Source organism: Kushneria indalinina DSM 14324, assembly GCF_003385845.1.
Classification (GTDB): domain Bacteria; phylum Pseudomonadota; class Gammaproteobacteria; order Pseudomonadales; family Halomonadaceae; genus Kushneria; species Kushneria indalinina.
This window is the reverse complement of record NZ_QRDJ01000007.1, coordinates 439,311-494,948: the sequence shown is the minus strand read 5'-3', so window position 1 is coordinate 494,948 and position 55,638 is coordinate 439,311. Positions and strand designations below refer to the sequence as shown.

At 56.6% G+C, this 55,638-nt stretch carries 54 protein-coding genes, 1 tRNA gene and 1 pseudogene (2 of these 56 running past the window's edge); 28 read left to right on the top strand and 28 right to left on the bottom strand.

Annotation, left to right across the window (positions count from 1 at the left end; translation table 11 throughout):
* Together C8D72_RS08980 and C8D72_RS08975 are read right to left on the bottom strand one after the other, a co-directional pair.
* Nucleotides 1-634, bottom strand: partial view of a CPBP family intramembrane glutamic endopeptidase gene (locus C8D72_RS08980; protein WP_170140554.1) — the 5' portion only. Its footprint begins 74 nt before the window's first position; 634 of the gene's 708 nt are visible here — the first part of the coding sequence; it begins with the start codon at nt 632-634; the stop codon falls past the left edge of the window.
* A 17-nt stretch (nt 635-651) separates the two neighbouring features.
* Entirely contained in the window at nt 652-1,545 is an 894-nt protein-coding gene (locus tag C8D72_RS08975) for a LysR substrate-binding domain-containing protein (RefSeq protein ID WP_115854069.1), read from the bottom strand.
* Nucleotides 1,546-1,649: 104 nt separating this feature from the next.
* Here C8D72_RS08975 and C8D72_RS17365 point away from each other — a divergent pair, with 104 nt between their 5' ends.
* The 4 genes from C8D72_RS17365 (at nt 1,650) to C8D72_RS08950 (ending at nt 5,797) form a co-directional block, all read left to right on the top strand.
* The gene (locus C8D72_RS17365) at nt 1,650-2,021 is read left to right on the top strand and encodes a hypothetical protein (protein ID WP_147301522.1); all 372 of its coding nucleotides are present in this window, start codon (nt 1,650-1,652) and stop codon (nt 2,019-2,021) included.
* Nucleotides 2,022-2,105: 84 nt separating this feature from the next.
* Nucleotides 2,106-3,263, top strand: a complete 1,158-nt coding sequence (locus C8D72_RS08965; protein ID WP_115854067.1) for an MFS transporter — start codon at nt 2,106-2,108, stop codon at nt 3,261-3,263.
* A gap of 105 nt (nt 3,264-3,368) precedes the next feature.
* Entirely contained in the window at nt 3,369-4,283 is a 915-nt protein-coding gene (locus C8D72_RS08960) for an MBL fold metallo-hydrolase (protein ID WP_115854066.1), read from the top strand.
* Nucleotides 4,284-4,882: 599 nt separating this feature from the next.
* Nucleotides 4,883-5,797 carry a hypothetical protein gene (locus C8D72_RS08950; RefSeq protein ID WP_115854064.1) on the top strand — a complete coding sequence of 305 codons (915 nt, stop codon included), beginning with the start codon at nt 4,883-4,885 and terminating at the stop codon, nt 5,795-5,797.
* Between the two features lie 580 nt (nt 5,798-6,377).
* Here the strand turns inward: C8D72_RS08950 and C8D72_RS17530 are convergent.
* Nucleotides 6,378-6,605, bottom strand: a complete 228-nt coding sequence (locus C8D72_RS17530) for a hypothetical protein (protein ID WP_170140553.1) — start codon at nt 6,603-6,605, stop codon at nt 6,378-6,380.
* Nucleotides 6,606-6,759: 154 nt separating this feature from the next.
* Between C8D72_RS17530 and C8D72_RS17855 the strand changes: the two genes are divergently transcribed.
* From C8D72_RS17855 to C8D72_RS08905, 7 genes and pseudogenes are all read left to right on the top strand, one after another.
* The gene (locus C8D72_RS17855) at nt 6,760-7,122 is read left to right on the top strand and encodes a transposase (protein ID WP_115854061.1); all 363 of its coding nucleotides are present in this window, start codon (nt 6,760-6,762) and stop codon (nt 7,120-7,122) included.
* Between the two features lie 170 nt (nt 7,123-7,292).
* Nucleotides 7,293-10,097 (top strand): type I restriction endonuclease subunit R, encoded by a 2,805-nt coding sequence (locus tag C8D72_RS08930; RefSeq protein WP_211308821.1) that lies wholly within the window; start codon nt 7,293-7,295, stop codon nt 10,095-10,097.
* Nucleotides 10,097-11,569, top strand: coding sequence for a restriction endonuclease subunit S (locus tag C8D72_RS08925; RefSeq protein ID WP_115854059.1), 1,473 nt, complete (start codon nt 10,097-10,099; stop codon nt 11,567-11,569). Before C8D72_RS08930 ends, C8D72_RS08925 begins: the two co-directional genes overlap by 1 nt.
* Before the next feature lie 28 nt (nt 11,570-11,597).
* Nucleotides 11,598-12,560 (top strand): toll/interleukin-1 receptor domain-containing protein, encoded by a 963-nt coding sequence (locus C8D72_RS08920; protein ID WP_115854058.1) that lies wholly within the window; start codon nt 11,598-11,600, stop codon nt 12,558-12,560.
* A gap of 3 nt (nt 12,561-12,563) precedes the next feature.
* Nucleotides 12,564-14,006 (top strand): type I restriction-modification system subunit M, encoded by a 1,443-nt coding sequence (locus tag C8D72_RS08915; protein ID WP_115854057.1) that lies wholly within the window; start codon nt 12,564-12,566, stop codon nt 14,004-14,006.
* A gap of 72 nt (nt 14,007-14,078) precedes the next feature.
* A complete protein-coding gene (locus C8D72_RS08910) occupies nt 14,079-15,236 on the top strand; it encodes a restriction endonuclease (protein WP_211308820.1) in 1,158 nt (385 codons plus the stop codon).
* 123 nt (nt 15,237-15,359) lie between these two features.
* Nucleotides 15,360-16,175 (top strand): annotated as a pseudogene (locus C8D72_RS08905) (IS5 family transposase).
* On the opposite strand, the gene C8D72_RS08900 reads toward C8D72_RS08905, so the two are convergent.
* The 3 genes from C8D72_RS08900 to C8D72_RS08890 all read right to left on the bottom strand — a co-directional run bounded on the left by C8D72_RS08900 (nt 16,172) and on the right by C8D72_RS08890 (nt 20,641).
* On the bottom strand, nt 16,172-18,691 hold the full coding sequence (locus tag C8D72_RS08900) for a S8 family peptidase (protein ID WP_115854055.1): 2,520 nt from the start codon (nt 18,689-18,691) through the stop codon (nt 16,172-16,174). The pseudogene C8D72_RS08905 and the gene C8D72_RS08900 sit on opposite strands and share 4 nt — an antisense overlap.
* A gap of 9 nt (nt 18,692-18,700) precedes the next feature.
* Nucleotides 18,701-19,687 carry an AAA family ATPase gene (locus tag C8D72_RS08895; protein WP_115854054.1) on the bottom strand — a complete coding sequence of 329 codons (987 nt, stop codon included), beginning with the start codon at nt 19,685-19,687 and terminating at the stop codon, nt 18,701-18,703.
* A gap of 261 nt (nt 19,688-19,948) precedes the next feature.
* Nucleotides 19,949-20,641, bottom strand: a complete 693-nt coding sequence (locus C8D72_RS08890; RefSeq protein WP_115854053.1) for a YagK/YfjJ domain-containing protein — start codon at nt 20,639-20,641, stop codon at nt 19,949-19,951.
* A 658-nt stretch (nt 20,642-21,299) separates the two neighbouring features.
* On the opposite strand from C8D72_RS08890, the gene C8D72_RS08885 reads away from it, so the two are divergent.
* From C8D72_RS08885 to C8D72_RS08865, 5 genes are all read left to right on the top strand, one after another.
* Nucleotides 21,300-21,632 carry a hypothetical protein gene (locus C8D72_RS08885; protein WP_115854052.1) on the top strand — a complete coding sequence of 111 codons (333 nt, stop codon included), beginning with the start codon at nt 21,300-21,302 and terminating at the stop codon, nt 21,630-21,632.
* 116 nt (nt 21,633-21,748) lie between these two features.
* Nucleotides 21,749-22,714, top strand: coding sequence for a DUF932 domain-containing protein (locus C8D72_RS08880; protein ID WP_115854051.1), 966 nt, complete (start codon nt 21,749-21,751; stop codon nt 22,712-22,714).
* A gap of 86 nt (nt 22,715-22,800) precedes the next feature.
* A complete protein-coding gene (locus C8D72_RS08875; protein WP_115854050.1) occupies nt 22,801-23,001 on the top strand; it encodes a hypothetical protein in 201 nt (66 codons plus the stop codon).
* Nucleotides 22,998-23,753: an ERF family protein gene (locus C8D72_RS08870; RefSeq protein ID WP_115854049.1), complete on the top strand. Its 756-nt coding sequence runs from the start codon at nt 22,998-23,000 to the stop codon at nt 23,751-23,753. Before C8D72_RS08875 ends, C8D72_RS08870 begins: the two co-directional genes overlap by 4 nt.
* 41 nt (nt 23,754-23,794) lie before the next feature.
* Complete coding sequence (locus C8D72_RS08865; RefSeq protein WP_115854048.1) at nt 23,795-24,406, top strand: lambda exonuclease family protein; 612 nt, start codon at nt 23,795-23,797, stop codon at nt 24,404-24,406.
* On the opposite strand, the gene C8D72_RS17360 is transcribed toward C8D72_RS08865, so the two are convergent.
* Both C8D72_RS17360 and C8D72_RS08860 read right to left on the bottom strand, forming a co-directional pair.
* Nucleotides 24,407-24,634 (bottom strand): hypothetical protein, encoded by a 228-nt coding sequence (locus tag C8D72_RS17360; RefSeq protein WP_147301521.1) that lies wholly within the window; start codon nt 24,632-24,634, stop codon nt 24,407-24,409. It lies immediately after the preceding gene.
* A gap of 184 nt (nt 24,635-24,818) precedes the next feature.
* A complete protein-coding gene (locus tag C8D72_RS08860; protein ID WP_115854047.1) occupies nt 24,819-25,016 on the bottom strand; it encodes a helix-turn-helix transcriptional regulator in 198 nt (65 codons plus the stop codon).
* A 448-nt stretch (nt 25,017-25,464) separates the two neighbouring features.
* Between C8D72_RS08860 and C8D72_RS08855 the strand changes: the two genes are divergently transcribed.
* Nucleotides 25,465-26,355 carry a hypothetical protein gene (locus tag C8D72_RS08855; protein ID WP_115854046.1) on the top strand — a complete coding sequence of 297 codons (891 nt, stop codon included), beginning with the start codon at nt 25,465-25,467 and terminating at the stop codon, nt 26,353-26,355.
* A gap of 96 nt (nt 26,356-26,451) precedes the next feature.
* Here the strand turns inward: C8D72_RS08855 and C8D72_RS08850 are convergent, their stop codons facing one another.
* Together C8D72_RS08850 and C8D72_RS08845 are read right to left on the bottom strand one after the other, a co-directional pair.
* Nucleotides 26,452-27,666, bottom strand: a complete 1,215-nt coding sequence (locus C8D72_RS08850) for a tyrosine-type recombinase/integrase (protein WP_115854045.1) — start codon at nt 27,664-27,666, stop codon at nt 26,452-26,454.
* 332 nt (nt 27,667-27,998) lie between these two features.
* Entirely contained in the window at nt 27,999-28,865 is an 867-nt protein-coding gene (locus C8D72_RS08845; RefSeq protein WP_115854044.1) for a YicC/YloC family endoribonuclease, read from the bottom strand.
* Nucleotides 28,866-28,992: 127 nt separating this feature from the next.
* Between C8D72_RS08845 and rph the strand changes: the two genes are divergently transcribed.
* Nucleotides 28,993-29,715: a ribonuclease PH gene (gene rph / locus C8D72_RS08840; RefSeq protein WP_115854043.1), complete on the top strand. Its 723-nt coding sequence runs from the start codon at nt 28,993-28,995 to the stop codon at nt 29,713-29,715.
* A 144-nt stretch (nt 29,716-29,859) separates the two neighbouring features.
* On the opposite strand, the gene C8D72_RS08835 is transcribed toward rph, so the two are convergent.
* Entirely contained in the window at nt 29,860-30,621 is a 762-nt protein-coding gene (locus C8D72_RS08835; protein WP_115854042.1) for an exodeoxyribonuclease III, read from the bottom strand.
* Between the two features lie 86 nt (nt 30,622-30,707).
* Here C8D72_RS08835 and pyrE point away from each other — a divergent pair, with 86 nt between their 5' ends.
* The 3 genes from pyrE to trmL all read left to right on the top strand — a co-directional run bounded on the left by pyrE (nt 30,708) and on the right by trmL (nt 32,700).
* Complete coding sequence (pyrE, locus tag C8D72_RS08830) at nt 30,708-31,355, top strand: orotate phosphoribosyltransferase (protein ID WP_115854041.1); 648 nt, start codon at nt 30,708-30,710, stop codon at nt 31,353-31,355.
* Between the two features lie 178 nt (nt 31,356-31,533).
* The gene (locus C8D72_RS08825; protein WP_115854040.1) at nt 31,534-32,085 is read left to right on the top strand and encodes a YfaZ family outer membrane protein; all 552 of its coding nucleotides are present in this window, start codon (nt 31,534-31,536) and stop codon (nt 32,083-32,085) included.
* A 150-nt stretch (nt 32,086-32,235) separates the two neighbouring features.
* On the top strand, nt 32,236-32,700 hold the full coding sequence (gene trmL, locus C8D72_RS08820) for a tRNA (uridine(34)/cytosine(34)/5-carboxymethylaminomethyluridine(34)-2'-O)-methyltransferase TrmL (protein WP_115854039.1): 465 nt from the start codon (nt 32,236-32,238) through the stop codon (nt 32,698-32,700).
* Here the strand turns inward: trmL and C8D72_RS08815 are convergent.
* Together C8D72_RS08815 and C8D72_RS08810 are read right to left on the bottom strand one after the other, a co-directional pair.
* Nucleotides 32,658-33,167, bottom strand: coding sequence for a GNAT family N-acetyltransferase (locus C8D72_RS08815; RefSeq protein WP_115854038.1), 510 nt, complete (start codon nt 33,165-33,167; stop codon nt 32,658-32,660). The genes trmL and C8D72_RS08815 overlap by 43 nt on opposite strands.
* Nucleotides 33,168-33,225: 58 nt before the next feature.
* A complete protein-coding gene (locus C8D72_RS08810; RefSeq protein ID WP_115854037.1) occupies nt 33,226-33,804 on the bottom strand; it encodes an STN domain-containing protein in 579 nt (192 codons plus the stop codon).
* A gap of 120 nt (nt 33,805-33,924) precedes the next feature.
* Here C8D72_RS08810 and rep point away from each other — a divergent pair, with 120 nt between their 5' ends.
* The gene (rep, locus tag C8D72_RS08805; protein WP_115854474.1) at nt 33,925-35,976 is read left to right on the top strand and encodes a DNA helicase Rep; all 2,052 of its coding nucleotides are present in this window, start codon (nt 33,925-33,927) and stop codon (nt 35,974-35,976) included.
* On the opposite strand, the gene C8D72_RS08800 is transcribed toward rep, so the two are convergent.
* Nucleotides 35,973-37,019, bottom strand: coding sequence for an Ldh family oxidoreductase (locus tag C8D72_RS08800; RefSeq protein ID WP_115854036.1), 1,047 nt, complete (start codon nt 37,017-37,019; stop codon nt 35,973-35,975). The genes rep and C8D72_RS08800 overlap by 4 nt on opposite strands.
* Nucleotides 37,020-37,287: 268 nt before the next feature.
* Here C8D72_RS08800 and C8D72_RS08795 point away from each other — a divergent pair, with 268 nt between their 5' ends.
* Nucleotides 37,288-38,376, top strand: coding sequence for an acyltransferase family protein (locus tag C8D72_RS08795; RefSeq protein ID WP_115854035.1), 1,089 nt, complete (start codon nt 37,288-37,290; stop codon nt 38,374-38,376).
* A gap of 56 nt (nt 38,377-38,432) precedes the next feature.
* Here C8D72_RS08795 and C8D72_RS08790 read toward each other — a convergent pair whose 3' ends face one another.
* From C8D72_RS08790 to C8D72_RS08775, 4 genes are read right to left on the bottom strand one after another with little or no spacing between them, the layout of a single operon-like run.
* Nucleotides 38,433-39,221: an HpcH/HpaI aldolase family protein gene (locus C8D72_RS08790; RefSeq protein ID WP_115854034.1), complete on the bottom strand. Its 789-nt coding sequence runs from the start codon at nt 39,219-39,221 to the stop codon at nt 38,433-38,435.
* The gene (locus C8D72_RS08785; RefSeq protein WP_115854033.1) at nt 39,221-40,744 is read right to left on the bottom strand and encodes a tripartite tricarboxylate transporter permease; all 1,524 of its coding nucleotides are present in this window, start codon (nt 40,742-40,744) and stop codon (nt 39,221-39,223) included. Before C8D72_RS08785 ends, C8D72_RS08790 begins: the two co-directional genes overlap by 1 nt.
* A gap of 6 nt (nt 40,745-40,750) precedes the next feature.
* Nucleotides 40,751-41,254, bottom strand: a complete 504-nt coding sequence (locus C8D72_RS08780) for a tripartite tricarboxylate transporter TctB family protein (protein WP_115854032.1) — start codon at nt 41,252-41,254, stop codon at nt 40,751-40,753.
* 50 nt (nt 41,255-41,304) lie between these two features.
* Complete coding sequence (locus C8D72_RS08775; protein WP_245955205.1) at nt 41,305-42,300, bottom strand: tripartite tricarboxylate transporter substrate binding protein; 996 nt, start codon at nt 42,298-42,300, stop codon at nt 41,305-41,307.
* A gap of 212 nt (nt 42,301-42,512) precedes the next feature.
* Here C8D72_RS08775 and C8D72_RS08770 point away from each other — a divergent pair, with 212 nt between their 5' ends.
* Nucleotides 42,513-43,550 carry a LacI family DNA-binding transcriptional regulator gene (locus C8D72_RS08770; RefSeq protein WP_115854030.1) on the top strand — a complete coding sequence of 346 codons (1,038 nt, stop codon included), beginning with the start codon at nt 42,513-42,515 and terminating at the stop codon, nt 43,548-43,550.
* Between the two features lie 8 nt (nt 43,551-43,558).
* On the opposite strand, the gene C8D72_RS08765 is transcribed toward C8D72_RS08770, so the two are convergent.
* The 5 genes from C8D72_RS08765 to C8D72_RS08745 form a co-directional block, all read right to left on the bottom strand.
* The gene (locus tag C8D72_RS08765; protein ID WP_170140552.1) at nt 43,559-44,224 is read right to left on the bottom strand and encodes a carotenoid biosynthesis protein; all 666 of its coding nucleotides are present in this window, start codon (nt 44,222-44,224) and stop codon (nt 43,559-43,561) included.
* Nucleotides 44,224-45,810, bottom strand: a complete 1,587-nt coding sequence (crtD, locus tag C8D72_RS08760) for a 1-hydroxycarotenoid 3,4-desaturase CrtD (RefSeq protein ID WP_170140551.1) — start codon at nt 45,808-45,810, stop codon at nt 44,224-44,226. Before crtD ends, C8D72_RS08765 begins: the two co-directional genes overlap by 1 nt.
* Before the next feature lie 203 nt (nt 45,811-46,013).
* The gene (locus C8D72_RS08755) at nt 46,014-47,393 is read right to left on the bottom strand and encodes a sugar porter family MFS transporter (protein WP_115854029.1); all 1,380 of its coding nucleotides are present in this window, start codon (nt 47,391-47,393) and stop codon (nt 46,014-46,016) included.
* Entirely contained in the window at nt 47,390-48,748 is a 1,359-nt protein-coding gene (locus C8D72_RS08750) for a sulfatase family protein (RefSeq protein WP_115854028.1), read from the bottom strand. Before C8D72_RS08750 ends, C8D72_RS08755 begins: the two co-directional genes overlap by 4 nt.
* Nucleotides 48,749-48,812: 64 nt before the next feature.
* Nucleotides 48,813-49,838, bottom strand: a complete 1,026-nt coding sequence (locus C8D72_RS08745) for a LacI family DNA-binding transcriptional regulator (RefSeq protein WP_115854027.1) — start codon at nt 49,836-49,838, stop codon at nt 48,813-48,815.
* Nucleotides 49,839-49,981: 143 nt separating this feature from the next.
* Here C8D72_RS08745 and C8D72_RS08740 point away from each other — a divergent pair, with 143 nt between their 5' ends.
* Entirely contained in the window at nt 49,982-50,935 is a 954-nt protein-coding gene (locus tag C8D72_RS08740; RefSeq protein ID WP_115854026.1) for a formylglycine-generating enzyme family protein, read from the top strand.
* Nucleotides 50,936-50,949: 14 nt separating this feature from the next.
* On the opposite strand, the gene thiM is transcribed toward C8D72_RS08740, so the two are convergent.
* Both thiM and C8D72_RS08730 read right to left on the bottom strand, forming a co-directional pair.
* Nucleotides 50,950-51,804, bottom strand: a complete 855-nt coding sequence (gene thiM / locus C8D72_RS08735) for a hydroxyethylthiazole kinase (protein ID WP_245955204.1) — start codon at nt 51,802-51,804, stop codon at nt 50,950-50,952.
* Between the two features lie 64 nt (nt 51,805-51,868).
* Nucleotides 51,869-52,192: a c-type cytochrome gene (locus C8D72_RS08730; RefSeq protein WP_211308818.1), complete on the bottom strand. Its 324-nt coding sequence runs from the start codon at nt 52,190-52,192 to the stop codon at nt 51,869-51,871.
* Between the two features lie 179 nt (nt 52,193-52,371).
* Here C8D72_RS08730 and C8D72_RS08725 point away from each other — a divergent pair.
* Nucleotides 52,372-52,448, top strand: a tRNA-Arg gene (locus C8D72_RS08725).
* A 121-nt stretch (nt 52,449-52,569) separates the two neighbouring features.
* On the opposite strand, the gene C8D72_RS08720 is transcribed toward C8D72_RS08725, so the two are convergent.
* The 3 genes from C8D72_RS08720 to C8D72_RS08710 form a co-directional block, all read right to left on the bottom strand.
* Nucleotides 52,570-52,974, bottom strand: coding sequence for a helix-turn-helix domain-containing protein (locus C8D72_RS08720; protein WP_115854024.1), 405 nt, complete (start codon nt 52,972-52,974; stop codon nt 52,570-52,572).
* 38 nt (nt 52,975-53,012) lie between these two features.
* The gene (gene fos, locus C8D72_RS08715) at nt 53,013-53,444 is read right to left on the bottom strand and encodes a fosfomycin resistance glutathione transferase (protein ID WP_115854023.1); all 432 of its coding nucleotides are present in this window, start codon (nt 53,442-53,444) and stop codon (nt 53,013-53,015) included.
* 121 nt (nt 53,445-53,565) lie between these two features.
* The gene (locus C8D72_RS08710) at nt 53,566-53,931 is read right to left on the bottom strand and encodes an avidin-fold protein (RefSeq protein WP_115854022.1); all 366 of its coding nucleotides are present in this window, start codon (nt 53,929-53,931) and stop codon (nt 53,566-53,568) included.
* 250 nt (nt 53,932-54,181) lie between these two features.
* Between C8D72_RS08710 and C8D72_RS08705 the strand changes: the two genes are divergently transcribed.
* Entirely contained in the window at nt 54,182-55,465 is a 1,284-nt protein-coding gene (locus C8D72_RS08705; protein WP_115854021.1) for a coiled-coil domain-containing protein, read from the top strand.
* 130 nt (nt 55,466-55,595) lie between these two features.
* Nucleotides 55,596-55,638, top strand: partial view of a GNAT family N-acetyltransferase gene (locus C8D72_RS08700; RefSeq protein ID WP_115854020.1) — the start only. 476 nt of this gene lie beyond the right edge of the window; the window shows 43 of its 519 coding nt (coding positions 1-43); the start codon lies at nt 55,596-55,598; its stop codon lies beyond the right edge, outside the window.

Sequence of the window (55,638 nt, the reverse complement as noted above, 5' to 3'; positions counted from 1 at the left end):
CGCGGGTGTGCCAGCGGTAGTAGCCCAGCACCAGCCCCCAGCCAAACAGCGCCACAAACGTGAGCAGATGGTGATACTGGATCATGTGCAGGCCGGCAAAGCACAGCGCGCTGAACATGACCAGAAACGCCGCGCACCAGCCCCGCGGCTGGTCATCGATACGCGGGATTAAAAAGTGGCGAAACGCCAGCTCCTCGATGATCGGCGCCCAGACCAGCACGCAGACCACCATGATGGCGATCTGCAGCGTGTTCTTGCCGTCATAGAGCGATGTCATGAACGCCTCGGGCGCCATGTCCAGCCAGACGCTGACGGCAGCGGCCAGCCCCTGGATCAGCAGTACTAGGCCGATGCCCCGGGCCAGATCGCCCCATGTGAAGTGTCCGACAAGCGTGGGCCGCGCCGAAAACCAGCGTCGCCACGCCCAAAAGCCCGCGAGCATCAGCACCAGTGACGGCGCCAGAATGACCGCGAAGCCGTAGCCCTGAATGAGTGCTGCAAAGGCGGCATCGCTCAGGACATGTTGCAGCACCTGCACGCTCAGAAACTGACTGGCGAGATAGGCGGCAAACATCAAAAGGCCAAAGAGAATCTGCCATGGGGGGCGATGGCAGAAAGATGCGGCTGAGGTCATGTTGGGGGGCCTCGACACTAGCCCGCCCATTTTACTTGCTGGATCAAGCCGGAGGACTGCAACCGGTTTTTGACAAGGTCCACAGCTGCCCTGTTCTGCGTGGCGACGTCCGGTGATTCAATCAGGCAGGCGAGACATTCCGGCAGCGGTGGAAAGCCTTCTCTGGCGCCCAGTACCTGCATATCTCCCGTCAGGCGCGACCGGTTGAGAACACTGACTGCCAGACCGTTGGCCACGGCCGATTCGATCGCGGCAACGCTGGTACTGGCAAATACCGTTTCCCAGCTTCGACCGTTGTCGTTCAGTGCTGCCAGGGCGATGGCCCGATACGTGCAGTCACAGGGGTGCAGCGCCAGCGGCAGTGGATCACGCCTGTGTAGTCCGCCATGGATCGAGCCTGCCCATACGGGCCGGGTGCGCCAAAGAGGGGGTCCGGGGGCCTGATCTTCCCTGTCGGAATACAGCGCAATCGCCATATCAAGCTCGCCCTGGGTCACTGACCGCCGCAGTTCAAGGCTGTTGGCCGTTGTGACCTGCAGGCGCACCTGGGGAACCGTCTGTCGAAGGGCCGGCAACAGGTTATCGAGCATCCGGGGCACATATTCGTTCGGCATGCCGATTCGAACCACGCCCTGTGCCGAGCGATGTGACAGCCGTTCAACAAGCGCATCGTGCTCGGCAAGCAGGGTGAGTGACTGCGCGATCAACTGCTCGCCTTCCGCCGTGAGCTGTACGCCCGTCTTGAAACGCACCAGCAATTGGCAATCCAGCTGCTGCTCCAGCCGCTTGATCTGCTGGCTGACCGCACCGAGCGTGCAATGCCGACGCGCGGCCGTTGCACGCAGCGTGCCCAGTGACCCGGCCATGTGCAATGTGCGTAATAACGCGATATCAAGCGTTCGATCAGACATGTTTAAATTTTCTATACACAGGGTGTTTTAAATATAGATTTAATGATCACACGGTGGCGCGTACCCTGGCAATGTATCCATCACCGTTTGATGAGGTCCGTACCATGACAAAAACAAGGGACGAGCTGTCACCGCTCAAATATCGTTCGGGGGACAATACGCCTGAAATGACCAGGGCGGCGCTGGACCGGTTATACCCGGATGTGCTTCGTCAACCGACCCGGCCCGAGCTCACTATGCCGGCCATGCCACCGATCGGTTTGATGTCGTCACTGAAAAGACGCTTTCTGACCTGGCACGAACGGCGCTGGATGCGACAGTTGCTGACCCATGATGACCAGACGCTGGCCGACCTGGGCTTTCGACGTGCCGAGCTACTGCGGGCCGTGCAGTCACCCCTGACCATGGATGCGACGGAAGTTCTGTGTCAGCTACATCTGAATGAGTCCGGCTTCAAGAGACGCCCGCTGGAATGAGGCGGTCCTTCAAGAACAGCCGGTAACGCCACGTGTTGACAAGTGAGTTGCCCGAGAGTGAAACAACATACCAATCGAGCCGAAATGAAAAGAACCGCCGCCATTGCCGTTGGGGGAGCCCTGTGCACGGCCATTGCCTTTGGGCCGGCCCGCATGGGGTACGGGCTTTTTCTTCCAAAATTTCGCGATGTGTTTTCGTTGAGCACCTCACATGCCGGCTTGATCGCAAGCAGTGCCTTCGCGGCCTTTTTCATTGCTCTGCTGGTGTCTGCCCATCTCGTCGTGCGCCATGGCTCGCGTGTGCCGGTGGTGGTCGGCTCGCTGGCCGCCGCGATCGGTATGGCACTCGTGGCAGGCACACAGGACAGTCTGATATTTGCCATTGGCATTGTATTGGCGTCCACCAGCGCCGGCCTGTGCTGGTCTCCCTTCAATGACGCCGTGGGACGCGCGGTGGTTGAGACGTGGCATGGACGCGTGTTGTCCATTGTCAGTACAGGAACCACGTTCGGTATTGCAGGGGCAGGTGTGCTGGGGCTGGCGGTCGCCATACTTGACTGGGACTGGCGTGCCATCTGGTTCGGATTTTCCGGTCTGGCGCTGTTGTGCGCCCTGTATAACCTGATGGTGTTGCGTCAGCTGCCAAAAGCGACGGCGTCATCTTTTGATCTGGAAAAACTCAAAAGACTGGTAAATAAAGCGATTCGACCTGTGTATTGGATTGCCGTGTCGTTTGGCATTACCAATGGCCTCTATCTGTCGTTCGCCGCCGATCAAATCGATTCAGCTGGCGGCCTGGCCGGCCTGCAGGCTGACGGCGCTGGTGCGATACTGTTCATTGCCTTTGGTGTCGGCGGGATCGTCGGCCTGTGGACGGCTGATGTTGAGCGGCGTGTCGGTCTGCGCCGTCTGGTGCAGGGGGTCTTTCTCTGCTCTGCTGTCTCTCTGTTGTTGATCGCATTCGGGGCGAATTTCTGGGCGGGGGTTATTGTTTCTGCTGCCCTGCAGGGCCTTTGTCTCATGAGTCTGAGTGCCATTTTTTCGTTTGTCAGTCAGCGGCTGTATCCCGACATCTCGAGCATCAGTTTTACAGCCGTTCTGACTGTCTATGCCCTGGGCAACGTTGCAGGGCCCGCACTGGCAGGCTATCTGGCAAGTGCTTCGAGTCTGATGATGGTGTTTACCGGGGCAGCCGTTTTGTCGCTGGTCACCGGTGTGCTGTTTCGGGCGCGGCACACCTGAACGCAGGTGACGTGAGTATTGATCACCACTTTCGATAGTTCGGATCCACCTGATCATGAACCGTTTTGCCGTTATCCTTGAGACCTGCCTTTTCAAGGAGCCGTCATGAAGACCCTTGCCCTCTCCCCGGGAGATGCGGAGCGTGCCCGACCCGACGTCGCCGGCTTTTTCGATCCGCGCACCTTCAGCATTCAGTATGTGGTGTCAGACCCTGCCACGCGGCGCTGCGCGATCATCGATCCGGTGCTCGATTTCGATGAGAAGGCCGGCGCCACCGCCACGCTGCAGGCCGACCGGCTTCTGGCCTATATCGAGCAGGAAGGTCTTGAGGTCGAGTGGATTCTGGACACCCACCCGCACGCCGATCACTTCTCCGCCGCGCGCTATCTCCATGACAACACCGGTGCACCGACGGCCATCGGCCGGCCGGTCACCAGAGTGCAGGCGCTGTGGAAGGAGATTTACCACTGGCCGGATCTCAGGGATGACGGCAGTCAGTGGGACCGTCTGTTCGATGATGGCGACACCTTCCGGGTGGGCGAGCTCGAAGTCCGCGTGATGCACTCCCCGGGCCATACCCCGGCCTCGGTCACCTACGTGATCGGTGACGCCGCCTTCGTACACGACACGCTCTTTCAGCCCGACTTTGGCACCGCACGCGCCGATTTTCCCGGTGGCTGCGCGCATCAGCTGTGGCACTCGATCCAGAGAATTCTGGCGCTGGCGGACGACACGCGGCTGTTCACCGGCCACGACTACATGCCGGGGGATCGCGAGCCACAGTGGGAAAGCACGGTGCGCGAGCAGCGCGACACCAACAAGCACGGTCTGAAAGACAGCAGTGAGGCGGAATATGTCGAACTGCGCCAGAGGCGCGACAGTGAACTGCCGATGCCGAAGCTGATCCTGCACGCGCTGCAGGTCAACATCCTCGGTGGGCGCCTGCCCGAGCCCGAAAGCAACGGCCGGCGCTATCTGAAGATGCCGCTGGATGCGCTGGACGGGGCGTCGTGGGAGTAGTGGCAGGCTGGCGTCGTGAATCGGGAAAAGAACATCCGACGACGCCATGGAAGTGATGAATGGTTACTCGAGGTTTTGAATCTGAATGCCGTGTAATTGTTTAAAACCCAATAAAAACAATTATTTGCTTAGTTTTTTTCAGGTATTTTTTACAAATACTCCCCGTTTTACTACCCACTTGTCTTTGCTTGGTGTTATTTGATCTTGGCTCTGTCTGAGGGACAGCTGGCACACAGAGCTGGACGTACTTCAGCGTCGCTATGGCTCTGAGACTGTTGATCTACTTCCATTATGACTGTTCGATCGTTCAGCCAGCCAGCCAGCCAGCCAGCCAGCCAGCCAGCCAGCCAGCCAGCCAGCCAGCCAGCCAGCCGCTTCAATACGTTACATTTTCGATACTTCGGTCGGTTAAAACATCTCTAGGCGTTGGTCAGCAAGCTCGTAACGGCCTGCTCTGATGTGATGAACATAGGCACCACAGTAACCATGTTTTTCAAACAGAGCCTAAAGAAGGACGTTCTGCTGCCGTTTTAATATCCGATAAATAAGTTATTGAATTTTAGTGCTTAGTAAGAAAGTTTATAACAGGAACAATTTAGATGGAAAAAAAAGATCTATACAAATTGGGGTTTTCGGACAATAAAAAATTTAATTTCATTATGAACGGGCTCGAATATTGGACGGAGAGTGGCTTGCTAAAAAGTAAAGTTGGAGGGGCGGCAAAAATTTTTGAAGATCATTATGCCAATTTTTTGTGGGAAACAAGTAATGGTGATTTTAACAAGTTAAAAAAGTTGATAAGTTTTTCAGGCACAAAAAATACCTTGTTTATAAGTTATTTATCTACATTTTTATATGTTAAATTAAAAACGAACAGCGCAGAAGAATTGGTTTGTAAGGGGCATAAGTCAAAAAAGAGCTTAATTGATCTTACTGATAATTATTTGATTTCTTTCGAGTGCTACAAGCTTCTTTGTGAGAAGAAAATACCTGACATACAAGATATCAAAAAGATTAAAGAGGATTTGATGTCTTTCCGCTCTCAACGCAACGATTTTGTATTGAAAGAGGAAATCCAGAGATTTTTAAAATGGCCAACAAGCGAAGCCCCTAAATCGTTACAGGAATTGCGAGAAATAACTTGGATTTCCAACGGGGTTCTTGATTCATTCGGATATCATGTAGGGGAAAAAGGGGTTGAATTGCTTAAAAGGAGATTAATATTAGACAAGCTTGTAAATGCGGATCTAGAAAGTAGAGGAGTGCAAAAAAAATATGTAGAACAGTGGGGTAAGCCCGGAACAATGGGCAGGTTGATGAAGATGGGTAACACTATATCATCGCTTTGCCGTAATATTAAAAGAAGAGATGGCGATTTTGCGAAAGCTATTGCTGATTGGGAATCAGATATGGAATATTTAAAAATTGAATATTTTGACTACACAGATAAAAGAATTAATGATAGGTGGCGTGAGAGAAAAATAGTCTTTGTTAAGGAGTTGTATGGTGCGTAAAAAGTTAGGTAGTGGCTATTACATGTTTGCTGGTGTTCGTTGATGCCGACGTAGTCGACGAACTTGGTCGTCTCGGCCTTGATTCTGGCTTCCTCGGCAACATTTCTTTCAGCGCCTAATTTTCAACCAAGAAGCCTTAACAGGATATAGAAAAAAATATCCTTGTATCATTCTAGTGAAAAATTTCTTCTCTTGCGCCAATCTAGGGAGCGGCGACTCTTGGCTTTACTGGGCCAAGCTCTTCTAGTAGTAGCTTTGCAAACCCTTTTTTCTTTACGGTTTAACGAATGTTTGCCTCGATCATCTCGGCAATGCGTGGCGTCACCCCTTCCTTGCAAGCTTTCCTAAGAGTTTTCAAGTCAGGCTTATTAAGCCCTAGATCCTGATGCAGCCCCGTGGGCCCACCAAGCCAATCCAAGAGTTCCGCTATAGGCGGCATAAAAGGAAACGGACTATCAGGGACGTCAAATTTGATCTTTTCCTGCGCCATATTTCCTCACAGGTTGCTCAGGACGATGTTTTCTTGCTTGAAACTCTCTTCTTGTGGGCTGTCTGAAAAGTCATGGTTTTTATGCTGTTCCTATTCGTTGAACAGGAGACCATCGGGGCAGGCGGTTACGAGCTTTCCGACCAGCGCTGGCAGGTGATCGAGGATACTGTTTCTCCACAGCAGACCATGGAATGCTTTTGCCGAAATGATCGCCAAATGCTCAATGGCATTTTCTGGACTCTCTGCTCCGCTGCATAGCGGCGTGATCTGCCGGAGCGTTATTGTCCCTGAATCAACCAAATACTGACGCGCCTGCATCTTCGTATGCGTGAGGACGGCACCATAAATCTTGATAACCTGTCTGGATGGTGGATTCAACGTCCATCAGAGCAACTCGGTCGGCCAGCGGTGCCGGTAAAAAGGGGAATCTATAGAACCGCCGGAATAAGTCCTCGGCCGTAGCCGTGGTGGGCTGACCACGAAAATACACCTGCTATGCGATAGCCAGGGCTTTCCTCTTACCTTCTCCCTTTCCGCGGGCCAGCGCGCCGACTTGCTTCACTTGGCTGGGCTGCTGGAGAAGGTACGATTGCCGAGTCGTTCGGGGCGGCCTCACAAACGCAGCCGTTATGTCGTGGCAGACAAGGGCTACGACAGCGATGTGCTGCGACGGTACTGCACGCGTCTGATTATTCCTCGACGCCGCATGCGTCGACGTTCACGTCTGGGCCTACCGTATCAACTTGACCGACCGAAATATCGTCAGAGCAATGTGGTGGAACGTCTGTTTGACTGGTTGAAGGAAAAGCGCCGGTTGAATACCTGTTCTCAATAAATAGGGAAATCAAGCCGATAAAAATGCTTTGAGTCCAGCAAGAAATCGTTGGCTTGAGCCGGTATTATTGCGTAAATCATTTTTTAGCATTGTATTAACAATTGTGAAGTATTGAACACAAGTTGCCGTCTGATCAAGGCTCCCCAGGGATGGGGCTGCAAAGGGCAGCCATGGCTCGTGCCCATACGGTATCTAGGATTGAGGGGGAGAATGTGCAACAGCCTGAACAAAAAGCAAGAATCAAGATCGACCAGCTTTTAATTGATGCCGGCTGGGTCATCCAAAATAGGGACCAATTCGATCGCAAGGCAGCGATAGGCGTGGCGGTACGCGAGTTCCCCCTACCAGCCGGCTACTGCGACTACCTGCTGTTCATTGACGGCAAAGCAGCCGGGGTGATCGAGGCCAAAAAGGCTGGGGTAACCCTCAGTGGCGTAGCAGAGCAGTCAGCCAAGTATGTAGCTGCCCTGCCCGAACACTTGGCCCGCTGGGATGATCAGCTCATCTACCATTACGAAAGCACTGGTGAAGAAACCTTTTTTTGCAACCTGCGTGACCCCAAGCCTCGCTCACGTCGCTTGTTTGCCTTTCACCGCCCCGAAACACTGCAGGAGTGGCTACGCCAGCCAGAAACTTTGCGCGCCCGGCTGTGCACGATGCCACCACTGGAAACCAAGGGACTACGGGATTGCCAGGTTGAGGCCATCCTGGGACTGGAGCATTCCCTCGCTGAGGATCGCCCGCGAGCACTGATTCAACTGGCTACCGGCGCGGGCAAGACCTTTACGGCTTGCTCCTTTTCCTATCGATTGATAAAGCATGCCGGGGCCAAGCGCGTCCTGTTTTTGGTTGATCGTAACAACCTCGGTGATCAGACCCTCAAGGAGTTCCAGAACTTCCAGCCTACGGGAGCGGCTAACCGCTTCACCGACACCTACATCGTTCAGCATCTGCATGGTCATCGCATTGATACGGACGCCAAGGTGGTGATCACCACAATTCAACGCCTCTACTCTATGTTGTGCGGAAAAGAGCTGGATGTGGAAGAGGAAGAGGCTTCCACCTTTGAGCAATCGGGAATAGAAAAGGGTGAGCCGCTGCCGCTGGCCTATAATCCGGAGATACCCGTTGAGACTTTCGATTTTATCGTCACCGACGAGTGTCATCGATCCATCTATGGTTTGTGGCGTCAGGTGCTGGAGTATTTTGATGCTTCGCTTATCGGTCTGACCGCTACTCCTTCCAAGCACACTTTGGGCTTTTTCAATCAGAACCTGGTAGCGGAGTACCCTTACGAGCGTTCGGTAGCCGATGGTGTCAATGTCGGATATGAGATCTACCGCATTCGCACTCGGGTCACCGAAGAGGGCGGCAAGGTGGAGCCCGGCGACGTGGGCTACCAGGTACCGGTGCGCGACAGGCGCACTCGGCGTCTGCGCTACGAGACGCTGGACGAGGAACTGGCGTACAGCGGCAAGGAGCTCGATCGCTCGGTGGTGAACCCTAACCAGATCCGCACCGTGCTGCAGACCTACCGTGACCGGGTGTTTACCGAGCTCTTTCCGGAGCGCACGAGGAAGTGGCTGCCCAAGACGCTGATCTTCGCCAAAGACGACAACCACGCCGAGGAGATCGTCCACGCTGTGCGCGAGGTGTTCGGCGAGGGTAACGACTTCGCCAAGAAAATCACTTACCGCAATAGTGGTGAGGACCCCAAGGCACTGATCAAGGCGTTCCGGGTCGATCCCATGCCCCGCGTCGCCGTCACCGTAGATATGATCGCCACCGGTACCGACATCAAGCCGGTGGAAGTGCTGATATTCATGCGCGACGTGAAATCCGAGGGCTACTACGAGCAGATGAAGGGACGAGGCGTGCGCACCATTCCCGATGCTGATCTCAAGGCCGTAACTCCCGATGCCAAGACCAAGACCCGCTTCATCCTGATCGACGCCGTTGGCGTGACGGAATCGAAGAAGAACGCTAGCCAGCCCCTGGAGCGCAAGCCGTCGCTCAGTTTCGATGCCCTGCTCGAGCAGATCGCCATGGGCCGGCGTGATGAGGACGCCGTCTCCTCTCTAGCGGCTCGTTTGGCATCCTTGGATCGCAAGCTGACCGATGAGGACCGCGCTCGCCTAGCCGAGAGCAGCGGCGGCCAGACACCTCGCCAGCTGGCCAACCGGCTGCTTGGTGCCATCGACCCGGATACCCAGCAGGCCGCTATCACCGAGCGACATGGGTATTCCCCCACGCCGGAGCAGGAACAGGCTGTAGTGGAGGAGCTGCTGGACGAGGCCTGCCGGCCCTTCGACAAGCCGACTTTTCGCACCCTGCTAAAGGAGATCAAGCAGAAGCGCGACATCGTCATCGATGAGGTGACCACGGATGCGCTGGTTCATGCCGACTTCGACCATCAGCGGGCCGAGCAGACCATCACCAGCTTCAAGGCCTTTATTGAGGAGCACCGTGACGAGCTGACCGCCCTGCAGATCCTCTACAATCAGCCGCTGGGCCAGCAGCGGCTGACTTATGCTGCCATTCGCGAGCTGGCCCATACCATGGTGGAAAAGCCCCCTCACTTGGCGGTAGCCAATGTCTGGCAAGCTTATAAGCGCCTGGAGGCCTCCCGAGTACGTGGTGCTCCGGTGGACGATCAGCTCACCGAGATGGTCAGTCTGGTTCGCTACGCCCTGGGCCAAGTTGATGCTCTGGAGCCCATCGATGCCGTGGTAGAGCGCCGCTTCAATCTCTGGCTCGGGCGCGAGAAGAAAGCCGGGCGTGAATACAACGCCGAGCAGGAATCATGGCTGCGAGCCATCACCGCCTATCTCGCTGCCAATGCCGAGATCGCTCCGAAAGATTTCATGGAGGTCCCCAGCCTTGCCGATCGGGGTGGTATCCTGCGCGCCAGACAGGTACTGGGTAACGGACTGAATGAAATGCTGAATGATCTGCAAGAGGTACTGGTGGCTTGATGAAGACGGCGAACTTGCCAAAAAATTGGATTCTCGTTCAGCTTGGTGATCTCGGGAAATGGGGTAGTGGCGGAACGCCCTCTAAAACGAACCCAAATTTCTACGGTGGCGACATTCCATGGCTGAAAATTGGCGATCTGACAGACGGCCTAATTTGGTCTTCGGAAACAAAAATTACTCAAGCCGGTCTTGAAGCTTCATCGGCTAAGTTGATTCCGGGCGGAGCGCTTCTGGTGGCGATGTATGGATCAATCGGAAAGCTCGGTTTAACAAAAATCTCCTGTTCCACGAATCAAGCGATTGCCTTTTGCCAACCTATTTCTGATTTGATTGAAGCAGACTTTCTTTTTTTCGGCCTTATGCGTCTCAAGCCAAATCTAATAGCTCTCGGTCAAGGCGGCACCCAGCAAAATATCAGTCAGACTCTCCTGAAAAATGTATTGTTTCCTCTTCCTCCTCTGAGCGAGCAACGTCGCATCGTTGAGAAGATCGAGTCCCTTTTTGCCCAGCTCGACCATGGCGAGGCCAGCCTTCGCGATGTGCAGAAGCTACTGGTTCGCTATCGACAGTCCGTCCTTAAGTCCGCTGTCACCGGCCAGCTAACCGCCGACTGGCGGGCCGAGAATGCCGACCGCTTTGAGTCTGGCGGTGACCTGCTGAAGCGCATCCTCCAGACCCGGCGCGAGAATTGGCAGGGGCGGGGTAAGTACAAGGAGCCTGCTGTGCCTGACACCAGGGATCTGCCGAGGCTTCCCAAGGGGTGGGTATGGGCATCGGTTGAGCAACTAGCTGAAGTGATCGGGGGATTGACAAAAAATAGCAAGCGTGAGGGCCTGCCGATACAGAAGCCTATGCTGCGTGTCGCAAATGTCTACCAGAACAGGCTTGACCTAGAAGACATGCACGAGACGGGAGTTTCTGAAAAAGAGCTTTCCCGTGTCGCCTTGGAAGACCGTGATCTCCTCGTGGTGGAAGGCAATGGAAGCAAGGGGCAAATTGGTCGAATGGCTGTTTGGCGATGCGAAATCCCTGAAGCTGTGCACCAAAACCACTTGATCAAAATCAGGATGATCGATAAGCAACTGGTCGAGCTTGCACTGTGGTGGTTCCAATCATTCTATGGGCGTCAAAACATAGAGAAGGTGGCGTCCTCTACGTCAGGGCTATACACGCTGAGTATTAGCAAGATTGAATCACTGGTTGTTCCTGTGCCAAGCCTATCGGAGGCTTTTCAGATTACTGAGGCAATTTCCGAAGCCTTTTCCAAGATTGAGCATTTGGAAGACTGGTGCCGAACCGAGCTCGCGCGCTCCGTTGCCCTGCGCCAGTCCATCCTCAAGGATGCCTTTGCTGGCAAACTAGTGCCCCAGGACCCTGAAGATGAGCCCGCCACCGAGTTGCTGGCCCGCATCCACGCCGAGCGTGATGCCAAGCCGAAGCAGAGAGGCTGTAAGAAAGCCAATGCCTCATGAACAACCACGTATATCGGAGAGGTTTGTAATGGCAGCCCGTGTCTTCATGTCCTATTCCCATATAGATGAGGAGCTACGCGATCAACTCGAAGTTCAGCTCGCCATGCTCAAAAGGCAGGGCTTAGTGGATGTCTGGCACGACCGACGTCTCTTGCCCGGCGATCACCTCGACTGGACCATCAATAAAGAGTTGAATCAAGCCGATATAATTTTGCTTTTGGTGAGCCCGAATTTTCTGGCCTCCGACTACTGCTATAAGATCGAGAAAGCGCGGGCTTTGGAGCGTCACCGTGAAGGTAGCGCACGCCTGATCTCTGTCATTCTCAGGCCTTGTGATTGGCCACATACTGAGCTTCAAGAATTTCTTGTTACGCCGAAAGACGGTAAGCCTGTCACCCAGTGGGCTGATCGGGACGAAGCTTTTCTCAATGTTGCACAAGCCATTCGCCGTGCAATCGAAGAACTTGGACAAGCAAAAACGCCTAGACAGAATCATGCTTTCATAGACAGGCCAGCAAATGGAGAAGTGAACGAGTCGCTTCCTCGGTCTTCCAATCTGCGCTTGAAGAAAGAATTCACCAAAGCGGAGGAAGATCAATTTCTATTGGATTCCTTCGAGTACCTGGGCCGTTTTTTCCATGGATCACTTGCAGAATTACAAGAGCGGAATGCTGGTATCGAAACTCGCTATCGCCGTATAGATGGAAACTGCTTTACGGCTGTGGTCTACCAAAATGGCCAAAAAAAAGCGTCATGTACAATACGTTTAGGCGGAATGTTCGGTAATGGAATTTCCTACTCTCAAGGCGATGATGCAGCTGCCAATACCTACAATGAAAGCCTGTCCGTGAGCAAGGATAGTCAAAAGCTTTTTTTACAAGCAATGGGCATGCCGCTTTTGAACATGGCTGATAGTGACACAAACCTGAGTCAAGAGGGGGCAGCGGAATATTACTGGTCTCTGCTAATCCAGCCGCTGCAAGGGGAATAACGAATGAGCAACGAACAACTCGTTTCTAAAGTCTGGAACTATGCTCATGTCCTGCGGGATCAAGGCGTCTCCTATGGCGACTATCTCGAACAAATTACTTATCTATTGTTCCTCAAGATGGATGAGGAACGTGTGGAGCTGCTGGGCGAGAAGACCTGCATCCCAAGCCAGTGGCGCTGGGCAAAGTTGGCAGAGAAGGATGGCGATGAATTGGAGCTTCAGTATCGCCATACCCTGGAGGGCCTGGCCCGCGAGAGCGGCTTGATCGGCACCATCTTCCGCAAATCCCAAAATAAGCTTTCCGACCCGGCCAAGCTCAAACGGGTGGTCAGCCTGATCGACAAGGAAGGCCCTTGGGTCGGCCTGAAGGTAGACGTTAAGGGCCAGATCTACGAGGGCCTGCTGGAGCGTAATGCCTCTGAGGTGCGCTCTGGAGCTGGCCAGTACTTCACCCCGCGCCCGGTGATTGACGCCATCGTGAAGTGCGTCAACCCTAAAATCGATGAGACCGTTTGTGATCCCGCCTGCGGTACCGGGGGATTCCTGCTTTCTGGCTTCGAGCACATGAAGACTCAGAGTCAGGACCGCGAGAAGCTACGTCAGCTGAAGTACAAAGCCTTGCATGGGGTTGATATCGTCGATGAAGTGGTGCGGTTGTGTGCGATGAACCTCTACCTGCATGGCATCGACAACGGTGGCAGTCCCGTGCAGCAAGGAGATGCCCTCGCTGGCGACGGTGGTAAGCGCTTCGACGTTGTGCTGACCAACCCGCCATTTGGCAAAAAGTCCAGCTACACGGTAGTAGGGGAAGATGGCTCGGTGAGCACCGAGCGGGAGAGCTATGAGCGTGAGGACTTTAAGTTCTCCACTTCGAACAAGCAGCTCAACTTCCTTCAGCACATTATGACCATTCTTGACTCCCACGGTCGCGCGGGCGTAGTGCTACCCGACAATGTGCTGTTCGAGGCCGGTCGGGCGGGTGAGGGTATCCGCAAGCGCCTGCTGGAGAGTTTCAATTTTCATACCTTGCTGCGCCTACCCACCGGCATCTGGTATAGCCCCGGGGTGAAGGCCAACGTGCTGTTCTTTGACAAGCGCCCAGCCTCTCGGGAAGCCCAGACGAAAGAGCTGTGGGTTTACGACTACCGCACTAATGTCCACAAGACCCTGAAGACCAAACGCCTGATCCAATCCGATCTGGATGACTTCGTGCGCTGTTATCAAGAGCGCCAGGAAACCGAACGTTTTCGCCGCTTTACTTATGATGAGCTGATTCAACGCGATAAGCTCAACCTGGATATCTTCTGGCTGAAAGACGACAGCCTAGAGGATTTCGATAGCCTGCCAGAACCGGATATGCTGGCCACCGAAATTGTCGAGAACCTCGAGGCCGCCTTGGAGCAGTTTCGCAGTGTGAGCGCAGAGCTGGAAGGAGAAGCAAAGTGAAGCCTATTTCTTGCAAGTATTTTCTGATAACCGAATAAATCGGGCATAAATGATTTATAAAGGAAAATACTAATGCATAAAGTCAGGATGCCTCTTTTTCCTGCCTATGCCCAAGCGGCGGCACTGATGAAAGCCTCTACCGGGATTGCTCCGAAAGCTATTCGTGACATGATAAAAGCGATTCAAGATCAAACCGGAACGCCAAAGAATCCGGTGGATTGGTCTAACCCGGATGCATGGATCGCTGAGCGCTTAGAGGGGGCGCATGCTGAGTTGGCTTTGAAAATTTGGCAAACTGATAATCAGGTGGTGAACCCTAGACACAGTTATGGTAGTTGGCTGTTTATTAAAACTTACGATTTGATGGAAGTTGATGATTCTGGCTGTTGGCAGCCCTCCAAGCGGGGTCGGAAGTTCTTAAACAGGGATGAAGCTACGCTTAAATGGTTGGATGACGAGGAGGGGTTATTAGCTTTGCTTGAGCTACTTTCGGGTCTCGAAATGGCGAAAAGAAGCGATATTTTACCTGAATGGATGGCCTTTCTGCACCAGGTTTCAAAATTTGCCTCTGATTCATCCTGCAAAACTACTCTGCACCAGCGGTTGAGTAACTTGGTGGCTCGTAAGCTCGTAGAGCGTCAAGGTAATCGATACCAGATATCACCTTGCGGCCTCGAATGGATAAATAATAGCTTAGATGCAAAACCAGATGATCCACGCAAAGCCATTATCAGCGGAGTGAATCGCTACAATCTACAGCAGAAACAGCTGCTTAAAGATCATCTTGCTGCAATGGACCCTTATCAGTTTGAAGCGCTAATCGGAGAACTACTCCGGGCAATGGGTTACGAAGATGTCGAAGTAACTAAAGCATCCGGTGATAAGGGCGTAGATGTAGTAGGCAGTGTGCAAGTAGGAATAACAACAATTACAGAGGTTGTCCAAGTCAAGCGTCAGCAGGGTAGCATCATCCGCCCGGTATTAGACCAGCTTCGAGGAGCTTTGCCCTATCATAAAGCCATCCGAGGTACATTGATTACTTTAGGAAAGTTTGCCAGCAGCTGTGAGCAGGCAGCACTTTTCCCTGGCGCTGCTCCTATAACACTTATTGATGGGGATCGTCTTATTGAGCTTTTGGTCGAAAACCAAGTTGGGGTTAGAAAGAGCAGGCCTGTTGAGCTATTGGAAATTGATATTAGTGCATTCGAAGACGTGAAGTATGAAGAGTAAGTAGTTGTTAATATATTTTAGCTAAGCTCTGTCTGAAAGGTCATGATTGCTACGCTGCCTCTGTTCACTGAACAGGAGACTGTCATGGCAAGCGGTTACGAGCTTTCCGATCAGCGCTGGTAGGTGATCGAGGATACTGTTTCTCCACAGCAGACCATGGAATGCTCTTGCCGAAATGATCGCCAAATGCTCAATGGCATTTTCTGAATTCTCTGCTCAGGAGCGCAGTGCGTGATCTCCCTAAGCGCTACGGTCCATGGAAGACCGTTTATCAGCGCTTTCGACATTGGCGTGATGACGGTACTTTTGACCGGATTCTGACGTGCCTGCATCTCCGTCTGCGAGAAGACGGTGTTATATGAACATCAATACATGGATGGTGGATTCAACATCCATAAGAGCGACCCGGTCGGCCAGTGGTGCTGTTAAAAAGGGGGATCGATAGAACCGTCCAACCACGCGCTCGGTCGCAGCCGGGGCGGGCTGACCACGAAAATGCACCTGCTGTGCGATAGCCGTGGATTTCCAATCGCCTTCTCTTTATCAGCAGGTCAGCGAGCCGACTTGATACAATTGACCGGGCTATTGAAAAAGGTTCGATTGCCGGGGCGTGCGGGCCGTCTTTGCAAACGTAGGCGCTATATCGTAGCGGACAAGGGCTACGACAGCGATGCACTACTACACTACTGCGTACGTTACGGTATGCGTCCGATCATCCCGCGGCGCCGTATGCACAGGCGTCCACGGCCGGCCCTGTCACATCAGTTTGATCGACCGAAATACCGTCAACGCAACGTAGTGGAGCGACTATTCGGCTGGTTAAAGGAAAGACGTCGGTTGAACACCCGTAATGACAAGCTGGCCAGCAGCTTCAGGGCCATGGTGACACTGGACCGTATCAAGCGTTGCATGAGAGCCGACTTTTCAGACAGAACCTAGGTTTCCACTGAGATGTCGGTTTCAATCAAGCTCTCAACCTCTGAGTAGATATCCACCTCGCTATCCGGCACGTCGATGCTAACAATCAAGCTAAAACGTACACGGTTCTGCCAGCGCTCCTCACCTGCACGGTATTTCCACCACCCGCCTACGGGATACACCACCAGTGCATGCATATCGGCTAGATCCGCTGCTGGACCTGTCCAAGTATCCGAGTGCAAAGAACCTCGGGTTCTAATCCGGGATCCCAACAGCCAACCACTTCCATCACCTTCGACCCCTTGATAGTCCTCGGTAGCGTCGTTGGCCACACGATTGATGGCAGCACGGAAGTTTTCCAGGGTCTGGCCGGGACGAATGACATTAAAACGTAATCCGTGGGATTGATAGCTGTAGCGCTGGCGATAGCCTCTGCGGCCAGGGTTAGGCTCAATAAAGTACGAAAGCGTTACGCGCAGTTTGATGTCCAGCTCTGGCGGCAGTTTGCGCAACTCTTCAACAGGCCAAGGCAACTGATAAAGCTGCATCTCGTTCAGTCTGGGATCGCCAGAAGCCTTGTCCGCCGATTTAATGAAGGGCTGAAGGGTATCCTGAATGATCAGTGTCAGTGCATGATTGGCGCTATATCTGGCTCGAGCCAGACTCGGCACACCGTATCCCACGCATCGCAGCATCGTCTTGGCAGCATTCGAGGGCGATTGACTCTTTTGCAACAACCCAAAGCGTTGCCACATCCTGGGCGTCCACTCCGCTGAATGAACAATTAACCCACGTATTGTTTCAGGCCAGTAATCAGGGTATTCCGTCATTAGCAGCGCAGACTGCCTGGACACTAGGGCGCAGGCGGCGCTGGTATCCTTGGTCATCTCGAATAACAGCCCGCTGGTTCTGCCTGACGTGGTTAGTAGCGATACGACATCAGCGTCTGATACTTCAGTACCGTCAGGTGACAGCAAACGATTACCGCCCTCAGCGACGACGTCCGGTTTATAAGGCGCTTGTTGTTTCCAGCCCCAATTTACCGATGAGCGGCTTGCAGGGGCGATATCTCCGGGGTGCGCAAAGGGTGCCCAGCCTGCAAAGCTTGGGTCGTCATTGATTGTTTTTTCTGTATAGGCACCAACGGTCAAGGCGTTCCATGCCTGTGCTGGGTCCTCGATGTCTGCGAGGTGCACCTGATCCCAGTAATCCACCGTTGCGCATAATGTATGGTTGTTACCAGCAGAAATTACAAACAGCCGCTGTAGATCGTCTTCCAGGCCGAAGGCAAACTGATCAATTTCAGCAGACCAGGATGAAGGCTGCCCACTGATTGAGTCAGCAGGCGAGGTAATCGCCAAAGAATAAACGCGGGAAAATTCGGGGTTATTAATTTCAAGCTTTGCTGCGGTGCCTACGGTGATAGCCCCGTAAAGTTCAGGGTCGTTCTGGCCAGCTGGAGGCAGTATGCGGCCAGACTCAATTCGATAAGCGAGCCAAATCTCATGGGTAGCGAGTAACGATTTATCCAGCTCTCCCAAAGCTGCCAACCCCGCTTGCCTGGAGCCGTGATCATTATAAGACGCAAGGGAGTAGGTAGGTTGGTAGTTATCATAGAGAGGCCAGCTGGGTTCCCACGCTTGTGCCAACTGCTGTGTAGTCACCTGGCGTAATACTGGATGGTAGTAATTGACCCCTGTATCCAGCACCGTGATAGCCGTGGTAGTGCTTTCATCTACTCGGATTCTTTCGGCTAACTCATTGGCCCACTCGTGTTGCTCTTTGGCGGGCATGGCGATAAATGCATTCGGGGTCTGCTTGGCGCGGCGCAGCTCTTCAAGGTTGGCAATAAGCTCTGGGGCCGACTCAAGTTGCTTAGCGGACGCTTTGATGAGAATAACGAAACTATCGAAGAAGCTAAGTGAGGTGCTGCTCAGCTCAGCGTTGAGCCGTTCGGCAAGCTGCTCGGCCACTTCTTTGGCAGATAGATCTGTCGCCCGCTTTTTCAGCCACAGTTCCCACCATACAGACTGATCTGCTGGTTCCGGGAAAAGCTCTTGAGCGTCTGTCCAGAAGGAACGCAGGTCTGCCAGCTTGATCTCAGCGATGCTGTCGATAAGGGCTTGATTGGCAGGCTTTCCCTTCGCTCTATCCTTATTAAGATACTCATGAACCTTCTTTTGGAAAGCGTCTCTCTTGGGGTCGGGAATAAATACCGTTGCTATTTCCCGTCCATCCACTTTGCGACACGATCGAAGCTCAAAAGCACGATTATCAAGCTTATCGAGTGGAAGCTCGGCATCCGCAAATCCTACGATTTCAACATAAATGCCCGTTTCTTCAGTAATAGGAATCGGTGGCTCAGATTGGCGAGCCTGATGCCTGGCGAGTGCATCGGTGTACTGTTGCTTTAAAGCGATACCGTGTGTATGACGATCCCTGAGGGGAACTCCGGAACCTCTCGCTTGATTACGGGACTGAAAATCTTCATTGCGGCCGATACCGCTTAACAGTAGATGCGGTTTCTGATTCGCCATGAAGCCCCCTTAATGCTTTCCATTTTGTCGGCGTTGCACGGCCTTGATAATTATTCCAGTGGTGATGTTGGCATCATGGTGTAAAACCGCTTCTTTGGCAGCATCCTCACAGGCTCGGGTGACGTCTGCTGAGCTTAGCCCGCATGCAGTCTGAGTGATTTCATCCCAGTTCAGGCGCCCGGTCTCAAATGCTGAGAGACGATTTTCAATGAGCTGCTTGATTTGCGCCTGCCCGGGTTTTTCAAACTGAATAATGTCGTCAAAGCGTCGGTAGAGCGCTTTGTCCAACAGTTCTGGATGATTGGTTGCCGCCAAAAGGATGCTTTCAGAGGAGTCCTGTTCGACAAACATGAGAAACGAGTTCAACACGCGGCGTATCTCACCGACGTCGTTTGTCGCCCCTCGCTGAGTGCCGATCGCGTCAAACTCGTCAAACAGATACACCGCCCGCGTTTGCTTGATGTGATCAAAAATCAATCGAAGCTTGGCGGCGGTCTCGCCCATAAAGCGGGTGATCAAGTTATCCAACACGATGGTGTATAGCGGAAGCTTCAGCTCTGAGGCCAATACAGCTGCCGACAGGGTTTTACCCGTGCCCGGAGAGCCAGTAAATAACAGCTTACGCCGTGGGGAAAGACCGAACTGAGACAGGCGACTTTTTTGCCGCTGCTCCAGTAGTACCTTATCCAACCGCTCGCTTACCTCACTCGACAGCACCAGCTCATTTTTGCGAGAGGTAGAGTGCGTCAGCTCGAGGAGCCCTTTCAATTCACCTTTAGGGTGTTGGGCGAGAGGAGTTGGATTGGAAGGTACAACGGCAGGGCTTTTGGATGCCTTCTGTGAGCGCTCAATCGTTTCCTTGAGCTCGTTTGCCAGCTTATGGTGACCTTTGCGGGCCTCTTTGGCCGCAACTTGCAAAGCAATAGAGTAGAACCGCTGATCATCGTGATCAGCGTGGCTCCTCAACAATGCTTTGATTTGCTCTGCCGTGGCCATAAGTTACCGGGTGTGGTCGTGAAAAAATGCCGAAGCTGGGCTGGATTTTTGCTTGAATAAAGTATAACGCTTTCACTGGGGCGCTTCACCACATTGCGCTGACGGTATTGCGGATCTGGCAAACTGACATAGCAGTCCCCGACGCAGACGCCTGTGCATACGCCGCCGGGGAATGATCACGCGCATGCCATGGCGAGTACAGTAGCTTTCTAACTTCTTCAGGAAGGTAATGAAAGGGCCCGCCAGAGACGGGCCTTATGCTCAGCGACGACTCGAATCGAAGACGTGAATCCCTTGATTGAAAGGTTTGCTATACGCTTTGCAAAGGTAGCTGGCCATGAACATTGCTTCATCCATTGCGTACCAATCGTCAAGATGCAGGATGTTTGACCAAGGAACCTTAGTTACGGGGTCTTTGCTTACATTGACCAACTGTCCAAAGCGCGGGTCGTCAGCATCAAAGCCCATTGCTTTCAGCCAAGAACGCATTATGCGATGGTAGATGTTCTGACGTGAGTAAATGCCGTCATAGTCTGGTGCAAATTTGCCTATGCTGTCGAAAGCATCCTTGTTGAACAAAAGCATTAGATGGTAGTGGGGTTTATTGCTAGAGGCTTGTTCTCGGGCCCACAGATAGCGTGGTGTTGGAGGATACTTGGTATTCGCTTTTCTCAACTCGTAAAAGAAGAAGCGAAAGAACCTTGCCAGAACAACGTTATCATCATGCATACGTGATCTTGGCATGGCATCAGGAAAGTGCAAATCTACTCGAAAGGCAAAGGTAGTTCGGTTCGTCTCTCGGGCAAGATTGAGCGTGAAGAGGCTCCTTTCCAGGAAGTTTTCAATTAGCGGCCCTTTTTCATGCTGCATGACAGCGTAACCACAATAGGTCTCTTCGTAGAAAAGACGCAGTTTGTCGTTGTCAGGATGGCGTAGGGGAAAGCTTGGGAACATTGGTTATACTCGCGAACAAGATTAATGGACTTGAAGCGAAGTTCTTTGATTGTTGGAGAGAGGCCCAAGGATGGATGAACTCCTGTTGAGTAACAGCATCAAGAGTATCAGTGAGTTAACCATTGCTGCTTGTTAGAACAGCTTGGAGTTCATTCCGTATCTCTTGTTTTATATCAGAAGCTTGTATTAAGTCAGAAGGGATATGGAGCACCTGGACCTGCTCTGTGGATATTCAAGATAGACTTCACTTGTGAAGTCTATTAATGATTCATGGAACTCTATAATACTTCCCCGTCAGTAGTGCACGTGAATGCATCAGGCCAGCTCTATCCCTTAACATAGAAATGTAAGGTAGAACCGGCGAAACGAGTCATGGACGCATTATCAAGAAATTCCGTTTCCAACAGGACAAGAATTAATGACGAAATGATCGCCACTTCACTTCATTACATATCGTGGCGATGTTAAGAATTACATTTCCTGGATGGTGTCTTGTGCTTGCCCATTTGAAAACCGAGATGATCTGCTGCGTGCTTCAAGGTGGAGAGTATTGATGAGGCTTGGCTTCATTCAAAAATATTTCAGACCTGTATTACCTTCCTGAAGCTGGGAAGCATTGGCTTGCTCAATAGCTGATTTTTGCAATCAGGAGGTATTCATGAAATTCAGTTGTCCACGCTGTAATTCACCTCACATTGTTGATCGCCACCAGGGCCGCAGTGTCTGCGGCAGCGTCGGTATCGTGGCGGGTTCCGCTGGTGGTGCTGCCGGGGCGTGGAGTGGGTCACAGGCCGGTGCGATGGCAGGAGCCTTTGCAGGGCCCGTAGGCATTGCTGTAGGCGGTCTGACCGGCGCCGTATTCGGTGCCCTGGCAGGTGGTGCTGCCGGTGGGGTGGCCGGTGCCCGTTTTGGCAGCGAACTCGATGAGCGCGTGCTCGACAACCTCGAATGCTGCGACTGCGGCCATACCTTCCGTACCCAATCCGCGTAATAGCTGTCTCCCCCAGAGACATTGATTCATTCCCATCTTTTTCATTCAAAGGGCCCGCCATCAACCGATGGCGGGCCCTTATGCCGTCTACATCAATATCAGCAAGGAGTTTCCTCATGGCACATCAAGTCGAGCAGATGGCGTACGTTGGCGATACGCCCTGGCATGGGCTGGGGCAGCAGCTGTCTCCCCATCAGCCACTGGAGGTCTGGCAGCAACAGGCCGGCATGAACTGGCACATCGAAGAGACGCCGGTGCGGTTTATCGCCGATTCTTCCTCTCATCTGGGCAGCATCCACTCTTTCCCCGAGCAGAAGGTGCTGTTCCGCTCGGATACCCAGACGCCGCTGTCGGTGGTGTCACAGCGCTATAAGGTGGTGCAACCACAGCAGGTACTGGAGTTCTATCGTGACCTGACCGAATACGCGGGGTACGAACTTGAGACGGCCGGCGTCCTAAAGGGCGGTCGCAAGTTCTGGGCACTGGCCCGCAGTGGTCTGAGCACGTCGCTCAAGAACACGGATGAGGTCCGGGGCTATCTGCTGCTGGCCACGTCGTGTGATGGAACGCTGGCTACGGTTGCTACCCCCACTTCCGTGCGGGTGGTCTGCAACAACACGCTGAGCATGGCCGTCGAAGGTGCTTCCCAGATGGTTCGGGTGCCTCATAGCACCGAGTTCAATCCGCAGCGGGTCAAGCAGCAGCTGGGCATTTCGGTATCGCAGTGGGATGACTTCATGTACCGCATGAAGGCACTGGCTGAACGCAGGATCAGCCATGACGAGGCCACCCGTTATTTCCAGACCGTGCTCAACAACACCGACGCGCCATTGGGCACGCCGGCCGGAAAGCCCAGCCGTGCCATGAACCGGATGCAGCAGCTCTATCACGGGGAAGGACGGGGATCTCACTTCTCAACGGCCAAGGACACGGCCTGGGGGCTGCTCAACGCTGTGACCGAGTATGTCGATCATGAGAAGCGTGCCCGCAGTAACGATACCCGCATGGACTCGGCCTGGTTCGGCCAGGGCGCCAACCTGAAGCATCGGGCACTGGATAGTGCTCTTGAGCTGATTGCCTGACCACCAAGCCTGTTGTTCACCACTCAATCGCATAAAGCCCGACCAGTTTTCTGGTCGGGCTTTTTATCGTCGCAAGGAGCGTCTCGATGAATACCGATATCCCTCTATCCATTTCTATCGCGCTGACCGATCTGTCGCGCCTGATGCTGGAGCAGAGCGAAACGCAGGCCGACACCCTTATCTGCGCCAAGGGCTGCTTTTACCGCGCGTCCATGACGCTTGAGCCAGTGACAGAAAAGGATCTGCAGAACGTCATCAATGAATACCTTCCGGAGAAAAGCTCATGACGCAGTCAATTACACGGCAGGACAACGTCACCAGGCATCCACCTGAACCCAGCAGCGACAGCACCGCCATCATTCAGGTGATAGAGCGGGCAGCGCTCAATCCTGACGTGGACATCGACAAGATGGAACGTCTGCTGCAGATGCAGGAGCGTGTTCTCGATCGGCAATCCCTGATGGCCTACAGCAGTGCCATGGCGGCCATGCAGACCGAGCTGCCCAGTATTGTCGAGCGGGGCAAGGGCAATAACGGTCACTACGCCACGCTGGAAGATATCGTCGATACGGTACGACCCATCCTGCAGTGCCACGGCTTTGCCGTGAGCTTTCGCATTCAGACGCAGGAGCGCGGCATTCAGGTGACCGGGGTGCTGATGCATCGGGACGGGCATCGGGAAGAGACCAGCATGCTGCTGCCTGCCGACGTGAGTGGCAACAAGAACGCCGTGCAGGCCTTTGGCTCTTCAACCAGCTATGGCAAACGCTACGTGCTCTGCGCGCTGCTCAACATCACCACGCGGGGGCAGGATGACAATGGTCATGCTGCCACGCCCATCAAGCGGATCACATCCTTCCAGGCCGGACAGCTCCGGCAACTGATCGCCAAGTGTCCCACGACCACACAGGAGTGGTTCATCGGCCGGTATGGCGATGCCGAGCAGGTGCCTCAAAGTCATTTCGACAAGCTGCGTGCGTCGCTGCAAAAGCGCGCCCAGCCACAACAGCCACCGCATGGCGACGTGCGCGAGGGGTAACGCCCTCGCCGTTTATGCCATCACATTTTCAGGAGCGCACGATGCAGATACTCAACTATGAACAGGGAACAGCCGAGTGGCATGCCGCGAGGCTGGGCATCGTCACCATGTCTGAGCTCAAGACGTTACTGGTAAATGGCAAGGGGCCAGGTAGTTTCGGAGCCGGTGCCCTGAGCTATATGCATCAGCTAATTGGTGAGCGTATTACCGGAGAGTCAGCGGATACTTTCTCGGGCAATGCCCATACCCAGCGCGGGCACGCGCTGGAGACCATAGCGCGAGAACTCTATAGCGATGCTACCGGCAATACTCATCTGGAGCAGGTCGGGATCATTCTCAACCATGGCGCCGGATACTCACCGGATAGCCTGGTAAGTGGCGATGGGCTCATCGAGATAAAGACCAAACTGCCCAAATACCAGATCGAGCTGCTGATTGCAGATGAGCTGCCACAGGAACATATGGCGCAATGTCAGGGTGGGCTCTGGGTCAGCGAGAGAGAATGGATCGACTTTGTCAGCTACTGGCCCGGAATGCCGCTGTTCGTTAAACGTGCTTATCGAGATGAGGAAATGATCAAGACCATTGCCGAACGTGTTGAAGCGTTCTATGACGAGTTGGAAAAACGTATATTGCAGGTTATAGCAGCTTGATTAATTAATTTGGCTATTTTCGTTTTTTATAGCTTGGAAGTAAATAATTGCTTCACCAATAATGCGATTTGCAACGGTGTCTCGAACTTGGCCAAGCACCCGACCCTGAGCATCACACTCTTCCAGCAGCATACGAATACCACGACAGCTCTCTGTGAGGGCTGTCGTGGTCGCCTGCAAAACATTTCTTTTTTTTGAAATGCCTTGCGTAAGTTCAATTGTTTTCAAGTGTTGGGAAATATTTTACCGCAGAGGCCAATTCAGTTTTAACTGCTGAAGCTGGTTGGATAGGTAACCGTAAGAAGTGTTGCTGTTGTGTTTTATAGATTTGTGAGCCGTGGCTGCGGCTAATCAAAAATTGTTTTGATATGTAGGGGCAAAAAGCGATGTTACAAAAATAGTTTCAAAGGCCTCATGCTGCAGTAGCCGCCTCATCTCTTTCTTTTATCTTTGATTCGATCCAGTTATTAATCTCATCTTCCACCCAGGCAACGTTCCGCTCGCCCAAGGATACCGGTTTAGGAAAGGTGCCCATCGCTATGTATTTGTAAACGGTAGAACGCGCCAGCCCGGTCAAAAACATGACGTCTTTCAATTTGAGAAGTCTCATGATTACGAAGCTCCATATTCGTCTCATGAGATGTGTGTTGTATGTAAAAAACTACTTTAAATTTTAGATGCAGTTCTATTCTTAGGTGATTGACCTTTAAAAGCCCTGAAATTGAAGAGGTTTCTTTGAATTGGTATGGCTATATCTAACAATGCTCATGCTGACTGTTAAAAAATTGATGCTTGGTTTAAGGTTCTTGCTTGTTCTGAGAATGCCAATTTCCGATGACTGGCATGCCTGTACTAGGTTTTTGCAATAGGTACAAAGCAATGAATAGCCGTTTATAAGCATTTTGGCTCGCGTAAGTGCTTGAATTTTCGTAACCCTCGTTGAAATTTCACCTCAAAAATCCTATAAAAATACCTTGGTAACTACCCTAAAGTTTTTTGAAAATCTCCCGATAGTTCTACGTAAAAGTTACGTAGTTCCAAGGCTCGAGGAGGTAAGGATGGTCGCCCACAAGAATGTTCCTTTATCAGTTTTTTTGCATGTTTCTAATAAAAGGTCCTTTGAATTTTATGCAAACATAATAAACAAGGATAAATTTGAAAATGTTGTTGAACCTAATGCTGCATCGATTGAGAGCTTTATCTCTTCTTTAGATTATCAGCCTAGACAAGCATATATCGATGGTTTGTTGATAAGAAGAGATCAAGAAATGTTGGAGCAGTCGGAGTTCGACTGGATGACATCGGATAAGCGAGCTTGCAACTTTGCTTGGTTATACTTGAGGAAATCTACTGAGACAGATCTTGTTCAGTTTTTAGAACCTGAAGGATTATTTAAAAATAGGCATTACTCCGAAAACGATACATTTGAAAATCTTGTTATTACAGGCAAGCCTACTAATTATGAAAACAATCTTCAAGATATTAAAAAATTTTACGACTTACAGGTTTGGGGAAAGTCAGCGAAAAAAAATTTGATGTCGAGCTTGGAGGCTATATGGACAGAAAGATATCAAGATAGATTAAATTTTGCTTGGCTTAATAAAAAGGATGATGAACAGTGTGAGTGGGCATGGGAGTATACGAAAAGGAACTTTGAAGAGAGCGGGTTTTTTAAACCTATAAAGCCTTCTGCTATGTATGGTGCTATTTATGCTGTTCTTGATTGCTGGGATGTTGGGGTGGATACAAAAAAACTTTTTTCTTCAAGATTTAAAAAAGCCTGGGATCAAAAGGTTTATAGAAATAAGCAGGTAGGAAGAAGTCCTTTAAACGTCTATATAGACAAAGACTCCAAGAAGATGCTGGATTTAATGGCAGATCGTAGGCATGAAAATATTTATCAGACTCTTGAAAGGTTGATTAAAAAAGCTCATAAGGAAGGCTTTTAACCTTTACAGTTTTATATCTCAAACGTTTAACACTTCTGATTAACCAAGTGCGTGTAAGACAAGTTTGCTATCTCTTTTTGAAAAAGAGATAGCGCTCTATTTAATTGCTTCTGAAATAAAATCGGCGACCTTAACCATCGCTTCTTTCCGCTCCTGGAAATAATCGTACCGGTCATAGATGCCTTCAACGCCTTTGATCTTGTGATTCAGGCAGCGCTCCGCCACATGTGCAGGCGTGCCCGTGGAGGCCAGCAAGCTCCGACAGGTACGACGTAGATCGTGCACGGTGAAGGGCTCCAGATCTCCCATTCGGTTCTCTGGCTGTTGCTTCTTGCCGGGTTCGTTGCCGAACAATTTAGCGATAGCGCGGTTCAGCGTGTCCTTTCCCATGTGGGGCGAGCTGTTACCGCGGCGGCTGGGAAACACGAACTCCGAGCCGCAGGCCCGTATCTTGAGCTCCTCCAGCCAATCAATGGTCTGAGGAGGGAGTGGGATTCTGATTCCGATGCCGGACTTGCTGCGCTCTCCGGGCAGCGTCCAGTGGCTGTTGGTCAGATCGAATTCTTTCCATCTAGCTTCGGTCAACTCGGTCTTTCTTGTTCCCAGTACCAGCAGGAGCGCGCAGGCGAGATAATTCTCTCTACTAAAGCTTGCGTTGTTTTCTCGAAACACGGTGAAAGCCGTATTGATCTCGTCTTGGGTCAGGGCTCGGCTGCGGCTTTTTTCCACGCCGCCGGCGTCATTGACGTTGAATGCCGTCGCCGGGTTGTAGGTGACAAGCCCCAGCTTGATGGCGTGGTTAAACAACTGCTTTAGATACATCAATGTATCGTTGGCGATCGTTGGTCGGCCGCTTTGCGCCACTTTCCTGATGATGCCCCTTACTTCCATGGGCGTCACGGTATCCAGCTCGCGTTTGCCGAGACTGGGGGCCACTTCCTTGTGATAAATACGGTAGGGGATTCTGGGATGTTTGAGACGCTTCTCAAGATCCGGATACCAGTCTGCAAACAGGTCGTCGACGGTTCTTATCGAAACCTGCTGTTCCTGCTTGCGTGCTTCAATGGGGTCAACGCCATCCTGAACCAGCTTCTGATGGTCCTGAGCTCGGACTCGGGCTTCTGCAAGAGAGAGATGAGCATGTTTGCCCAGCGTCATCTCCCGGCGTTTACCCGATAGCGTGTACCTCAACATCCAGTATGGCGCGCCCTTTTGCGGCACCATGAGGTACAGGCCGTCACCGTCGCTGTAACGCCCGGCTTCTTCCCCCTTGATAAGGGCCTGCACCTTTCTGGCATTGAGGCTTCCCATGGCTCTTTTCTCTTCTGGGTGAAAACGGATGGAGATTGGTCTCTCCGGATCCCCGAACGATTTAGCCCTGCCAAAGCAGAGCGTTTGCCTATGCCTGCTCCCTTTAAGGGGCAGGTAGCTAACTCACTGTGAACGTTACAGAATCGGCAAACGGTGGGGAGTACTTTCGATGATAAACGGCAAAAAGTGGGGAGGCAACGAATTTACTCCCCACTTTACTACCCAAAAGGATGTGGATTTTGACAGATGTTGATAGACGTCAGCGGACTGGTTGTCGATAAAAATACTTTAAAAACAATGGGTCTAAGTATTGTTGTGGCTTTTAATGGACCCTACTCGATATTTTGAATCTGCTCGCGCATCTGCTCGATCAGCACCTTGAGCTCCACCGCACAGCGGGTGGTGTCGGTCACCGCGGCCTTGGAGGAGAGCGTGTTGGCCTCGCGGTTGAGCTCCTGCATCAGAAAATCCAGCCGGCGTCCGATCGGGCCCTTTTGATTGAGCTGACGCTCGACCTCACCGACGTGCGTTTCAAGCCGGTCAAGCTCCTCGGCGACGTCGGCCTTTTGCGCCATCAGTGCCATTTCCGCTTCCAGCCGGTTGGGGTCAAGCTCGGCCTTGACGGTCTCCAGGCGTTCCAGAATCTGGCGGCGCTGGCGCTCCAGCACTGCCGGCAGGTGAGCGCGGACTTCCTCCACCTGGGTGCGGATGCCCGCCAGGCGCTCACGGATCAGCGCGCAGAGCTGCTCGCCTTCGCGCTCGCGGCCGGCGTTCAGGTCATCCAGGGCCTGCGACATCAGCTTGAGCGCGGCGGCGCGCACGGCGTCCATGTCGATCTCACCGCCGCGGGAGATGCCCGGATGATCCAGCAGTTCCAGCAGACTCGGCATCGAGGCTTCCGGCGCATGGCGGCGCAGGCGGGTGAGGGTTTCCATCAGCACTTCAAGGTGGTCGACGTTGATGTCGAGGCCGTCACCGCTGCCCCGGGCGCGCTCAAAGCGCAGCGAGCACTCGATCTTGCCGCGCGACAGTGCCCCGCGCAGGCTGTCGCGAAATGGCGCTTCGAGATCACGCAGTGCTTCGGGCAGGCGAAAGTGCAGATCGAGATAGCGCTGATTGACCGAGCGCAGTTCCAACGCAAGGCTGCCCCACTCGGCATCCAGCGTCTGGCGGGTGAAGGCGGTCATGCTGCGTGCCATGGGTCATCCTTGCGTGAAGTGGATAAAGGGTGAGTCTAAACGATTCGTTCATTGCGCAGGCGGGCGTGTAAGATGCCCGGCCGCCTTTTGGTTTGTGGTTTTCATTTTTACCAGTAGAGAGAGTGTCATGCGACCCAGTGGACGTGCCCCCGAGGCAACCCGTGAAATTACCCTGACCCGCGGCTACACGAAGCACGCCGAAGGCTCGGTGCTGGTCGCCTTTGGCGATACCCAGGTGCTGTGCACGGCAAGCGTGGAAGCCGGCGTGCCGCGCTGGCTGCGCGGCAAGGGTCAGGGCTGGATCACCGCCGAGTACGGCATGCTGCCGCGCGCGACCCATACCCGCAGCGGCCGGGAAGCGGCGCGTGGCAAGCAGGGCGGGCGCACCATCGAGATTCAGCGCCTGATCGGACGCAGCCTGCGTGCGGCGGTGGATCTGAAAAAGCTCGGCGAGTTCACCATCACCATCGACTGCGATGTGCTCCAGGCCGATGGCGGCACGCGCACCGCCGCCATTACCGGTGGCTGCGTGGCGCTGGTCGATGCGCTTCAGTCGCTGCAGCGCAACAAGCAGATCACTACCGATCCGCTCAAGCAGCTGGTCAGCGCGGTATCGGTCGGCATCTACAAGGGTCAGGCGGTGACGGATCTGGACTACGCCGAGGACTCGCGCGCCGAGACCGACATGAACGTGGTCATGACCGCCGATGGCGGCATCATCGAGGTGCAGGGCACCGCCGAGCAGAAGTCGTTCTCGCGCAGTGAACTCAACGCGATGATGGACATGGCCGAAGCCGGCTGTGAGCAGCTCTTTGCGTGTCAGCGCAAAGAGCTGGGTATGGTCAGTTAAACGCATGGTCAGTTAAACGCCTGGGCATGGTGAACTGATCCGCGCGATTTCAACGCCGTCCCCATAACGACACGGCGCCGGAAGCCAAAAGCTTCCGGCGCCGTTGCGCGAAGGGACCAGACGGTAGCGATCAATAGCCGGGGATCAGAGTTCCAGATCGTACTCGATGATCAGCGGCGCGAACTCGCTGAAATCGGCGTCGCGATCGATCCAGGCACGCTTGACCGTGCGGGCAATATCGGGGCCCGTGATCTGATAGTCGGTGCGCCAGCCGTCCTGACGCTTGCGCGGCACGTCGCTGTCAGGCTTTTCCCACCAGGTGTGATGGCCGGCGTTGCGCTCGACTTCACGGAAGGTGTCGACAAAGTCCATCGGTCCGAAGACCTGATCCATGAAGGCGCGCTCTTCGGGACGAAACCCGGGCGTGCTCTGGTGTTCGGACCAGTGATCGAGATCGACGGTCTTGTGGGCGATGTACCAGCTGCCGGCAATGATGTACTGGCGACGCTTGCGGCGCAGCTTGCTGAGGTAGTCGCTGTACTGCGCAATAAAGCGCTGCTTGGCGTGCGGGTCTTCCGGCATCAGAAAGGAGGCCACGCTGAAGCGCTCGTAGTCGGCCTGCAGAAAGCGCCCTTCGTTGTCGCACTGCTCAAAGCCCAGACCATACATGATCGCCTTGGGAATCTTGCGGCAGTAGATGCCTACGCCGGCAAAGTCGTCCTGTTCGGCATCCAGAAAATAGCCTTCATAGCCCTCGGGATAGAGGATCGAGTCGTCCAGCTCGAAGCTTTTGGTTTTCAGGTTCTGCACGCAGACGATGTCGGCATCCTGCGCTTTCAGCCAGTCGAGAAAGCCCCGCTCGACGGCCCTGCGCATGCCATTGACGTTGATACTGGCGATTTTCATACATGGTCCCTTGTTTTTCGCGCGTGTATGATACCCGAGCCTGACAGGTTTGGGTAAAGAGCCGGTACAAGAAATAAGGGTATGACATGATTGACGAGCAGCGAGAATTCATCGAATTCGCCATTGCCGAGCAGGCGCTCCGCTTTGGCGAGTTCACCCTCAAGTCGGGGCGCGTCAGTCCCTATTTCTTCAATGCCGGCCATTTTCACAGTGGGGCGGCACTGGCCATGCTGGGGCGCTGCTATGCCGGTGCCATCCAGCGCGCCGGACTGGAGTTTGATCTCCTGTTCGGTCCTGCCTACAAGGGCATCCCACTGGCATCGAGTACAGCCATTGCCATGTCGACTCATCATGACCGCAATCTGCCCTGGTCGTTCAATCGAAAGGAAGCCAAGGATCATGGCGAAGGCGGCTCGGTGGTCGGCGCGCCGCTGTCCGGCCGCGTGCTGATCATTGATGATGTCATCACCGCCGGCACGGCCATCGTGGAATCCATGGCCCTGATCGAGGCGGCCGGGGCCACTGCCGCTGGCGTGGTCGTGGCGCTTGATCGCCAGGAGCGCGGTCAGGGGGATATCAGCGCCATCGAGGACGTTCGTCGTCGCTATGGCATTCCGGTCATCCCTATCGTCACGCTGGCCGGTATTCTTGAGTATCTTGAAACCCGCGCCGATGACAGCCTGACACCGCATGCTCGCGCCATTCACGACTATCGCGCGCGCTACGGTGTCTAGGGTAACCGCTTCGGACGCTGTAAGCTGGCCTTGATAAAAAAGAGGTCATCATGTCGATGCCTGTCATCATGATGGCACAATGCGCCGGTGCACACCGGCCTGTATTTTCGCAGGCGAACGGATTCATCTCTGACAGCGCATGTCCCGTTCAAGGGGACAACAAGCCAAGGATTTCAAAATGAAAAAGATCATCATCTCGGTACTGGGTGCAGGCCTGGCCTTCTCAAGTCTTAATGCCTCCGCCCTGAGCCTTTCTGCCAGCGGTGGCGAGGACTCTCACGGTTTTCAGGCCACTCAGGGGCTGCTGCCGGGCTTTTCTGCCGGTCTGGGCTATTTCAGCACCAATGACAGCGGCAACAACACCAAGGCCTATTCCGGTCAGCTGATGTTCTCACCCTATCTGCCGGGTGTGGATGTGTCGGTCGGCGGGCGCTACCAGTACCTGGACAGCGACTACGGCAACGGCGGCGGCCTGGGTCTGGGTGGTTCGGCCTATGTCGATACCCCGATCCCGCGCGTCAGTGTCGGCGGCTACGGTTTCTACACCCCGGAAGGGCTGAGCCATGGCGATGTCAACGAAAGCTATGAATACGGTGCTCGCGCTCGCGCCACACTGATTGCCAATACCTATGGCTATGTCGGCTATCGCTACTACCATACCGATTTCGACAACCGTGATGGCAAGACGCTGTTCAGCGGCCCGGAACTGGGCGTTTCGGTTGGTTTCTAAATCGGTCGGTTTCTAAACCGGCGCGCATTTGATATGAGCGGGCCCGGCCTTTGCGTCGGGCCCGCTGTCGTTGGTCACAAGCCTTTTAGCCGTTGATCGCACGCGTTGATCACGACAACACCGGTCCTCGAAGTAGAGAAGACACCCGCCATGCTGGATATCGCCCTGTTCGAGCCGGAAATTGCGCCCAATACTGGCAACATCATCAGACTGTGTGCCAATACCGGCTTTCGCCTGCATCTGATCGAGCCGCTCGGCTTTGAGCTCGATGACAAGCGTCTGCGCCGGGCCGGGCTTGATTACCATGAGTGGGCCCGCGTGCAGGTCCATGCCTCGCTGGACGCCTTCATGGCGACAGTTGAGCCGCAGCGACTGCTGGCCATCACCACCCGCGGGCGCACCCGCCATGACCATGTCGCCTATCAGGCCGGCGATGCGCTGCTGTTTGGCCCGGAGAGCCGCGGCCTGCCGCAGACCCTGATCGATGGCCTGCCGGAAGATCAGCGCCTGCGTATTCCCATGCGCGAAGACAGCCGCAGCCTCAATCTTTCGAACGCCTGTGCGGTGCTGGTCTATGAAGCCTGGCGACAGCTGGATTTCGACGGGGCGTTGTAGTCCTCCGGGCCGTCGAGCGCCCTGGTCATGAACACGCTGTAAGGGTCTTCCCGGTACGGGCCAAACGGCGGGCAGGTCTCGAACCCAAAGCGGGCATAAAGGCTGCGCGCCGGGGCAAAGAGGTCGTGCGGGCCGGTTTCAAGGCTCAGCCTTTCGAACCCGCGCGTGCGCGCCTCATGGATGATGTGATCGAGCAGTTTGGCCGCCACGCCGCGGCGCAGGTGTGTGCCGGCGGTGCGCATCGACTTGATCTCGCCGTGGGTGTCATCGAGCGCCTTGAGCGCGCCGCAGCCGGCAATCGTGTCGCCCTCCCACACGCTCCAGAAGGTCATGCCGGGGCCGCGCAGCGCGTCGAGATCGAGCGCGTGGCAGCTCTCCTCGGGGGAGTGGCCGGCCAGCTCAAGAAGGTGGGCGCGCACCAGCGCGATGACGTTCGGGTCGGTCAGGTCATCCTGGACAATCTTCATGGTGATTACCTCTTGTTGTTGTGCGTGACGCGCGACGGTCGTTGCGAAGGAATGAGAGTCAGGTGCCGGCCGCTGTCAGGCGCCCTTCCAGCCAGGCAAACAGGCGCTCGTAGCTGGCCTTTTCGGCGGCACTCAAAAAGCCCTGCTCGGTGATCAATTGATCGCTCTGGGCGGCGATGGCGTCAAGCTGCGCGTCGAGCGCGTCGGCTGCGGCGGGCGACAGCGTCTCGTCGTTCCGGGCGCTTTCAACACGATAGCGCAGCGTCTCGATACGATCATTGATGCGCTCCCGGTCGCTCTGATTAACCCGGTAGTGGCCGTTATCGAGATGGACTTCCAGGCCCGAGCCGCGCACCAGCTGAATCAGCGCCGCATCCGGCGTGAATGACCCGGAAAGGGCCTGCGCCCGATGGCCCTCGACAAGGGCATTATCCATTTCGACCGGGCAGCCGCTGGTGTGGGCAAACTGCTGCAGGGCCTGATCCAGCCGCTGTTCGGGATAGTCATATGTCATCGCCTGAAGCTGACAGGCGGCGTTGGCCGGCAGGGAGACCCCGGCGGCGGCAGCCGCGAATAAAAGCCCGGCGGCGTGAAAATGCCGTTTCCTGAATGCCGGTGCAAACCTCTGATAACGCATGATTTTCCTCCTGTAAGCGGTGAGCGGCTGTCGATTCGCGCGCTGTCATTACAGCACAGGAACGGGCACAGGATGTATCATGACGTGCTCGCGTTATCTGCCTCCCATCAGGTTGTTTTCATGTCCGATATTCGCAATCGCATCAGCGGCCTCAATCCGCGTCAGCGCGAGGCCGTCAAATACATCGACGGCCCCTGTCTGGTACTCGCCGGCGCCGGGTCCGGCAAGACCAGCGTGATCACCACCAAGATTGCGTATCTGGTCCACGAGTGCGGCATGAGTGCCCGGCGCATTGCGGCGGTGACCTTTACCAACAAGGCCGCCCGCGAGATGAAAGAGCGCGTCCAGGCGCTGCTGCCCGGGCGCAGCGGGCACGGCCTGACGGTATCGACCTTTCACACCCTGGGGCTGACCATCATCCGTTCGGAGCTGAAAACGCTGGGCCTGCGCCCGGGCTTTTCGCTGTTTGATCCGGAGGATGCGAAAGCGCTGCTGCGCGATCTGATGCAAAAGGATGCCCAGATCGACGGCGATCAGATCAATAAGGTGCAGAGCCAGATATCGAACTGGAAAAATGACCTGATCCTGCCGGGACATGCGTTGTCGCACGCCGAGACCGAGGATGACGCCTACTGCGCGCGCATCTACGAGCACTATGTGCGCCACTTGAAGGCCTACAACGCGGTCGATTTCGATGACCTGATCATGCTGCCGGCGACCATGTTCGAGCGTCACCCCGAGGTGCTCCAGCGCTGGCGGGGCCGCATTCACTACATGCTGGTGGATGAGTATCAGGACACCAACTCGAGCCAGTATCAGCTGGTGCGCATGCTGATGGCCGAGCGCGAGACCTTTACCGTGGTGGGTGACGACGACCAGTCGATCTACGCCTGGCGCGGCGCGCGCCCGGAGAACCTGGTGCAGCTCGGCGAGGACTTCCCCTCGCTTAACGTGATCAAGCTGGAGCAGAACTACCGCTCGACCTCGATCATCCTCAAGGCCGCCAACACCCTGATTGCCAATAATCCGCACGTGTATGAAAAGACACTGTGGTCGGACAAGGGCCGCGGCGAGCCGATTCGCATCATCGTCAATCGCAACGAGGAGGCCGAAACCGAGCGGGTCGCCACCGAGATCCTTACCCGACGCATCAAGGAGAGCGCCCAGTGGCGTGACTTTGCCGTGCTTTATCGCGGCAACTTTCAGGCAAGGCTTCTGGAGCTGAAGCTTCAGCACCACCAGATTCCCTACAAGCTCTCCGGCGGCACCTCCTTTTTCTCGCGCAACGAGATCAAGGACGCCATGGCCTACCTGCGCCTTCTGATCAACCCGGCCGATGACAACGCCTTCTTGCGCATCGTCAACGTGCCGCGCCGCGAGATCGGCCCCAATACGCTGGAAAAACTGGCCAACTACGCCCAGGAGCGCAAGGTAAGCCTGTTTGCCGCCTGTAGCGAGATGGGGCTTTCTCACGTGCTCTCCGAGCGCGCCGTGGACCGGCTGGGGCGCTTTAATCACTTTCTCGATGGCATTCGCCGGCGCATGGATGAGGGCGATGCCATCGCCGCGATCCGGCAGATGTTTGCCGAGATGGACTACGAGGCCTGGCTCTATCAAAACGCCAGCGCGCCGATCGTGGCCGAAAAGCGCATGGGCAACGTCCACATCCTGATCGACCAGCTCGAAAAGTCGATGCATCGCGACACCGAGGAAGGTGATGACGTCGCCGAGGAGACCGACGACGTCGAAGCCGCCATCTCGCGGCTGGTGCTGCGCGATATTCTCGATCAGCAGGCCCAGGAGGATGACACCGACAAGGTGCAGCTTCTGACCCTGCACGCCTCCAAGGGGCTCGAGTTTCCGCACGTCTACGTGATGGGCGTGGAGGAGGAGCTGCTGCCGCACCGCAACTCGATCGAGATGGACACCATCGAGGAGGAGCGACGCCTGGCCTATGTGGGCATCACCCGTGCGCGCCAGACCCTGACCCTGTCGCTGGCCCAGCAGCGCAAGCAGTTCGGCGAGATGATGAACTGCACGCCGAGTCGCTTTCTCGATGAGCTGCCGCCGGACGATCTCGAGTGGTACGGCCGCGCCGACAAGGAAGAGCCCGAGAAGAAACACGAGCGCGGCCAGAGCGCAATCGCCGGCCTGCGCTCGCTGCTGGGCTAGTGCGCATTCTCCTCTTCACCGGCCGGCTCCTCACCGGCCAAAGCGTTTAGATCCCGGTAGAGCGCCGCCGGGATCGTGACGCCTTCCTTCAGACTACGACTGCGCGCTTCAAAGCGCCGCTGCGATGGCAGCCGCGCGCCCTGCCCCAGCATCTCCTCGAACAGCTTTTCTGCGTGCAAAAGCCCCGCCTCACTTTGCTCACCCAGAAACGCCTTTGGCGACAGGGCGATCACCAGCTCACCATGACAGGGTCGGCCGGTGCCGGCCTCGTTGGCCGCCTGGGTCTCATGGCTCAGGGCATCACCGATCAAGGGGCCTGCCAGCAGCTCGATCATGGTCGACAGCGCCGAGCCCTTGTGACCGCCAAAGGGCAGCATGGCGCCATCCAGCGCGGTTGCCGGGTCCGTGGTGGGCTGGCCCTGATCATCCAGCGCCCAGCTGTCGGGAATCGAATCCCCGGCGCGGTGGTGCAGCTCGATCTCGCCGCGGGCCACCATGCTGGTGGCAAAGTCGAAGGTGTAAGGGTTCTCGCCCGGGCGTGGCCAGGAAAACGCGAACGGATTGGTGCCCAGCAGCGCGCGCATACCGCCTGCCGGGGCCACAAAGGCGTGGGTCGGATTCATCGCCAGTCCCGCCAGCCCCATCTTTGATAACGCTTCCACCTCAGACCACAGCGCCGAGAAGTGAAAGCAGTGATTGATGGCCAGCACCGCGATGCCGTTGCGCTCGGCTTTCTCCTTCAACGGCGCCAGGCCCTGCTCAAACGCCAGCAGTGAGCTGCCGTAGTGGGCATCGACCCGGACAATGCCGGGCGCCTGATCGATCACCTCCGGCATCGCCTGCGGGTTTAGTCCGCCGCGCTCGGCCGTCTCCACAATGCCCAGCAGACGATACAGCCCGTGGGAGTGACACTCATCGCGCTGGGCCGCCACCACGCTGCGGGTGATGGCCTCGACGTGGCCGGCGCTAAAGCCTGCCCGCTGCAAAATGCGCCGGCTCAGCGCCTGTGCCGCCTCAAGTGACAGCGTGATGTAGTGTTCCATGCAGTGCTCCCGGTCGATGCGAGACAGGTGGGCCGTCATCAAAAGGACATGACCCGTCAGTAGCCTGCCAGCATAACCGTCTCCCCCGGCGGCGCCTGCTCGACGAAGGTGCCACAGCCATGGACGGGTTCTGGAGGCTTCGAGCGAAGATGAGTAATTTTTTGTTTCTTTGGTTGTAATTTTTTTTATTTAAATGGATTAGTTATTTAAGCCGGTCATAATGCCTTTGTATTATTTAAATTCAGTTTAAGTAAAACGAGGAGTCTGCATGCCCAGTACACGTCGGATCGACTGGATCGATGCCGCCAAGGGCGTCTGTATCCTTGCCGTGGTGCTGTATCACTTCAATCAGATCGTGTTTCAGCAGATCGATTTTGGTCAGACAGCCATTCCTGCGCTCTGGAATCTGCTCGTCACGGCGCTCAAGCCGCTGCGCATGCCGCTTTTCTTTCTCATCTCGGGATTTCTGGCCAGCCGCTCGGTGACCGGACGCGGCTGGAAGGAGGTTCGCACCAGCCGCGTGGCCAGTCTCCTGTGGATCTATGTCCTGTGGGTGGGGGTGTACTGGCTGTTTACCGAGAGCGTCATCCATCCACTGGATGTCGAGGTCGTGGCCACCGGCGCGCATCCGGAAACCCTCGGGGGCATGGCCATGCAGCTGATCAGCGCTGATACCGGGCTCTGGTATCTCTACGCGCTGGTGCTCTATTTCGTGACCTGCAAGCTGTTACAGCCGCTCAAACAGCCGGCCATTTTGAGCATTGGGCTGGGCGTGGTACTGCATCTGGCCTCGAGCCTGTGGCTGCCGCCTGGCTGGTGGAATATTGCCTCGCTGCTGGATTATTTCTTCTTTTTTGCCCTGGGATGCCATCTACAGCCCTTCCTGGCCCGCCACTACGTGCAGTGCAATATCAGGCGATTGCTGGTGACCGGGGCATTGACCGGGATGGCGCTGGGCGTGACCTGGAAGCTGAGTGCGATGGAGGCGCCGGGGGTGAAGCTGATACTCGCGCTCCTGATGGTCTCGACCACCATCGATTTTTTTGCCCTGCTGACCGAGCGCTTCAGGATGGTGCTGCTGTGTGACATCGGCCAGCGCACCCTGCCGATCTACGTCATTCACAAGCTGTTGATCTTCGCGCTGGTGATGGTCATGCCCGAGACGCTTTACGTGGAAGGCACGCTTGGAAACGGCGTGCTGGCCGTCACACCGCTGGTCATGACGGTACTGATCGGCGCGCTGTGCCTGCTGGCCTACCGGGCACTGAACCATGGCCCCGGACGCGTGCTCTTTACCATGCCCGACCTCTTGCGCCGCGCCGCCTATCGCACCGGGCTGTTACAGCCGAGCGCCTGAGGCTCCAGGGCGAGCGGTGCCCTGGGCGCTCGCCCATGAAGGCTCGTGGACGTTTTCTAACTCAGGTCAAAATCCTCGGACAGTTCACGCCAGCGAGTGGCCTCGCTGCGCAGGGCATTGGCCATGATGGCGATGTCGTTGGGGCCTGCCACAAAGCGGTATCCAGCGTTGGATAGTGTATCGATGCCTCGAGTCGGTGCCGTGATGGTGCCCATCCAGCAGCCGCTGGCCGTAATCCGCTCTTCCAGAGCCTGTATGGTCTGACGAACGTCGGCGTCCTCCAGCTGTTCCAGGCGGCCCATGGAACCTGCCAGATCGTTGGGGCCGATAAACAGCATGTCGATGCCTTCAACTGCCGCGATGGCTTCGATTTCTTCACGGGCATCAATGTGTTCGATCTGTACGATCAGCAAAAGGTTGTCATTGGCGACGCGGGCGTAATCGCTTACAGCCCCAAAGCGTGAGGCGCGCACGATGGGCGCGGCATAGCCGCGATTTCCCTGTGGCGGATAGCGGCAGGCATCCACGATGGCGCGGGCCTGCGAAGCGGAACTGATCATGGGGACCATGATCGAGCGCACCCCCATGTCCAGTATCTTTTTCAGATAGGCCGGATCCTCGGCAGGAATACGTAAAACCACGTCACCACCGGCGGCCTCAACGGCGCGCAGTAGATGCGCCGTGTGTTCAAGACTGGCAATGCCGTGTTCATTATCGACCAGAATGGTTTTCCAGCCAGCATGTACGGCCAGCTCGGCAATCTCGGGGCTGGCGCTTTCAAGCCATAGCGCGCTGACAGTGCGGCCCTGTTCCAGGGCTTGGCGGGTCGGGTTGAAGGAAGTCATCAAGGCTCTCGCTTGGGTGTATTGAGGGAGAGGGCACGCTGTCGCTTATAGCCCTCGTAAAGTGCTCGACCGAGCAGGAAAATCCAGACCATCAGAGTGAGAGCACCCAGTGCTGCCGCCCAGGGGCGCTCAAAAAAGGCGAACAGGTTGCCCTGCGATTTGATCATCGAGGTCATGAAGTTTTCTTCGACAATACCGCCCAGCACGATGCCGAGAATGGCAGGTGCCAGTGGAAACCCGGTGGCTTCCATGGCATAGCCCAGAATGCCCAGCACCAGAACGATCCAGACGGCAACGACCGAATTGGTAATGGCGTAGGCGCCTACCAGCGAGAAGAGCAGCACGATGGGCATCAGTACGCGGCGTGGGATGCGAACGATTTTGCTTGAAAGCACGATGACCGCGATGCCGATCGGGATCATCAGCAGGTTGGTCAGCGCAAAGGCGCCATACAGGGTCTGAACGATCTCCGGATTATCGGTAAAGATACGCGGTCCCGGTGACAGCCCATTGAGCAGCAGGATGCCGATGGCGATGGCCGTCACGCTATCTCCCGGGATACCGAATACCAGTGCCGGTGTCCATGCACCACCGATGGCGGCATTGTTGGCCGAACCGCCATCGACAATACCTTCGATATGTCCCTTGCCATAGCGGTCGGGGTGGCGCGAAAAGCGCCTTGAAAAGGCGTAGCAGATCCAGGCCGCAATATCGGCACCGGCACCCGGCAGGGCGCCGATCAGGGTGCCCGCAACACTTGAGCGTGCCACGTTGCTACGATAGCGCGCCAAAGTGGCGAAGGCCTCTCTGAAAGCCCTGGAAAGAGTCTCACGTATCTCGATAGGAGGTGGCTGATGCTTGCCGGTACTAACTGCGCGCAGAATCTCACTAAGCGCAAAAAGGCCGATAATGGCCGGGATAAAGCTGACGCCATCAAAGAGTTCATACCAGCCGAAAGTGAACCGGGGATGGCCCACCGCAACATCGATGCCGATCGAGGCGATAAACAGACCGATAAACAGGCTGGCAAAGCTCTTGATCACCGAGGCATTGCTGGTCATGACCGCACAGCTCAACCCAAGAGTGGCCAGCCAGAACACCTCATAGCTTGAAAAACCAATGGCGACCCGAGCCAGCTGAGGGGCGATCAGAGCCAGAAGAACGACACTGACAAGGCCTCCGATCGAGGCGGCCAGTAGCGAGACCAGCAGGGTCGAGCGCGATTTTCCCGTACTCGACAGCCGGTAGGCGTCCTCAACGTAGGCAGCAGAGGCCGGTGTTCCGGGAATGCGCAGCAAGGCGCCGGGAATATCGCCGGCGAAGATGGCCGTGGTTGTAGTGGCCACGATGGCACTGATGGCCATCAAGGGGTCCATGAAGTAGGTAAAGGGCACCAGCAGGGCCACCGCCATGGTGGCCGTAAGGCCCGGCATGGCACCGACAAGGGTGCCGTAAAGCGTGCAGAGCACCAGCAGGGTCAGCGATTGTGGTGAAAAGAGGCGAAAAAGCGTATCGAGTTCCATGCGGATTCACCAGGCCAGCGGTGTCAGGACGCCCCAGGGAAGCGGGACATTCATCAACGAATAAAACAGCAGATGTACCCCGAACGTCAGAGGCACCGACAGACACAGCGCACGTAACGCATTCAGTCCAAAAAGCAGGGCCGTGGCGGTAATGGCAAGCAGCGAGGTGAGGTGAAAACCCAACGGATCAAGGGCCAGGCCAAACCCGGCAACGATCAGAATCAGGGCCATGAGCCGCAGGCTGGCCCGGCGGATTCCCGACGGTCGCTGGCTCAAGCGATCGTCACGATTACTGTTAGCGTTTCCCGCTTCGGCCGCTCGTTGTCGTGTCAGCAGAGTCGAAATCAGTAACAAAACGCCGCAGATCATGAGCCCACCGGCGGCAATCGAGGGGAACAGGTCAGGTCCATAGGGCAGGCCGGCCATGCTCGGAAAGGTCGAGGCGCGCCAGAATATCAACGCACCAGACAGCATCAGCAAAAGCCCGGACCACAGATCAGTGCGTGCCATTGTCCTGCCCTCCTGTCTGCCCCTGTCGTTCATGCCTTCGATAGTGGCCACTACCGAGCCAGGCCAATGGCGTTGATTACTTCGCCCAGCTGCTGATCGGTTTCTCGAAACAGCTCGGCCGTCTGCTCGGGACCCTCAAACACCACTTCGCTGCCGCGGCTGGCCTTGAATTCGGCCCAGGCATCGCTGCTGGTAATCTTCTCGATGGCCCGGGCGTAAGAGCAGGTCATCTCTTCCGGCAGGTTCCCGGGACCGCTTATGGTCATGAAGGCACTTTGCGTCCAGCCGCTATCGAGCACATCAGCGGTAAGCGGCACATCGGGCAGGCTCGAGTTGGGCGTGTCGCTCATGTAGGCCAGTGCCTTGAGTTCATCCTGTTCGACCAGATGCTGTGCTTCCGACAGCGACGGTGTGGCAACATCGACACCGCCCGCCATCAGTTCCTGCATTGCCGGTGATGCCCCCTGGCTGGGTACCCAGCGAATGGCATCGGGGGGCAGACCTTCGGCCTGTAACATGCCGGCCAGCGCCAGATGCCATATGCCGCCCTGGGCGGTGCCCGATGCGGTCAACTCGCCGGGATTTTCCCTGGCTTCCTCCAGAAGGGCTTCCAGAGAGTCCCAGCGGGCATCCTCCTTCACCACGACACTGGCAGGGTTTTGATCGACCAGCGCGATCGGCGTGGCGTCCTGCCAGGTCAGGGGTGTCAGCCCCAGATGATGCATGGTGGACAGTTCGATGGTGGCGGCCCCGATGGTATAACCATCCGGCCGTGCCCGAGCCAGCGCGGTATGGCCGACCACGCCGTTGCCGCCGGTGCGATTGACCACGTTGAAGGGCACATCCATCTCCTGCTCCAGCAGGCTGGCCAGCCGCCGGGCATTGGCATCGGTGCCACCGCCGGTTCCCCAGGGCACGATAAACGTGACGGCGCGTTCAGGCGTCCACTCGCAGGCCGCCTCACTGGCCTGTGCCATATTGGTGGCCGTGAAAGTGCCCAGTGTGACGGCAGTCATCAGAGCCATTCTGGAGAGTGCATGAGCCATATCGATGCTCCTGTGGTCGAACAGGAAAGAAGCGCGGCAAGCAAGCCACTGCGTTGAGATCTGATATGATTAAACGCAATTCAATCGATTGAACCAATCCGACCATGGTCTTTGATGACAAGGTCGAAGATGCGCGCAAACTACCGGGCCTTAATCAGGGCAGGTATCTATTGCGAGGCAATAATGTTCCCACTGTTCACAGGAAACCGGGCATGACACGGCGCCCCACACTCAAGCACATCGCCGAACGCGTCGGTGTCACGGCATCGACCGTCTCGCTGGCCCTTCGCGATGATGCGCGAATCTCGACGACGATGCGTGAGCGCGTCCGGCAGGTGGCTCTTGAAGTGGGCTATATCTACAACCGTCACGCGGCAGGGCTGCGACGAGGGGACAGCGGTACGGTGGCGCTGTGTCTCAATGATCTGGGGAACCCGTTTTTCACCGAATTCATTGCGGCCATGGAGCAGCGCTTTCGTGATCAGGAGCGCATGATGCTGTTTTGTCATGCCCAGGAGTCGCTGACAGTTCAGGCAGATTTCATGCGTCGCATGGCCGAGCATGGCGCGTCAGGGCTGATTCTGATTCCGGCTGCCGGCACGACCGGGGAGGATCTTCCCGGTGCAGAGGCCTCTCATCTGCGTCATTTACCGCTGGTGCTGCTGTCCAGGGACATCGACGGTGTCGAGGTGGATCGCGTCATCAATGATGATGCTCGGGGCATGGCGATGGTGGTCGAGCACCTGCTATCGCTGGGGCACCGGCGTATTGCTTGGCTGGGGGGGGGCAACAAGACCTCGACGGCGCGTGATCGCGAGCAGGCCTTCAGGACTATGTTAACCCGGGCCGGCTATCCGCCGGATCAGAACGGCATATGCCATGGTCCTACCACGATGGCGTTTGGCCACCAGGGGCTCGAAGCACTCATGGCACAGCCCCGGCCACCGACGGCCGTGGTCTGTTTTTCGGATTTGATCGCTTTTGGCGCAGTGGCGGCCTGTCACGGGCTGGGACTGCGTCCGGGCGTGGATATTTCAATTGCCGGTTTTGATGACATGAACGCCGCGGCCTATACCACGCCGCCTCTGACCAGCGTTCGGGTAAGAACCGATCTGATGGGCGCGCGAGCCAGCGAGATGCTGCTGGCGCGCATTCGCGGCGATCAGGAGGCACCACGCAGGGAAATGATGACGCCGGAACTGGTGGTGCGTGAAACCACCGGCCCCGTTTCCTCCCGGGATCGAGACTGATTCGTCACTCAAACCCCCAGCAGATTCAGCGCGGCAAAAAAGCCCGTCATCAACAGCGCCACGGCGATCGCGACCGGGTTGTGCACGCGCGCAAACAGGTAGTGAAACAATATCGAGATCGGCAGCGAAACAATGAACCAGCCGAGGTAGTTGCTCAGCGGTACCAGGGTGTCGCCCCAGGCCCACATGTCGTGCTGGATGGCGACCGGCTCGATCAGCATGTCGAGCGCTACCATCAGGGCGGCACCGATCATGCCCTTGAGCGGTCGTGACAGCCCGGGCAGCACGCGCTGGACCACCACGTTGAGACAATACAGCAGCAGCGCCCAGTTCACGCCGATGATCAGGGGCGTGTGCCACAGCGTCGGCCCCAGCACGTGGCCGTAGGCGTAATCGCCGAACAAGAGCCCCGTCGAGGTGCCGATCGCCTCGGCGACAAAGCCCACCACGTAGCATAGCGCCACATAGCCCCACAGCCGCGGGCGCGGCCCCGGATGAAAGGCCAGCACCAGCGCCAGTGATGCCAACAGCGTCAGCGGCGTCAGGCGGATGAACTGATCATGCACCGGCAGCGCAATGCCCACGACACCGGCCAGATAGATCAGGCTCAGCAGAATGATCACCGGCGTCGGGCGCAGGCGGCGCTCGTGGGTGGCAGGGGCAGGTGAGGTCATCAGGCATCGTCCTTTTGTGAAGACAGGGCGTTGTGCGAAGAAGGGGCGTGCGTCGGCCACGGCTCGCGACGGGCCATGACGTCGGTCATGATTCTGGCCGACAGCAGACATAGCGGCAGGCCGCCGCCGGGATGGACGCTGCCGCCGCAGAAATAGAGCCCGTCGATGTGACGGCTGTAGTTAGGGTGGCGCATGAACGCCGCCATGCGATCGTTCGAGCTGGTGCCGTAGAGCGCGCCCAGATGCGACAGGGTGCGCGCCTCGATGGTGGTGGGGTCAAACACGCACTCCTCGACGATCGCCTCGCGCAGCCCGGCTGGGCTGCCCTCACTGCCCAGCATCCGCTCAAGCTTGTCGATGACGCGTTCACGGGTGCGCTCGATCAGCGTCGGCCAGTCCTGCTCGGGCGTGGCGAAGGGCGCGTTGATCATCACGAACCAGTTTTCACCGCCTTCCGGTGCCGCGCTCGGGTCATAGCGCGAGGAGATGCTGACGTAGATGGTCGGGTCATCACACAGCGTGCCGGCCTCCAGCGCCTCGAACTCACCGGCGTAGTCGTCGCTGAAAAAGATGTTATGCACATCCAGTTCCGGGAAGGATCTATCCACACCCCAGTAGAAGATCAGCGCCGAGGTCGATTTCTCCCGGGCCAGCACCCGCGTGGGCGCCGGGGCGTCGGGCAGCAGCCGCTGATGGGTGAAAAACACATCCATGTTGCTGACCACGCGATCCAGCAGCACTTCCCGCTCATCCTGCAGGCGCAGCCCCACCGCGCGCGGCCGGCGCCCATCGCGGTGGGTGAGAATCTCTGCCACCGCGGTGTTGAAGTGAAAGATCACGCCCACCCGCTCGGCCAGATCGAACAGCGCCCGGCCGATTGCCGGCATGCCGCCCTCGGGCACGAAGGCGCCGGCGCCGTGCTCGAAGTGGGCGATCATGGATAAAAGCCCTGGCGCGCGGTAGGGGTTGGAGCCGTTATAGGTCGCAAAGCGATCAAAGAGCTGGACCAGATGCGGCTCTTTCAGATCGCGCTGGTGCACCTGATGCAGGGTACGAGTGAGATCCAGCCGATGCAGCCGGGTCAGGGCGTGGCCCACCTCCGGCGTCAGCCAGGTGTCTGATGAGTGCAGCGACTTTTCCAGAAAGGTGTGCCCGGTGAGGCGGTATTTCTCCTCGCCGTGGGCCAGCGTTTTCAGCACCCGCTGTGCCGGCACGCCGAGCACCTGTTCGACTTCATGGGCAAAGGCCTGCGGGTCGGCGCGGGCATCCAGCCGGGTGCCGTCTTCCCAGGCGTAGCGGCACACGGTGTCCAGCCGCTGATAGCGAAAGTGCTCCGATGGCATCTCACCGGCCAGCGCAAACAGCTCGTCGATGTATTCCGGCATGGTCAGAAGGGACGGGCCGATGCCGAAGCGGTACTCGCCCAGCACCAGCTCACCCAGCTTGCCGCCCGCCGTGGCACCGGCCTCGAACACCTCGACGTGATTGCCCTGAAGGCGCAGGCGGATGGCCGCCGCCATTCCTGCGATGCCGGCGCCGATGACGGCGATGCGCGGCGCGGTGTTGGAGGCGTGGGAACGGGTCATGGCGTCAGCCTCCCGAGCGGGATTTGAGGCCGGTGGCGTTGGGAGATAGGTGAAACATCATGGGCCATGCGTGAGTGCTCTGCCGGGCGTTGAAAGGCTGAGCGTGAGTATAGCCCCTGTGCGGGGGCGGCCCTGTAGACGGATTTAAGCGGGGTGGGCGTGCCACACCCCGCTGCGCATTCTGCTGCCTTGCGGCGACTGACTCAGGAGGCACGCTGCTGGATATCCTCCAGGCTGCGCCCACTGCCGGTTTCAGGCAGATAGAACATGACAAACAGCCAGGCCACGACCCCGACGCCGGCGAAGATGAAAAAGCTCAGCGCGGCGCTGTAATCCAGCAGCGAGGGGAAGGCCTGCCCGACGATAAAGTTGGCCAGCCAGTTGAGGACCAGAATCAGCCCGGCGGCCGTGCCGCGAATCGAGGAGGGAAAAAGCTCCGAGATGACGACCCGCACGCACACGCCCCAGGAGAGCGCAAAGGCGGCGAAGAAGATCATCATGCCGATCAGATTGATCCAGGCGCTCGACATCGAGGGCTCCGGGCGCATGGCAGCATGGGTTCCCAGAAAGGCCATGGTCAGCAGCATGACCAAGGCGCCCAGGCCCATCAGGCGCTTGCGGGAGAACCGGTCCATGATCAGCACGCCAATGATCGTGAAGGCCACGTTGACCACCCCGATGCCCAGATTGGCAGTGACCGCCGCCGCATCGCCAAAGCCGGCGCGGGAGAGCGTCGTTGGCGCGTAGTAGATGATCGAATTGACGCCGATGAACTGTACCAGAATGGCCACGGCGGCGGCCGCCAGTGAGGCAGAGCGCAGTCGGGGCGAGAGCATCTGTTTGAGCACCGAGCTCTTGGCCGGCCCGCCGATCTCACCGGCACGGTGAGCGCTGACCAGCTCATCAAGTTCGGCATCGACCTCGCGGGGCGTGCGCCCCAGCATTCCGAGCGCCTTGCGGGCGGCCTCAATACGATCGTGCATCACCAGCCAGCGCGGGGTCTCGGGCATGAAGATCAGCCCGATGAGCAGCGCCAGTGCCGGAATGGCCGACAGACCGATCATCCAGCGCCAGGCATGGAAGGGCTGCAGGGCGTAGCCCACCAGATAGGCCAGCAGGATGCCCGAGACCACCATCAGCTGTCCCATGGCCCCCACGCGGCCCCGCAGATGTGTCGGTGCCACCTCGACCAGGTAGACAGAGACCACGACCGCCGAGGCGCCCACACCCAGGCCCATGATCATGCGCGCCACGATCAGCGATACCACCCCGGGGGCCAGCGCGGCGGCCACCCCGCTGACGGCAAAGATCACGCCGGTCAGTATCAGCGCCGGCTTGCGCCCCAGACGGTCGGCAAGCCAGCCGGCCACGCCGACACCGATGGTGGCGCCGAACAGAATGGAGCTGACCACCAGGCCCCGGGTCATCGGGTCCAGCGCGAAATCCTGTTCGATCGAGAGCAATGCCACGCCGATAATGCCCAGGTCATAGCCGAACAAAAGCTCGGCCAGCGCGCCCAGGCCAAAGATCACCAGCGGCGATCGCGCCGTGGCGGAATCGCTCACACTTGTCGAGGCCGTCATGATGACACTCCTGATATGGAGGTGGTGGCGTGTGTCGCCAGCGGGGGCAGGGCGTCCGTGGCGCGGCTACGGTGTTTCGGCGGCTGTATCGGCCCCTCGAGCAGCGGGTCCCGGGTGGTGGTCATCCACTCATCGAGTGCCTCCAGAAGCCGGATCTGAACCTCCTGATATTCCGGCTGATCGAAGACGTTATTGAGCTCGTGCGGATCGACGCGACGGTCATAGAGCTCGGTCATGTCGCGCTCTTCGAGGTGGGCATCGCCCATGCCCTGGCGGGTGGGGCTGTGCTCCAGGTCCAGCGACAGCGCGAGCTTCGGCCCGGGCGTGAAGTTGCGAATCAGGGCAAAGTCGCGTGTGCGCACGGCCCGCTTGGGGTCGTAGTTGTCGTGATAGGTCTTCTCGGTGAAGATCACCCGATCGTCTGCCGCCGGGGGCTCGGCCGCGGCGAGCAGCGGCACCAGCGAGCGCCCCTCCAGCGCCGGGTTGATCGGGCCGCCGGCCACCTCGAGCAGAGTGGGCAGGATATCGACATGGCTTGCGATGTTATCGACCCGGGCCGGCGCCTCGCCCCAGGCAGTGGGCGGACGAACCAGCAGGCTGACCCCGGTGCCGGCGTCATACAGGGTGCTCTTGGCGCGCGGGAAGGCCGTGCCGTGGTCGGTAGTGAACATGATCAGCGTATGGGTCGGATCGAGGGTGCTGTCCAGCGCCTCGAACAGACGCCCCATGGCCTCATCGAGCTGGCGGATCGAGCCGTGGAAGGCGGCAATGTCGCGCCGCGTCTCGGGCGTGTCCGGCAAAAAGGCCGGCACCTCGACCTCGGCCGGATCGGCCGGAGTGTAATCGCTCTCCGGCCACGGCCGATGCACCTCCCACACGCCGATGGCGGCAAACAGCGGGGCGCGCGCCTCACGCGGCGGCTGCGCAGACAGCCAGCCATGGGCGGCATCGACTACCTGATGGGCGCGGGGTAGAAAGCCGGCGCCGGCCACCTCGTCATAGCCCAGCACATCCGGGTCGACGTGCTCGTGCTGCAGCCCGATAAGGGTGGAGCGATAGCCCAGCTCGTGCAGATGCTCGGGGGCCGTCAGCACATTTTCGCGATAGCGCCAGGCATCGTGTGCCAGCCCCTGAACGCCGTTCTGGTGCGGTGACAGGCCGGTAAACAGCGCGCCCCGGGCCGGCGAGCACAGCGGGGCGGCAGCGTGGGCGTTATCAAAGACCGTGGCGTTACCGGCGAAGCGTTCAAGGTTGGGGCTCGGCACGGAGGGCATGCCGTAGCAGGAGAGCCAGCGGCCCAGGTCGTGGCAGTGAATCAGGACAATATCCGGCCGTGTGCCGTCAGGCTGTGTCATGGGGGGTCTCCAGCGGAGTCAGGTAGATCGATCTACCAGTCACGGTATGGAGACCGGCCGGCCCTCACAATTCGACCTGTGTCTGGCCTTTTGTCGCTGAGCTACAGCCGCAGGAGGCACGCACCGCCAGTACAGGGTCCAGACGCTGCTCCCGCGGTATGTCCTGTTGTTCGAGGAGCGCCAGAATGCGCTGGGCGGCCAGCGCGCCCATCTCCTCCGGCCCGACCGTAACGGTGGTTAGCGGCGGATCATAGAGCGCGGACTCCTCGAGCCCGTCAAAGCCGATGATCGGCCAGGGGATATGGCCGGTCCGTTGACGACAGGCGGCCATCAGGGCAAAGGCGATGATATCGCTGTGACAGATCACGCCATCGGTGGCGATGGAGCTTTCCAGCCACTGCTCGGCCAGCTGCAGGCCGCCGCGTACGCTGGCGTGCCCGGCCATGTCGGCCACCAGCTCGCCACCGACCGCTTCAATGGCGTTTGTGACCCCCTGCAGCCTTTCCGTGCGCACCGAGGCCCCGCTCGGTCCTCCCAGATAGACCAGCCGCCGGCAGCCATGCACGCGGCTCAAATGCTCGGCGGCCAGGGTGCCGCCATGGACATCGTTCTGGCCGATCCAGGCCGTATCGACCCGGGGCTGGCGGGTGAGCGCCAGATCGGGCCAGTAGCCGGCCGGCAGCTCTTCCGGTTCGCCATGAGCGGGTGTCGACACCGGCACATGCACCAGCGCATCGACCGGCATTTCGCGCATCGAGCGGATCAGCGAGCGCTCGCGTTCGGGGCTGTCGAAGGTGTTGGCCAGCATGGTCAGATAGCCCGCCTCGGCCAGCGTCTGCTCGAAATGTACCGCCATGGCGGCATGAAAGGGGTTGGAAAGCTGGGTCACCAGTAGGCCCACGACGCCGCTGCGCTGCTCGCGCAGGGCTGCCGCGCCGCGGTGATAGACATAGCCCAGCGCCTGCATGGTCTGCTGGACGCGCGCACGGGTCTCGGCACTGATGCGCCCTTCGCCGCGCACGACCAGCGACGCCGTGGCACGGGAGACGCCTGCATGCTCGGCCACCTGACTCAGGGTCACTCGCTTCATGGTGCTGCCTTTTGAACGTTTTGATGGTCTTCGACCCTTGACGCCATGGCCCGGGCGATGTGCAGTAAAGGCCTATTTGAACCCATTGTAGGGCCGTGGGGGGCGGTGTGTACCGCCCATGGCCTGCCTGTCCGGAATCGATCATGACCTCAAGGCCTTCCTCCCCCTGTTGTGCTGCCTCGCGTCCGCCGGGGCACGATGAACGAGCAGCCCCTGCCATTGCCGCGCGTCAGGCGCCGACCGACACGACCGGCATGTGCTCCCTGTCCGGGGGGCGGTTTCTGATGGGCACCGATGACATCGAGGGCTTTGCGCAGGATGGCGAGGGGCCGATTCGGGAGGTGAGCGTCGCGCCGTTTCTGATCGATGCCTGCGCCGTCAGCAACGCGGCCTTTGCCGAGTTTGTCACGGCCACGGGGTATGTCACCGAGGCGGAAGATTTTGGCTGGTCGTTCGTGTTTGAAGGGCTGGTGTCACAGGGCAATCGTGAGCGCACCGTGGGCAGTGTCCCTGGCACCCCCTGGTGGCTGGCGATCGAGGGGGCGTGCTGGCATCAGCCCGAGGGCCCGGGCACGTCACTTGAGGGGCGCGAACAGCACCCGGTGATTCACGTCTCATACAACGACGCGCTGGCGTACTGCCGCTGGGTCGGCAAGCGGCTGCCGACCGAGGCCGAGTGGGAGTTCATGGCGCGCGGCGGTCTGGAACAAAAGCGCTACCCCTGGGGCGATGAGCTGATGCCCGACGGGCAGCACCGCTGCAATATCTGGCAGGGGCAATTCCCCACTCACAACACCTGTGAGGATGGCCACATGGCCACCTGCCCGGTCGATGCGTTTGCGCCCAACGGCTATGGCATCTTCAACGCCAGCGGCAATGTGTGGGAGTGGTGTGCCGACTGGTTCGGCGTGGCGCACCCGGCCCCCGTACCGGCGGACCCGACCGGCCCGGCCAGCGGTCAGGTCCGCGTCATGCGCGGCGGCTCCTATCTGTGTCACCGCTCCTACTGCAACCGCTACCGGGTCGCAGCACGTACCGGCAATACGCCGGACTCCTCGTCAGGCAATCTCGGCTTTCGCTGCGCCCTTTCCGCGTGACTCATCCGCGTGGCTCAGGCATCCAGCCAGCGCACAGCGATCAGTCCGCGCTGGCGCAGCAGCGCCTCATCGACCTGATCGAGTGCGTCCAGCCAGGCCATGGCAAAGCTGCCCGGCCCCTGGGCGTGCTCCTCGGCAAGCTCGGCGGCTACGGCGACGTGGACGTGAGCAGCCACCGCGGCGCACAACGGATCACGCACCACGGCGCAGTAGGCCGCGACGATCGCGCCAAGTGCACAGCCGGTGCCGGAGACGCGCGGCTGCCACTCGCTGCCACCGCCGACTTCAACCACCGCCTGGCCGTTGTGGTGGCGATCCAGCAGCGGGCCGACCAGCGTATCCACCGGCCCCGAGGCCGACACCGCACAGGCCTGAGCCAGCAGCTCCCGCGCGGCACCGACGGCGGTCTGGGAGCTCATGGCGCTGTCCACACCGCGCCCGTTGCCTTCCTGACCGGCCAGGCCGATGATCTCCGAGGCGTTGCCGCGCACCACCGTGGGCCGATGTTCCAGCAGCTCCAGCGCCAGACCGTGGCGCCACTTCATGCTGCCCGCGCCAATGGGGTCGAGGATCCAGGGCGTGCCGGCCTGGTGGGCACCGCTGGCGGCCTTGTGCATCGCCTTGACCTGATCGCCCTGCGGCGTGCCCAGGTTGATCAGCACTGCATTGGCCTGGGTGGCAAAGCGTCCGGCTTCCTCGGGATTATCGATCATCGCCGGCGTGGCACCCGCGGCCAGCAGCGCGTTGGCGACCAGGTTGACCGTCACGTTGTTGGTCAGACACTGCACCAGCGGCTTTTGTGCTCTCAGCGCCTGGTGCGCCTGAACGACCATGTCGATGGTGGGCTCACCGCCCGGTTGCTCACTCATGCCCATCGGGGACTCCCTTTTGTTGGCAGAAAAAACAGGGTTGTCAGAAGCATCAGGATCGACGTTACTCATCTTCCACCGGCGCGACCAGGTAATCGACCCCCGCCTTCACTTCCTCATCAGAAAGATCCTCGTTGCCGCCGCGCGCCGGCATGCCGCGAAAGCCTTCAATGGCGTGGGTGTACAGGGTCTCGCTGCCCTCATCCAGCCGCGACTGCCAGCGCTCGGCGCCGCGCTGTGGGCCGCGACCGCCATCGTGGCAGGAGGCGCAGTTGTCGTCATAGATCTGGCGGCCATCGAGGTCATCGGCGTAGGCCGTAGCGGTCGTCGTCAAAAGGCCCGCCACCATGGCCGTGGCCAGTGTCAGGGCGGTGCAGCGCTTGCGCATGGTCTCTTCCTTGAAGCTCATCGGGTCAGGGTATTTTTATGATGTGACCACCAGTATAAGAGTCCTGTGGGCACTTGCCTGCCCGACAAAACGCGCGGCCCTGCGCCCCGCCCGGGAGTGGACAGTGACCAGCGCGGGCGTTAGGATAGCGCGCTGTCTTCCCCGTGAAGACACCCCGCGCGCTTGTAGCTCAGCTGGATAGAGTACCGCCCTCCGAAGGCGGGGGTCTTGGGTTCGAATCCCAACAAGCGCGCCACTTCCTTTCCCTGCTTTATCCCTTCATTGTTTTGATACTGCTACTGAGTCCGCTCAGGGTTTTTGCGCGTCTGTTGTTTGGGGCTGGTACCACTTTGTCACTTCATGGGGCGATTCAGTCGTCATCCTCTGAAGGTCTCTGTCGAGACACCAAAACGGTCTGACAGGGCGCGCACCTGCCGCCAGTTGAGTTGACGCTTTCCGGCGAGCGTTGCCGAAACAACGGACTGAGCGCCTACCTCTGGCAGCTGCGATTGCGCGATGCCATGTTCACTCATGAGATAGCGCAGTGCTTCAATTCCGGAAACCTCCGGCATCGGTCGATGCGCCTGATCGTAGGCTTCGATCAGATCCCCCAGGCGGTCTGCCAGCACTGCAAGAAGATGGTCTTCATCGTCGCCAATGCGATCGAGAATACTGTCCAGTGTTTCTACCTTTTGGTCGTATTCCGCCTCGTTTTGAGGGGCCTGTAGCAGATGGGCGACGCAGGCCCAGTGCTGAATGGTCGATTCATTGATTGCATTCATGTTCATTCCTTCCATTGGCCCTTGTGAGCCGGTACCAGCTATCCAGCGCCGTCGCCTGGCCAGATCAGGATCTCCATTCCCGAATAGGGGTTCTGTCTACAGGCATCCAGCCTGCTGTGCAGATCACCTACATGGATTTCGAGCTTATGACCATCCGGGTCGAGAAAGTAGAACGAATCCCCTTCGCTCTGGTTTTGCCGCCACTCTTCGACGCCATGGGTCCTAAGGTGCTCGATGCTGGATACAAAATCCCCTTTCGTCACCGTGAAGGCGTAGTGCGTGTATTCGGGGTGTGGTTGGGTACTTCGCTGATTATCCAGAGTAAGGCAGAGCCACAAATCAGGAAGTGAGAGATAAGCGCCTGTATCCCATCGGGCATTCAGAATCAGTCCCAGCACATCCCGGTAAAATTCAATGCTTCTACCCAACTCGGAGACAGAGAGCGTTAGATGGTTTAGGCCTCTCAGCATATCCAGCTCCTGACGGTAGTGGCGTTTACGAAATGGTGGCCAGTATGGAATAAGCCAGAATAGCGCCCAACAGTTTCAGAAGTGAGACGCCTAAAGCGGCTGAGTTCATCAGCCAGGTATATCAGTCAGCAAGCTCGATATAGCTGGACACCCCGCCCCCTGATGCGCCCGAGAGCCAGCCCCATTCGAAGGTCAATGTGGTGCGTCCTGTCTGATCAGCACCGACGATTCCACGCGACCATCCTGCAAGCATTTCACCTTCTGTCGTCAGGCAGTGATACAGCAGTTCGATGGTATCCGGGCCTGTTACGCGGCCGATGAGATGGCCTGTTTGAATCTGGCCGCCCTGATAAGTGCCCGTGATGACTTCTTCCACCACTTGGTAATGAAACACGGTGTCTGCGCTCGAAAGCCCATGAGCGTTATCGGCGGCTGCAAAGCGTCGATCATTCAGGCGTTTATTGACTCGGGATAAAGCGTTGTCCATGGATTGTTTGTTCCTTGATTAAAGCTTGAAAGGTAGCTGTGCTTTCTTTGCCCCATTCCCCTTTTGATGCTGCTACTGAGTCTGCTCAGGGTTTTGTGAGTCCATTTCCTTAAGCCAAAAATTAGTTAAATACTCCCTAGGGGCGATGTTTTATTTTTTCTGACCGTCGTGTTGTTGGCTAAAGATATATTTTTGGCGTCCGTTAATTTTTGTTTAGATATTTTTTAAGCAGCCACTGAGTTTTTATGTCATGTCAGAGACTACATTCAAAAAGATAAACGATTACGTTAAAGAAATACGTGGCCTTTTGTCTAAAATTAAGGCGAAGGATTATGAAGGGGAATGCTTTGGTCCAGAAAAAGAGTTTGATGCTAGAGCAGTAATAGAGGGTGCGAAGGCGGTTTTGACTGATATGGCAGCGTTGATACGCAGTGGGAAAAAGTGTCTGCAAATAACTACTTATCAGGAGAGGTCAAATATAGTAGGGGATTTGGCTGAACTGCAAGATTATGTTGAAAGTCATGATCTAAATAAGATTGTTACAAAACTAAATGATTTAAAGCCATTGCTTAGAAGCTATGGTCTTCGTAATAGCAGTGCTCGCTTTGAAGAGTTCTCTCTAGAGATTAGTAATTTGCAGATCCTTAAAGGCCAACTTGATGAAAGGATGGAAGCCATAAGAGTCGAGCAAGGAGAAATAGAAAGTAAGCTTTCAGAAGCTGTTGAAAAGCATAATGAAGCTGTCGAGCTAGAAAAGAATTTTTCTGCGACAATTAATAGTATGAATACAAGAATAAATAGTTTTAATGATGCGGAAGAAAATCTGAAAAACATCTTTGACAATGCGGATCAAATAAGTTCAGAGCTTCATGAATTAAATAAGGAATCTGAAAAGCAAAGTGATGCTATCAACCTGTTTTATAAGAAAATAGATGGTAGAGAGGCACAGCTTGAAAAGCAAGAGAAAAAGACTCAAGAGTATAATGAAACGATTGAAAATATTTTAGAAGATAATAGAAACAGAGTTAAAGAGATCGAAAAAATAATAGCACAAGCAAGAGAAGCCTTGGAGTACAGTACTGCTAGAGGTATTAGTGCTGCATTTTCCGAGAAGTATAACGAAATGAAATCAGGCAAAGCTGAACTTTTCTGGGTTCTAGGTGGTGCTGCTTTTGTCCTTTTAGCTGTTGCTATAGGTGCTTGGGTGTTTTTTGATAACGAAGTTACTTATAAAAGCATTTTAGGTAGGCTTTCTTTGGTGCCAATTCTCATAGCTGCTGCCTTCTTCTGTGCCAGTCAATTTGTGAAGTTAAATAATATAAAAGAAGATTATGCATTTAAAAGTGTATTGGCTAAATCTTTGATAGGATTTTCTGATCAATTCTCTGATAATGATTCAAAAGGTGAGGAGTACAATAATTTCACTCGAAGTCTCATAGCTCAAATTCATAGGGATCCTTTAGGAAGAAAGCCAATAGGGGGGAAGATTAACGATAAGGTTGGTAACATAAAAACAAACTTCGATCAGGAGTAAATAAAGTGGCAGCTGAACCTAGAGACAATCAAGCAGAGTCGAAAAATAGTGCCCTAGAAGAAAATTAAATTTTCCAGCATATGAGATCACTCCGTAATCATTGATCGGAAGTGTTGCGGAGGCTCTGCAAATGGTGGGCAGGGCTGTTTCTCTGATGCTTTGCTCTATGGTGG

Bases quoted from the DNA above. Each gene is read 5' to 3' on its own strand.
- C8D72_RS08765 (WP_170140552.1), bottom strand. From the start codon at position 44,224: ATGACCTCACCTGCCCCTGCCACCCACGAGCGCCGCCTGCGCCCGACG.
- C8D72_RS08910 (WP_211308820.1), top strand. From the start codon at position 14,079: ATGCATAAAGTCAGGATGCCTCTTTTTCCTGCCTATGCCCAAGCGGCG.
- C8D72_RS08775 (WP_245955205.1), bottom strand. From the start codon at position 42,300: ATGGCTCATGCACTCTCCAGAATGGCTCTGATGACTGCCGTCACACTG.
- pyrE (WP_115854041.1), top strand. From the start codon at position 30,708: ATGATTGACGAGCAGCGAGAATTCATCGAATTCGCCATTGCCGAGCAG.
- C8D72_RS08925 (WP_115854059.1), top strand. From the start codon at position 10,097: ATGAAGACGGCGAACTTGCCAAAAAATTGGATTCTCGTTCAGCTTGGT.
- rep (WP_115854474.1), top strand. From the start codon at position 33,925: ATGTCCGATATTCGCAATCGCATCAGCGGCCTCAATCCGCGTCAGCGC.
- C8D72_RS08730 (WP_211308818.1), bottom strand. From the start codon at position 52,192: ATGCGCAAGCGCTGCACCGCCCTGACACTGGCCACGGCCATGGTGGCG.
- C8D72_RS08890 (WP_115854053.1), bottom strand. From the start codon at position 20,641: ATGTTCCCAAGCTTTCCCCTACGCCATCCTGACAACGACAAACTGCGT.
- C8D72_RS08855 (WP_115854046.1), top strand. From the start codon at position 25,465: ATGGTCGCCCACAAGAATGTTCCTTTATCAGTTTTTTTGCATGTTTCT.
- C8D72_RS08825 (WP_115854040.1), top strand. From the start codon at position 31,534: ATGAAAAAGATCATCATCTCGGTACTGGGTGCAGGCCTGGCCTTCTCA.
- C8D72_RS08885 (WP_115854052.1), top strand. From the start codon at position 21,300: ATGAAATTCAGTTGTCCACGCTGTAATTCACCTCACATTGTTGATCGC.
- C8D72_RS08900 (WP_115854055.1), bottom strand. From the start codon at position 18,691: ATGGCGAATCAGAAACCGCATCTACTGTTAAGCGGTATCGGCCGCAAT.
- C8D72_RS08950 (WP_115854064.1), top strand. From the start codon at position 4,883: ATGGAAAAAAAAGATCTATACAAATTGGGGTTTTCGGACAATAAAAAA.
- trmL (WP_115854039.1), top strand. From the start codon at position 32,236: ATGCTGGATATCGCCCTGTTCGAGCCGGAAATTGCGCCCAATACTGGC.
- C8D72_RS08800 (WP_115854036.1), bottom strand. From the start codon at position 37,019: ATGGAACACTACATCACGCTGTCACTTGAGGCGGCACAGGCGCTGAGC.
- C8D72_RS08880 (WP_115854051.1), top strand. From the start codon at position 21,749: ATGGCACATCAAGTCGAGCAGATGGCGTACGTTGGCGATACGCCCTGG.
- C8D72_RS08960 (WP_115854066.1), top strand. From the start codon at position 3,369: ATGAAGACCCTTGCCCTCTCCCCGGGAGATGCGGAGCGTGCCCGACCC.
- C8D72_RS08780 (WP_115854032.1), bottom strand. From the start codon at position 41,254: ATGGCACGCACTGATCTGTGGTCCGGGCTTTTGCTGATGCTGTCTGGT.
- C8D72_RS08745 (WP_115854027.1), bottom strand. From the start codon at position 49,838: ATGAAGCGAGTGACCCTGAGTCAGGTGGCCGAGCATGCAGGCGTCTCC.
- C8D72_RS17530 (WP_170140553.1), bottom strand. From the start codon at position 6,605: ATGCAGGCGCGTCAGTATTTGGTTGATTCAGGGACAATAACGCTCCGG.
- C8D72_RS08835 (WP_115854042.1), bottom strand. From the start codon at position 30,621: ATGAAAATCGCCAGTATCAACGTCAATGGCATGCGCAGGGCCGTCGAG.
- C8D72_RS17365 (WP_147301522.1), top strand. From the start codon at position 1,650: ATGACAAAAACAAGGGACGAGCTGTCACCGCTCAAATATCGTTCGGGG.
- C8D72_RS08705 (WP_115854021.1), top strand. From the start codon at position 54,182: ATGTCAGAGACTACATTCAAAAAGATAAACGATTACGTTAAAGAAATA.
- thiM (WP_245955204.1), bottom strand. From the start codon at position 51,804: ATGAGTGAGCAACCGGGCGGTGAGCCCACCATCGACATGGTCGTTCAG.
- fos (WP_115854023.1), bottom strand. From the start codon at position 53,444: ATGCTGAGAGGCCTAAACCATCTAACGCTCTCTGTCTCCGAGTTGGGT.
- C8D72_RS08975 (WP_115854069.1), bottom strand. From the start codon at position 1,545: ATGTCTGATCGAACGCTTGATATCGCGTTATTACGCACATTGCACATG.
- rph (WP_115854043.1), top strand. From the start codon at position 28,993: ATGCGACCCAGTGGACGTGCCCCCGAGGCAACCCGTGAAATTACCCTG.
- C8D72_RS08790 (WP_115854034.1), bottom strand. From the start codon at position 39,221: ATGACTTCCTTCAACCCGACCCGCCAAGCCCTGGAACAGGGCCGCACT.
- C8D72_RS08895 (WP_115854054.1), bottom strand. From the start codon at position 19,687: ATGGCCACGGCAGAGCAAATCAAAGCATTGTTGAGGAGCCACGCTGAT.
- C8D72_RS08755 (WP_115854029.1), bottom strand. From the start codon at position 47,393: ATGACGGCCTCGACAAGTGTGAGCGATTCCGCCACGGCGCGATCGCCG.
- C8D72_RS08750 (WP_115854028.1), bottom strand. From the start codon at position 48,748: ATGACACAGCCTGACGGCACACGGCCGGATATTGTCCTGATTCACTGC.
- C8D72_RS08860 (WP_115854047.1), bottom strand. From the start codon at position 25,016: ATGAGACTTCTCAAATTGAAAGACGTCATGTTTTTGACCGGGCTGGCG.
- C8D72_RS08770 (WP_115854030.1), top strand. From the start codon at position 42,513: ATGACACGGCGCCCCACACTCAAGCACATCGCCGAACGCGTCGGTGTC.
- C8D72_RS08850 (WP_115854045.1), bottom strand. From the start codon at position 27,666: ATGGGAAGCCTCAATGCCAGAAAGGTGCAGGCCCTTATCAAGGGGGAA.
- C8D72_RS08710 (WP_115854022.1), bottom strand. From the start codon at position 53,931: ATGGACAACGCTTTATCCCGAGTCAATAAACGCCTGAATGATCGACGC.
- C8D72_RS08810 (WP_115854037.1), bottom strand. From the start codon at position 33,804: ATGCGTTATCAGAGGTTTGCACCGGCATTCAGGAAACGGCATTTTCAC.
- C8D72_RS08870 (WP_115854049.1), top strand. From the start codon at position 22,998: ATGACGCAGTCAATTACACGGCAGGACAACGTCACCAGGCATCCACCT.
- C8D72_RS08795 (WP_115854035.1), top strand. From the start codon at position 37,288: ATGCCCAGTACACGTCGGATCGACTGGATCGATGCCGCCAAGGGCGTC.
- C8D72_RS08930 (WP_211308821.1), top strand. From the start codon at position 7,293: ATGGCTCGTGCCCATACGGTATCTAGGATTGAGGGGGAGAATGTGCAA.
- C8D72_RS08785 (WP_115854033.1), bottom strand. From the start codon at position 40,744: ATGGAACTCGATACGCTTTTTCGCCTCTTTTCACCACAATCGCTGACC.
- C8D72_RS08920 (WP_115854058.1), top strand. From the start codon at position 11,598: ATGGCAGCCCGTGTCTTCATGTCCTATTCCCATATAGATGAGGAGCTA.
- C8D72_RS08740 (WP_115854026.1), top strand. From the start codon at position 49,982: ATGACCTCAAGGCCTTCCTCCCCCTGTTGTGCTGCCTCGCGTCCGCCG.
- C8D72_RS08965 (WP_115854067.1), top strand. From the start codon at position 2,106: ATGAAAAGAACCGCCGCCATTGCCGTTGGGGGAGCCCTGTGCACGGCC.
- crtD (WP_170140551.1), bottom strand. From the start codon at position 45,810: ATGACCCGTTCCCACGCCTCCAACACCGCGCCGCGCATCGCCGTCATC.
- C8D72_RS08865 (WP_115854048.1), top strand. From the start codon at position 23,795: ATGCAGATACTCAACTATGAACAGGGAACAGCCGAGTGGCATGCCGCG.
- C8D72_RS08915 (WP_115854057.1), top strand. From the start codon at position 12,564: ATGAGCAACGAACAACTCGTTTCTAAAGTCTGGAACTATGCTCATGTC.
- C8D72_RS08875 (WP_115854050.1), top strand. From the start codon at position 22,801: ATGAATACCGATATCCCTCTATCCATTTCTATCGCGCTGACCGATCTG.
- C8D72_RS08720 (WP_115854024.1), bottom strand. From the start codon at position 52,974: ATGAATGCAATCAATGAATCGACCATTCAGCACTGGGCCTGCGTCGCC.
- C8D72_RS08815 (WP_115854038.1), bottom strand. From the start codon at position 33,167: ATGAAGATTGTCCAGGATGACCTGACCGACCCGAACGTCATCGCGCTG.
- C8D72_RS08845 (WP_115854044.1), bottom strand. From the start codon at position 28,865: ATGGCACGCAGCATGACCGCCTTCACCCGCCAGACGCTGGATGCCGAG.